Below are 57,671 nucleotides of genomic sequence, written 5' to 3' on the forward strand. Positions count from 1 at the left end.
ATATTAAAAATCAATGCATGTTTTCCTGACAGTATAGTAGGGTTTGTGGCAAATACAGATAAGACCGACGTTCGTTTCATCAAATATTATATTGACACAATAAAAAGAAAAATGCAAAATATTTCAAAAGGGACTACACAAGATAATTTAAGTTTGGATAAACTCCTTACTTTTGATTTTTTATTACCACCTCTTAAAACCCAACAAAAAATCGCCTCCGTCCTTTCCAGCTACGACGACCTCATAGAAAACAACACCCGGAGAATAGAAATTCTTGAAGAAATGGCAAAGCTGGTTTATAATGAATGGTTCGTGAAGTTCAGGTTTCCGGGCCATGAAGATGTAAAAATGGTGCCATCGGAGGAAGGGGAAATTCCTGAAGGTTGGCATGTAGAAAAATTGGGATCTGTGGTCGAACTTGCATATGGGAAATCACTTACAGCCAAAAAAAGAATCAATGGGCCTTTTAATGTTTATGGATCTGGTGGTATTGTTGGAACTCACAATGAATATTTGGTAGAGGGGCCAGGTATAATAGTTGGAAGGAAAGGAAATGTCGGTTCTGTTTTCTGGTCAAATGAAAATTTTTACCCAATTGACACAGTATTTTATGTTAAAACAAGTGTACCTCTACACTATGTTTATTATAACTTGAAAAATCAAAATTTTATAAATAATGATGCTGCTGTCCCTGGATTGAATCGAAATCAAGCATCATCATTACCTTTTTTAATTCCTGATGACAACATACTAATCAAATTCGAAAATTATGTAGACTTGATTTTCAAAGAAATCGACATTTTAAATAAAAGGAATCAAAACCTCCGCAGAACCCGTGATTTACTTCTTCCAAAACTGATTTCCGGGGAAATTGATATTTCTGAGCTGGATATCCGGGCCGGGGAATTTCAGGAAAGCTAAAATTGAAAGAGGCCGAGAGATGAAAAGTAAATCAAATCTGAAATGGTCGGACCTTAAAAATGTTCTTAAGGATGTGGAACAGAAGGAACTAATCAACATCATCCGGGATCTTTACCAGAACTCTGAGGAAAACCGCAGGTATCTTCTTTCCATGTTTATGGAGAAAGAAAAAGTTGGCGGGATTCTGGAGGATTACAGGAAAATTATTAAAAATGAGTTTTTCCCGGCAGAGATCGATAAACCGATTAACTATGCTCTGGCGGAAAAGGCGGTCAGTGATTATTCCAAAGCTTCGGGGGATCTTGAGGGAACAATGGAGCTGATGCTTACTTATGTGGAAAACGGAGTGAGATATACCAATACTTACGGGGACATAAACACAAGGTTCTATAACAATATTTGTTCAATGTTCTATAAATTCCGTAATATTTTATTGAGTTCAGAGGGAGAAGGCTTTTATCCTCTTTTCAAAGAACGGCTTTTTGAGATCGGATTAAATACAAAAGGAATTGGCTGGGGTTTCGGGGATGAAGTTTACCTTATTCTTTTAGAATTTGAGAACTTTTTTGAAGAAGAAGAGCTTGATTCCTGATTCACGAAAATACAGGGGATAAATATGGAAGAAAAAAATACCGGAAAATGGGTCAAAGTTGAGGAAATTCTTCAGCAGGCCGACAAAAAAGAACTTATTGACCTGATCCGGGACATGTACGGGCGCTCTACCGAAGAACGCATGTTAATTAACGCCAGATTCTTGGGGGATAATCTGGAGAAAAAGAGGGCACAGATACAGGAGTACCGGGAAATCATTAAGGATAATTTCCAGCCGGATAGTGGGGAGATCCGCTACTTTGTGGCGGAAAGGACCATCAATGATTATACTAACAAATCAGGAGACCTTGCTGGGACGCTGGAATTGATGCTTACATATGTAGAAAGTGGGACACGCTTTGTAACCATTTTCGGGGTTTTGAGTGACGATTTCTTTGACAGTATCGAAGGGATACTGAGCAAGCTCTGTGAACTTCTAAAGACCGAAGAGGGACAAAAATATTATCCTGATTTCAGGGAACGGCTGTTTAAGGTTTTCCAGGATTCAGAGGGTACGGGCTGGGGGTTCGGAGAGATGATTTATGACCACGTCGAAGACATTGACTGTTTTTTCGGAGGAGATCTGAGTGATTTTTACTGAAAAAAAATTCAGGTAATTATTCAGGGGATAAATATGGCAGAAAAAAATACCGGAAAATGGGTTAAAGTTGAGGAAATCCTTCAGCAGGCCGATAAAAAAGAACTGGTCGAGCTTATCCGGGTTCTTTACGGGCGCTCGACCGGAGACCGTATGTTGATTAACGCCCGATGCCTGGGGGAAATGATGGAGAAAAAGAGGGCAAAGATGCTGAAAGGGTACCGGAAAACCATCACGGAAGAGTTTGCTCCGGATAGGGAAAAAATCCGCTTCTCTGTATTGGAAAGGGCTATCAATGATTATTCTAACGAGGCCGGAGACCTTGTGGGGACAATGGAGTTGATGCTTACATACGTGGAAAGTGGGGTACAATACGCAAGCATTTTTGGAGCTATGGATGACGAGTTCTCTGATTGTGTCGAATGGATGCTGGAAAGGTTCGGTGAGCTTCTGAAGACTGAAGAGGGACAGAAGTATTATAAGGATTTCAATGAACGCCTGTTTAAGATATCTCAGGATTCGGATGGTATAAGCTGGGGGTTTGGAGAAATGATTAGTGAACTCGTTGGGGAGATTGAGGAGTTTTTCGGAGAAGATACAAGCGATTCTGAATGAAGCTGGCCGGAACAAAATAAATATATAAATTCAGTTTTAATGATGATTACTGAATTCGATTATATAACCCTTATTTGATAGAAACATACATTTTTAAATGTATAAATGGACTTCATGCTTCTGTTTTTACCATACAATTATCATTTATTTTCTGTGGTTCATATCTTTTGAAATTATTGCGGATTCCAATGAACATTATGCCTATACAATGCGTTTTTTGTGATCAAATACTCTATTAATTAAAAGGATCTGTCAAACTTGGGATATAAAGTCCCGGCGTACTCACCGGCCATCAGGCCGGGTTTTTCGTGACTGAAATGGAAAAACGGATCCAGAAAAACAGACCGGCTTTTTTTTAAGTGAAATCTGGCAGATCAAAAAATACAGTATAATATGGTGTGTTTTCCTTCTTTCTGACCCGTGGAATTTAGGAATGAGTGAAATATAATCTCAATTATTTTTGATTAACGTCCCTTAACCACGGAAAAGCCCGGAAGGACACGGAAACCGGCCTTCGGCCGGTGAGTAAGTTGGCTATATATAAAAGAATTCAAAAACGCTCTAGGATTCTTGAAAGAGGACTAAAAATGCCAGAACAACCGTAATTGCCGTCTTCCGGACTTTCTTTTTCCGTGTCTTTCCGTGTCTTCCGTGGTTTGAATGCCCACACCAAACATCAAATTACACAAAAATACAATATGTATGTGTATGAAGCAATTCCCAAACTGAAATTATGAAGTTATTTCTCAGCCATTCCTTAGCGTGCGTTCTGTCTTCATTTTCATCTTGAAAAGCCCGGCCTCCTCCGTCGGCCGTTGAGAGCGCCGGGATCGAAAATCGATTCAAAAAAACACCCTGAATTTTTTTAGTCTGCTTGAGTGAGCAACGCGGGCAGTAGTATTTAAATAAGGGAGTAGTCAAAAGAAGATCACAGATTTGAATATATTTATCAGTATTTGACAGGCAGAAAAGGTCCTCTCCTGAGAAGGCCGCCGGAAAAAGGGTTGATGGGATGGAAAAAAATACTGGCGTAAAAAATATGGAAGAGAATTCCGAGGGAGAAGAAACTGAAAACGGCCCGGATTATAACGATTACAGCGAAAACGGCCTGGTCGAAGAGCCTGCAATTGAGGAATTCAAAAAGCTGGGCTACTCCTTTATGAACTGTTTTAATGAAAAATTCGGGCCTGAAGGAGAAGGAAAAGGAACACTCGGCCGGGAAACAAAATCCGAGGTGCTCCTGCTCCCAAAACTGAAAAAAGCCCTCCGGAAACTGAACCCCAACATCAGTGCTGAAGCCGAAAAGCTGGCTCTTGAGGAACTGGCCAGAGACAGGAGCAGGTTAAGCGCGGTAAAGGCCAACCAGGAAGTTTATTCTCTCCTTAAAAACGGGGTCAAGGTCAGGGTCAGAAACGAAGAGGGGGGACTTGAAGATCTGACCGTCCGGCTTATCGACTTTGACAGGCCCGAAAACAACGACTTCTTTTTAACTTCCCAGTTCTGGATTACAGGAGAGGTCTATCTGCGAAGAACTGACCTGCTGGGTTTTGTAAATGGCATACCTCTAATCTTTATTGAACTGAAAGCCCCGGGCAAACGGGTAAAAGAGGCCTATGACGACAACCTCACGGACTACAAGAATGCCATACCCCAGCTTTTCTGGTACAACGCCTTCATCCTGCTCTCAAACGGCCGGGAATCAAAAATAGGGACCCTTACCAGTGGATTTGAGTATTTCGGAGACTGGAAAAAGATAAGGGAAGAAAAAGAAGAGGGCAGTACCCTGCTGGACACGATGATTGAGGGGACCTGTGAAAAGGGGCGTTTCCTGGACCTCCTGGAAAATTTCACTCTTTTTTCAAGCAGCGAAGGGCGGCCTGTAAAAATCCTTGCAAAAAACCACCAGTACCTCGGGGTCAACAACGCCATAAAATCTTTTGAAAAACGAAAAGAAAGCAAAGGGAAAATCGGGGTCTTCTGGCACACCCAGGGCTCGGGCAAGAGTTATTCCATGATATTTTTCTCGCAAAAAATTTTGCGAAGATTTCCAGGAAACTACACCTTTGTGGTGGTGACCGACCGGGACGAACTGGATCAGCAGATCTACCAGAACTTCCAGAATGCAGGCGTTGTAAATGAAATCGAAGTGCAGGCAAAGGACGGAAAACACCTCAAACAACTGCTCCGGGAAGACCACAGGCTGGTCTTCACCCTCATCCAGAAGTTCAGGACCGATAAAGGCGCGAAATACCCGCTCCTCTCGAAAAGAGACGACATCATAGTAATAGCGGACGAGGCCCACCGGTCCCAGTACGACAGCTTTGCCCAGAACATGCACGACGCCCTTCCAAACGCCGGCTTCATAGGTTTTACCGGCACTCCGCTGCTGGTGGGGGAAGAAAAAACAAGGGAGACCTTCGGGGACTACGTGAGCATCTACAACTTCATGGACTCAATCGAAGACGGGGCGACAGTTCCTCTCTACTACGAAAACCGGGTCCCGGAGGTCCAGCTTAAAACGGAGAGCCTCAACGACGAGATCTATTCCGAAATCGAAAAAGCCGGGCTTGATGACGGAGAGGAAGCCAAACTTGCAAGGGAATTTGCAAGGGAATACCACATAATCACCAGGGAAGACCGGCTCGAAACCATTGCCAGGGACATCGTGGAGCACTATGTGAACAGGGGCTATTCTGGAAAGGCCCTGGTCGTTTCCATTGACAAGCTCACCACGGTAAAGATGTACGATAAAGTGCAAAAGTACTGGAAAGAGCACATCGAAGGCCTCAAAGAAAAACAAAAAGAATCAAGGGGAGAAGAAGCACTGGCCCTCAAAGCCCAGGTCTCCGAACTTGAAAATACGGACATGGCAGTTGTTGTAAGCCAGGGCCAGAATGAAGGGAAAATTTTCGAAAAACACAGCCTGGACATTCTGCCTCACAGAAAACGCATGATAAAAGAGAAACTGGAAGCCGCTTTCAAAGACTCGAAAAATAAGCTGCAAATCGTATTCATCTGCGGTAAATGGAGGGAAGGTTTCGACGTTCCCTGCCTTTCAACCATCTACCTTGACCGGCCCATGCGTGATCACAGCCTGATGCAGACAATAGCCCGCTCCAACCGGGTCTTCGGGGAAAAAACCGGCGGCTTCATAGTTGACTACATAGGCATCTTCAGAAACCTTGAAAAAGCCCTGGCAATCTACGCCACCCCCAGGTCAGGCCTAATCGAAATCCCGATCAAACCAAAAGACAAACTCGTAGAGGCTCTGGAAAAACAGGTACGGGAATTAAAACGCTTCCTGGCCGGGCTTTCGATAAATCCCGGAAAAATAATAAAAACGAAATCGGGTTTCAAAAAAATCGATCTCCTACAGCAGGCCACGGACTCGGTCCTGATAAATGAGGCCACAAAAAAGAGATTTTTAACCGAAGCCGGAGCCGCCATAAAAGTCTACAGAGCCATACGCCCTCACAAAAGGGCTTCGGAGTTTGCCCCCTACATTACCCTCTACGAAGAACTGATAAGGCAAATCCGCTCCCTTGACCCTGAAATAGACATCTCGAAAATAAAGGACCGTATACAGAAAGTTCTTGACAGCTCAATCGAGGCAAAGGCCTATACCATCCGGGAATCAAAGAAAAACAGGTTCATTGACCTGAGCGCAATTGACTTTGAGGCCCTGGCAGAAAAGTTTTCCGGAAATCACAAAAACACGGAAATCGAATGGCTGAAAAACCTGCTCTCTTTCAAATTGAAAGAGATGATAAGGCTCAACAGCAGCCGCCTTGATTACCAGGTCAAATTCGAAGCCCTGATTGAAGAGTACAACACCTCCTCCGCAAACACCGACCATTACTACGCCGAACTGATAAAGTTTGCAAAAACTTTAAAACAGGAAGAAGAAAGACCCTTAACCGAAAATTTAACTGAAGAGGAACTTGCCCTCTTTGACAAACTGAAGAAACCGGCCCTTACGGAAAAAGAGATAAATCAGGTAAAAATGGTTGCTAAAGAACTGCTCTCTACCCTGAAAACCGAAAAGCTGGTCCTGGATTGGAGAAAAAAACAGCAGGCAAAAGCCGCGGTCAGAAAAGAAATCGAAGCCGAGCTGGACCGGGGACTTCCAAAATCCTATGACAACGGAATTTATCATGAAAAGTGCGAAATTGCATTCCAGCACATTTACGATTCGTATATAGGAGATAGCCACAAAAATTCAGGCAGGGAGCCCGGTTGCTTTAGCGCCGGGAGGAATGCCGCACTTCTCTGTTGAATATTCATAACCATCTGTCCTCTGTAATACTTTGAAGTATTTTTTATTAATTGAGATCCTTTTCCCCTCTTTGTTTTTGATGTCGAAACTACCCGATTTTCTACAAGCAACGGAACCAAACCATGTCCCTTTGTACTTGCCTTTGGGTACAACCGCCTTGACTGTATCGCCAGTTTGAAAACCAAAAAAGGTTTTTTGCCTGGGAAGGTATGAACGAGGAAAGCCGTACTTATCGAGATTTGTTCTTTTATACTGTCCTCTTCCTTTTGCTTTGATATGCAGGACGTTGTTTGTTGCAAAATTGATTTTTTCCGGAGTGGATTTTCCTACACAAATAGCATCGAAATGATGATCTTTTGGCAGCTCTGCCCTGATTCGGTTCATTTTTGTCCTTGCACCCGTGCCGCATTCTACCGGAAGGCCTGTTTTAGTCAATGCCTCGAAAACTTTCCATCTGGTAGCTGTTACAATCGCAGCATCTTTAAGCGACTTTTTGGCCAGGTTCTGCACTTCAGGATGTCCAAACTCTTCTGCAGTTTGACTTCCTTTTTTCTGGTTGCATTCTCTACAAGCCAATGTTAAATTGGAGACTCTGTTTGAGCCTCCTCTGATTTTAGGAATAATATGCTCAATTTGCAAAGGAACATTTTCAGCTCCGCAGTACACACATTTTCTACCAAATTTTTCAAGCAGGTATTCCCGGACCTCATAACCTTGCAGCTCTCCCTGCTGATACTCAATTCCACTTATCTCAGGGTTTTGCATGAGTTGAGTATCAAACTTGCAGTTTTCATAGGAAATATGTGTCAGTGGGCATAGTTTCCTGAGCCTATCTGCCCAATTTCCTATGTTATCTACACGGCTTTGCAGGGATGGAGGCAGCCAGCCTTCCCGCCTTTTCCGGTTCAGAAACCTCGGTTTTCTGTATCTGGTTTTGCGGTTTCTTCGGGTTCTCCTCATTGCTCTTCTGCTATCCATATTCTTTTTTATGCTTGTTTTGTGGTGCAACTGTGCAACCCAGACAACATTTGAACCTTTCAGAATAGCAAGACCCGTGTGACGGCTTCCGTAATCTATTTTCAGTCTAAAAGCCGAATTGTCCTTAGACTCTTTCAGCTCTTTGAGTCGAATTGTAAAGGGATATTTTTTGTGAATAACCGCTTTTCCCGCTTTAAGCAGTTTTCTTGCAACTGCTTCATGGCAGGGACTTAACGGCTCTTTGTTTTTGTTAAGTATAAATATCATGCTGGATTTCTCCTCTCTGCGCTGGAAACAAATTTCCATAGCAGGTAACGCAATTTTTAAATTGTCTCCCCTCGCCAATGTTGGAAACGCTTGTCATGCGTAGCACACTGTCCCTACCTCTCAGGACTTTTAATACTACACGATAGAGCTGCAAACTGAGGAAGCATTCGCAGGTATCAGTCGGCTAAGTCGGAGGGATTACTCCCTCTTTCTCGCCTAAGAACTGTACGTGAGACTTTCACCTCATACAGCTCAAGCATCTCTTAACCCGTTAGGGCAGCAGTTATTTGGTTAATAACTGCTTTCGTAAGTCATGACTTGCAGCCTATTAACATGTGTTTTGTTTGTAAGCTTCTCGCGGATTGATTTCTCGATCAGCGTATTTGAATGACTTACATTCATAGGTCATACCTTCATTCTTACGTTTTGATACCACGGAGTAAGTCTGCATCCTTTTGGATTAGGGCAAATTTTGAACCCCTATACAGTTCATTACAAATTGTCATTCGCTTTCTACTCCTTTCCTTTACCCTCTATGTCATTTTCATCCTTTGCAGGATTCCTACCCCGAGGGGAACATATAGGGCTTACCAAGTTCTATAAAATGAATAATTGTGAATACCTTAGAAGCCATCTTTAAACCGAAAATCATATGTCCATTTCCCAATAAGTATGTCAAGCCTTATTGGTCTGATTTCATTACCATTTTGGTTCAAGCGTATCAATCTAATTTCGCTTGTTGTTGGTCACGATTCTTACAATGGTTCACATTACGTTCTTCTTAGAATTCTTATCCTAACAGATGGTTTAGATTAGATTTCTAAACTTCTCCATATTGTCATATGAGCTTCACACCTTGACGTTACCATCAACGCATGTCATAGTAGGATTATCCCAAATGGAAGGGATAGCGTTACCGCAATTCATATTATAGCTTTCTTGTCGCACTGACATTTCCAACGTAGTCAATTAAGACTTAGGCTGGTCAACTAGGGCTTATACAAGCCCCACTGCTTCAGCGTGGGGTAGTTGACAGCCTCTACGAAGCTGTAGCCTGAACTCGGGAAATTAACCAGAATTCCCGTTTCCCCGCCTGTTCACGTACTCAATGAGTTTGCTGCCCGTCAGCCTCTCACTCGAAGGCCCGATCCTTATATAAAATTCCTCTTCGTTTCGGCTAGGCTTTAAGAAAACCGCTTCATCACTTTTTCGGCAGGTTATTTCCAGAATCTTTTTTCCGTTGACCGGCACCAGGCGGTACTCGATGAGGGGGGCGTAGGCAAGCCCAATGTGCTGCTTGACGAGCTGCTTGAAATGAAGAAGGAAACGGTCCTCATTCGGGAACCCATCGGTTTTGATTCCCAGGACCTCCCCGTCATTGGAGACTCCCACCAGCAGGACACCCCCATCAGTGTTCAGGTAGGCTATAAGGGTCTTGAGGACGGCGTGTTCGATGTTCCGGTCGGATTTACCGTTCATGAGGTTCATGCGGAGCGTGGACTTAAACTCCAGCTTTTTGCTCTCCCCCCGGCGGATCAATTCCAGGATATAATCGGAATTGTTGACGAGCTGTACGGATTCCCGGATGAGTTCGATTTTCTCCTCGATATAGGCAATATCTTTGGGGTAGGTGGAAAGCCTGCGCTCAAAAAGGTTGAGCTGGGCGACCAGTTCCGCAATCAGTACCTTGAGTTTCAGTATATCATCCTGGGTCTTCCGGTCTGGTAGGTAGAGCCTACTTTGGGTAAGGGCCCCCGTATTGACCACCGGGGAGACCACAGCCACGGCAAAGTCACCTTCTCCGTTCCCGTCCCCATCCCCGCCCTCTCCGTTTTCTCCCGAAGCCGGCCATTCCTGTCTCTCGATAAAGCCTCTTTCCTCCCAGGCCTTGCGGATTTTCTGGCCCAGGGAACTATTTAAGAAATCCACAAGGTAGGCCGCACTTGCCTTTTCAGGGTCAAGGACAAGCTGCATATAGCTCAGAGGATAGCCCTCAGGGTAAGCTCCCTTTCCATCCTCAACTCCATCCCTGTCTTCCGAAAGGGAAGGGGGCAAAGCAAGGACAGTGGAATCATTTAAAAGAGGCAGATAAACGGCATTTTCCATTTCCTTGAACCCTGCTGCTCCATTCATGCCGGAGTACGGGTAATTGATGGAAAGTGTGAGGTCTGACAGGCTCATTGGCTTCAGACCATACTGGTTGCATACTGAATCAATTTCTTTTTCTACCATGGATAATCGTAGCTACTCTTTTGGGTTTTTAGTTAGGAATGGTGAAAATATAACTTCATGTTTTATTTTGGGAGTTGCTTCATACTCATACATGTTGTGTTTTGTGTGAGGGGGTATTTGGTGTGTGTGCATTCAAACCACGGAACACACGGAACACACGGAAAAAGAAGGCAGGAAGACGGCAATTACGGTTTTTCCAGCATTTTTCAGTCTGCTTGAGCTCGCAAAGCGAGCGAAACGGACACCGTGCTGTTGCACTTGCAGTGCAACTCCCAGGAAATCTTCGATTTCCTGTGATCCCGAAGCGGAATTTGGGGAATCCAGGGTATTTTTTGAATCCTATTGCATAAAGATCCAACTTACTCACCGGCCGCAGGCCGGTTTCCGTGTCCTTTCGTGTTTTCCGTGGTTGAAAGTCCTCTTGCTAGTGATTTTTGATCGAGAACTTCAAACGATAAAACTGAGTAAGTATAGTTCCATTTCCCTAAATAATCATTCTTGTCAACAAAAATACTTGATATTATATTTGACTCATTCCTTAATATTGGTTAGAAATATTATATAGTTTTATAGCCTTCTCCTAAGCTAGGCTCTGTGTCAGGATATTTTTTTGAATTGTTTGCAACCCGGATCTTCCAAAAAACAAAAACCTCCTACAGATTAAAAAATTCCTGCCAGATTCAAAGCTTCGGCCCAAGGTTCTCAAAAAATATTAAATATAAATATTGGAGATGTATGAATAATATATTAAAATGGTTCAAAGACCACCTCCGTCCTCAAACCAAAAAAGCATATATATTTCCCGACAATTCTGAAAGTATGGAACTCAAAGGAATTGCGCGGGATACCCTTCGCTTCATTCTCGAAGCCAGCAGGTCCATGGCCCCTCTGGAATTCGCAGGGCTTTTGCAGGAAAAAGATGGAGTCATCACTGAGGTTATGATCCTGCCCGGGACCGAGTCCAGCAACCGCAACGCGGTCCTCAGGCTTTACATGATGCCAAACGTCAAAGCCGCAGGCTCGGTCCACAGCCACCCCGGCCCCAACCGCCGGCCCTCAAAAGCAGACCTCCGGCTCTTTTCAAAAACAGGAAACTGCCATATCATCGTGGGTTCCCCCTACGGCGAGGAAAGCTGGACCTGCTACGACCGGGCGGGAAACGTAAGGGAACTGCCGGTCCTTGACATTGAATTTGAAGTCGAAGACGAATTCCCGTTTTAACTGGGTGTGGTGTGATTTGATTTGATACTGAAATCAAGGAGGGTCTAACAATTTCCGGAGCCATTTCTCAGCCAGGAGTTATAAGGGCACCCTGTCAGAAAAGTAGTACTTTTGCAGCTCTCGGGACCAGATATTGACGTCTAGTGTATATAATTCTGGAATCTGTTTTCCCGGGAGCTGTTATGGGGTTGTAAACAGGCTTTTCAGACAAGTGCGCCTTGTGAATAATGGTAAATGTAGTAAAGAGCCCCAAACACAAGTACTGCAAGAACTGCTTTAAAATCCATAGCTCTAAGCCTCCTTTTTATAGCTTTTTAAAAAAAAATGTTTTCGCAAATCATATTAATAAGGTGCAAAGTATTTAAAAATGCCGTTTTTGAAATGTCGCCAGACTGATGTCCTTTTTCCTTCAAAAACCCTTATATCCCCTTCCAAAACTGGCAGGCTTTATCCGGAAATTTTATAGGACTTCAGTGAAGTAGCTCTGAGTCTTATCTCAGGGGTCGTTTAGCCAGAGCTTCCCGGAACCATCATTCATTACTTTGGGAACGCGGAGGGTCACGAATACCCCGGCCTTCAGGTCAGTTTCCGTGTCTTGTCGAATAAGTCAAGGGGATTTCTCTCCCTTTCTCTTCTAAGAATCGGACTTGCACCTTTCAATGCATCTGGCTTCAGCATTCTATAACCCTAAGCCAATACAGTCTGATTTCATACCTTTTGGTTCAAGCGCAAGTCCACTTTCGCTTGTTCGGAATAACGACTCTTACAATGGTTCACATTACATTCTTCTTAGTATTTTTATCCTAACAGATAATTTAGATTAGACTTCCAAATTTCTCCATATTGTCCTATGAGCTTCACACCTGACGTTGCCATCAACGCATGTCATAGTAGGATTATCCCGAATGGAGGGGGCAGCAGTTCTGCAATTCATATTATAGCTTCTTGTCGCACTCCGTGCCATTCCGTGGTTAAAAAAAGGCAAAATGATTTGAAAACAGATTCTGACCGCCAAAGCCTGGTATTCAGCTAACATAATCCCAGCAAGCAGCCCCCTCTTATTTTTCAGAAATCACTTCATTTCCGGACCCGGCCGTATCCTCCAGAATCTGGCCGTCTTTTACATAAACGACTTTTTCGGCATATTCCGCAACCTCAGGGTCGTGGGTAATCATTATAATAGTCCGGCCCTGGCGGTTCAATTCGGAAAAAAGCTCCATAATCTCAAGGCTGGTCTTTGAGTCCAGGTTCCCGGTGGGCTCGTCTGCAAGGATAAGAGCCGGGTTATTCATAAGGGCTCTCGCGATTGCCACCCGCTGAGACTGCCCACCCGAAAGCTCGTTTGGTTTGTGTCGCATTCGGTCTTCGAGACCCACGGTTTTCAGAAGGTCTTTCGCGTGCTTATCAGGGTCAATTCCCGGTTTTGAATTGGCATAGGAGGGGAGTTTCACATTATCAAGCGCGCTCAGGCGGGGGATCAGGTTAAAGGTCTGGAACACAAACCCGATTTCAAGCCCCCTGAGTTTTGCAAGTTCCCTGTCCGAGAGGCTGTTTATATCCGTGCCCCTGAAAAGGACTTTTCCTTCCGTGGGCCTGTCCAGACAGCCTATCATATTCATGAGCGTACTCTTCCCGGACCCCGACGGGCCCATGACCGCAAGAAATTCTCCTGGCCTGACGTCCAGGTCGATTCCCCGCAGGACCGGGACTTCCTGGTCCCCAAGCCTGTACCTTTTATGCACATTGAGGACGCTGATAATTGAATTTACGGCCTCCTCCCCCGGTTCAATTTCCTTATTATTACTTTCTTGCCGGTCCTTCAATCTAAAATCCCCCTTGCTTGCAGTTTTTCAGCCAGTCAAAACCCGAGAGCTTCCGCGTTTTTCAAGTTTGTCCTCTCCGCAGCTTACCTGGTAGTCCTGAAAACTCCGTTGCTGTCGTGGACTATACAGGAAAGTATGCCGGCCTTTGCATTTTTTTTTGCGATTTCCGGCCCTTTTCCTCCTTTTTCAAAGTCCTCGAACTTCTCGTAAATGGCAAGCATATCTTCAAGTTCGGCCAGGTACCTGGAAAAGACGGCCTCCGCCATTTTTCGGCTTTCCTCCTCCGAAACCGGAAGTCCCAGGCCCTCACATTCGCAGGTCCGGAGTTTTGAGTCTTCCATGTAGAAGGGATAGGTACTGCAGAGCCTGGAGCGTACAGGGTAGATCTTACACCTGTTTGTGTCCTTTTCTATAAAGGCGCAGTCCCCATTGCTTTTGCGCCTGAGCATCCAGCCGAAGGTGTGGACGTTTCCTTCGGGATCTATCTCTTCATCCATAAGCTCCGAAAATATATTTTCAACTTCCCCACCTCTTTCTCCATCATTTTCTCCGTCCTTTTCTTTACCCTTTTCAAAAGCTTCCGGCGGGCAGTCCGGCAGAAGTGGGCCTGCAATTTCAGTTCTGGAAAGCCCTGTATATTCCCGGATTTTTTCTATTTCTTCAGGGAGGATTATTACCCGGTTGTCCCCGTATGCCCTTTTGCAGCACTTCCCGCAGAGCTGGCAGGCAAAACCGATTTCCCGGATTTCGGCTGCGATTTTTTCAGGGAAAAGGGCCCTGGCTTTTTCTATTTCTTTTTTCAGGTTTGTGATTAGCAGGAGCTGGTATTTCGATTTCTGGTTTATCCGGTTTTCCGGCTTCTGTTCTTGCTCAGGCTCCTGAACGGTGGGAGCCTTACCCATGCCAGTTTCCGGGCAGAAGTTCTGTTTTTTATCCGAATTGTGAGTGTTCATAACTGATTTCAGGACCCTTCAGCAGGATCCCCCCCTATTTTTCTGTATTTTGTTTAGGAATGGTCGAACTATAACTTCAAGTTTTCAGTTTGGGTATAGCCCTATATTTTGGTGTGTGAATTCAAACCACGGAATACACGGAACACACGGAAAAAGAACGACCGGAAGACGACAAGTACGGTTGCTCTGGTGTTTTTTAGTCCACTTGAGGGAGCGTAGCTCCCGAAAAGGACCCCGTGCTCCCGAAGCGGAACTCGGGGAAAACGACAAGTACGGTTGCTCTGGTGTTTTTTAGTCCGCTTGAGGGAACGTAGCTCCCGAAAAGGACCCCGTGCTCCCGAAGCGGAACTCGGGGAAGACGACAAGTACGGTTGTTCTGGCGTTTTTTAGTCCGCTTGAGTTCGCAAAGCGAGCGAAACGGACACCGTGCTCCCGAAGCGGAACTCGGGTGCCGAAGCGGAACTCGGGTGCCAAAGCGGAACTCGGGTGCCAAAGACCGGTTTCCGTGTCCTTCCATGTGTTCCGTGGTTAATGAATGGTAAACGAAAATACTTGATATTATATTTGACTCATTCCTAAGGAATGGTCGAACTATAACTTCAAGTTTTCAGTTCAGGGATTGCTATATATTGAGGCCAACCTCTAGGTCAACGAGTTTCCTGTTAAAGAACCACGGATGGACACGGATAAACACGCATTAAAACCATTTGAGTTCATCTGTCTTTATCTTCCACCTGCCAGTTCCGGCAAAGCCGGAACTGTCGAGGAAGGAGTCTTCTGCTGTTTGAGATAAAAAAGACCTAATATCCTTTTTTTCCTTAATCCAACTCTTCAAACTACCGATATATTGATAATATGGAGATTTTAATTTAAATAAGGGATTTTTCGTTTACAAACTCAAGATGTTTTTATCAAATATAGTGGGGCCTGTTCAGGTGAGTTTAAAGTAAGTTTCGGAAGGTGTGGGCACATTTATTCGGGAATAGAGAAGTGGGATCCTCGGACTAGAAAAAGTCAAGACGTGTAAAAAAATCCGAGGTAGGATCCTCGCCTAAAGGAAAACGAAATCGAGAATTTCAGGGGATTTCAATGGAATAGGGGGCCTTTTTGAATGGAAACGGAACCGAGAAAACCGAGGAATTGCAATGAGTGAAGAAAAGCGACAGCCAAACCGTCTTATTCGGGAAAAAAGCCCTTATCTCCTTCAGCACGCTTACAATCCTGTGGACTGGTATCCCTGGGGGGAAGAAGCCTTTGAAAAGGCCAGGAGAGAAAATAAGCCTGTCTTCCTTTCAATTGGGTATTCCACCTGCCACTGGTGTCATGTGATGGCCCACGAATCCTTTGAAGACCGGGGGATAGCCGGGTTCATAAATGAGGCCTTTGTCCCCGTGAAGGTAGACCGGGAAGAAAGGCCCGATATCGATAATACCTACATGACGGTCTGCCAGGTCCTGCTCGGGAGAGGCGGCTGGCCCCTGCACATCATCATGACTCCGGATAAAAAACCCTTTTTTGCGGGCACCTATATTCCAAAAAAGTCTCGCTTCGGCCAGACCGGAATGGAGGAACTGGTTCCCAGGATCAAAGAGGTCTGGGAAAACCAGCATGAAGAAGTGTTGGATTCAGCAGAGAAGATTACCTCAACCATCCGGAACATGGTCGTGGAAAGCTCCGGGGAATCTCTGGACGAATCTGTTTTTCAGGAAGCCTATGAAGAGCTTCTGGGTGACTTTGACGGGGAATACGGGGGATTTGAGAGAGCCCCCAAGTTTCCGGCTCCCCACAAACTTTCCTTCCTGCTCCGCTACTGGAAAAGAAGCGGGAATCCGGAAGCCCTTCATATGTTTGAGCATACGCTGGAACACATGCAGAGAGGCGGGATTTACGACCACCTGGGCTCAGGTTTCCACCGCTATTCCACGGACAACATGTGGATAGTGCCCCATTTTGAAAAGATGCTCTACGACCAGGCCCTGCTTGCGGTAGCCTACACGGAAGCCTACCAGGCCACGGAAAAGGCTTCCTTCCGCGAAACCGCGGAGGGGGTTTTCTCATACGTTCTCAGGGACATGACCTCTCATGAGGGAGGGTTTTTCTGCGGGGAGGACGCAGACGTGGACGGGGAAGAGGGCAGTTACTACCTCTGGACCCTGGAAGAAATCAGGAGCCTGCTGGATTCCGAAGATGCCGAACTTGTTGCTAAAATATTCAACCTGAAGGAAGAGGGAAATTTCGAGGAAGAAATCCGGGAAGGAAAAACCGGGGCCAATATTCTCCACATGCCCTCGCCCCCGGAGCAGCTTGCGGCCGAGCTGGGGATTTCTCCAGCGGAACTTGAGGCCAGAGCCCGGAGGGCAAAAACAAAACTTTTTGAGGCCAGACAGGAGAGAAAAAGGCCCTCAAAGGACGATAAAATCCTTACCGACTGGAACGGCCTGATGATAGCTGCCTTTGCGATAGGTTTCCGGGTCTTCGGAAATGAGGAATATCTTCAGGCTGCTAAAAAAGCCGCGGATTTTATCCTTTCTTCTCTTTACAGTCCGGAAAAACGCCTGCTACACCGATACAGGGACGAAGTATCCGGAATTCCGGCAAACGCCGACGACTATGCTTTTTATATCCACGGGCTCCTTGAACTCTATGAATCCGGGTTTGAGTTACGTTACCTGAAAGCCGCTCTTGCCCTTAACCAGGAACTCATTGAACATTTCTGGGAACCGACGTATGGAGGCCTTTTTTTCACAGCGGACGACAGCGAAACCCTGATTTTCAGAAGAAAGGAGCTTATGGACGCTGCGGTCCCTTCCGCAAATTCCCTGGAGCTGCTCAATCTCCTCCACCTTGCCCGGATTACCGGGGATTCCGAACTTGAGGACCTGGCCGGACGTATGGTTACCGCCTTTTCCAATCAGGCCCGGAGGATGCCTTCAAGTTACACCCAGTTCCTGACCGGTCTGGATTTCGCAATGGGACCGGCATACGAAGTGGTTATTGCAGGCAAACGCGGTGCTCTGGATACCAGGACCATGCTCGAAGAACTCTGGGCTTACTTTATCCCGAACAAGGTGCTTGTCCTGAGGCCGGAATTGGAGGAAAGCAAAGAATTGGAGGAAAGTGGAAAAATTGAGGAAAGTGAAGTTGAAAATGAAGTTGAAAGTGAAAAGAGAGGGGTCGGGATTACGGAACTGGCCGCCTATACAAAAGCCATGGTCCCCATTGAAGGAAAGGCCACGGCTTATGTCTGCCAGGGCCACGAGTGTCGGCTCCCAACCACGGAAATAGAGGAAATGTTAAAACTTCTGGACTTATAATCTGGAATCTGGAAATCCAAACTGGAAATCCAAACTGGAAACCTGAGCTGGACCGAACGTAAATCAATGTTATCAGTTTTTGTTAACAAATGGAGAGTGTGGATGATGGAAGAATTCACTATTGAAGAGCTTGCTGCATACAATGGGCAAAACGGGCAAAAGTTGTACGTGGCCTACAAAGGAAAAGTCTACGACTTCTCAGACAGTTATCTCTGGGAAGAGGGAAACCACCAGGGCCTTCATGACGGGGGCCAGGAACTTACTGAAAGCCTGGATATGGAAGCCCCGCACGGGTCAGAAGTCTTTGAAAACTTTCCTGTTGTCGGGACTCTAAAAGAATAAAGAGAAGGGTATATGGCACATATTTAAAAAATATTATATTTACTATGAAAGACGAAATCGCAGCCCGGCCTCCTCCCCTTCGCTCCGGGAAGAGAGAGAGCTTTTCTCCCCAAAAAAGGAAAAAGAGTTGGGGGGCGAAAGAGGAAAGAGAAAGCTTTTCAAGGGAGCTTAGAAGCCTTTTAGAGTCCCAGGCCCTTGCCGTCCTGGCAACGCAGGGGGACGTTTTTCCCTATGTTAACCTTGTTGCCTTTGCCCCGGACCCGGATTTGAAATTTCTTCTATTTTCGACAACAAGGTCAACCCGGAAGTTTGCCAACGTCTCGAAAAACCCTGCCGTTTCCGTCCTGGTCGATAACCGAAAAAACACGCTTGCGGACTTCCGAGACGCTATGGCGGCCACGGCTCTCGGACGGGTTGAGGAAATCCGGGAGCCGGAACGCCTGGAAATGGAAAGGATCTATCTTGAAAAGCACCCTCATATGGTGGATTTCCTGCGCTCGCCCACAAACGCCTTCCTGAAAATCAGAGTTGAAAAATACATTGTCGTGAGCAGGTTCCAGCATGTTGTGGAATTTTTTGTGTAATGAGGCGAGAAAGGGATGCTAAGAAAGGAAAGGATGTAAAGAAGGGATGCGAAAAGAGTGGGGGGACTAGATACGGGAAAATGGGTAATTTCCCTGGAAGAACTCGGAAGTAAACGGAGCCGGGAAAGTAAAAGGGAAGGAGTCGGAAACAGGGGTTGCGGGGGAAAAGCCGTAGCTCTCGGGCTTATGCTCGGGGCCGGGCTGAAGGTGCCGTCCGGGCTCTGCGTGAGCACTGCGGTTTATGAGGAGTACGTGGAAAAAACCGGACTTCAGGGCCGGATACTGCTTGATCTTTCTCGAAAACCCCTGGAGGAGATGCGCTGGGAAGAGTTATGGGACCTCTCGGAAAAGCTCAAAAATATGTTTTCCCGCACACCTCTTCCTCTGGTTCTGGAAAGGGAGCTTGGGGAAGAACTTGAAAAAAGATTTGATGGCCGGCCGGTTGCGGTCAGGTCGTCGGCTCCGGGAGAAGACAGCGCAAAGACCTCTTTTGCGGGGGTGCACGAGTCTTACGTCAATATTCGGGGCCTATCCGAGACCCTCCGACACCTGCGCCTGGTCTGGGCTTCCCTCTGGTCGGATACGGCCCTCCTCTACCGGAAAGAAATGGGGCTTGATGTCTTTGAAAGCTCAATGGCCGTCCTGGTCCAGGAAATCATCGAGGGACGGGCCTCTGGTGTGGTTTTTGGAATGAATCCCGAAAACGAGTCCGAAGCTGTGGTCGAGGCGGTCTACGGGCTGAATAAGGGGCTTGTGGACGGTGCGGTGGAGCCGGACCGCTGGATCCTTGGAAGGGATTCGGGGGCCGTAAAGAACCACAGGCCCGCGGCCAGGGAAAAAGCGGTCTTTGGAAGCCGGACCGGGACGGAAATACGGCCTCTTCCTCTCGAAATGAAAAAAAGGCCACCCATTTCCCAAAAGGAGGTTCGGGAGGTCTATTCCCTTGTCCGGGAAGCGGAAAAACTTTTTCATGCTCCCCAGGACGTGGAATGGACTTTCCGGGACGGGGATCTCTACGCCCTCCAGTCGAGACCGATTACCACCCTGAGGGGTCAGGACAGGGACGAAAAACGGCTCTGGTACCTGAGCCTCCGACGGAGTTTCGAAAACCTGCAGGAACTCCGGAAAACCATTGAGGACAGGCATATCCCGGCCCTTCAGGCCGAGGCGAAAGAGCTGGAAAAGTCGGACCTATCGAGACTTTTGGACCCGGAACTTGCGGAAGAAATCGAACGAAGGGGGGCTGTTTACCGGAAGTGGCACGACATTTACTGGGACGAGTTTATTCCCTTTGCCCACGGGGCCAGGCTTTTTGGGCAGGTCTATAATGAAAAGGTAAACCCCGGGGACCCTTATGAATTCCTGGACCTCCTCTCCGGCACGGAAATGCTGAGCCTGGAACGCAACCGGAAACTTGAGAGTCTGGCAACCAGCCTGAGAGAATCAAGGGACCTTCGATCAATGCTGCAAAGAGAAGGACGGGAGCAGGAAGGCCGCGTAGATTATGGCGAGGGTCAGGAAGGTCGGGAAGCCAGGGAATATCAGGACGGTCGGGAAGGTCGGGAAGGTCGGGAAGGTCAGGAATCTCCAGAGAGCCAGAAATACCAGGGATTTATACGTGAGGTGGACGCCTTCCTTTCAAAGTTCGGGGGCAGCTATTCGGAAAGTCCCCGGGCGAGGGCCGGGCTTTTCAAACTGCTCCTTGAAATGGCTTCTGTCTCCCCCTCCCCGGTTCAGGCTGCCGATATGAAAAAAGCTCCTGAAAGAATCAAAAGGCTCAAAGAAAATTATATTTCCGGCTTTGATCCCGGGCAAAGCCAGTTTGCTGCCGACCTTTTGGCCCTCGGGCGGGCAAGCTACCGTCTCCGGGACGACGATAATATCCATCTGGGAAAAATCGAGGCCGAAGTCCAGCGGGCCCTTCTGGAAGGGAGAGGCAGGCTCCTGAAAAGGGGAGTTAAAGCAGTCAAAATTCCGGAAATCGAAATGGTTCCGGACTTTGAATTTATTAAGGATATGGCAAAATCCCTCAGAAACTGCCAGTCGGCATGGGCAGGGGTTTTTTCTCCGGGTCCCGATATGAAAGAAGGGACAGCTGTCAGCCAGCCAGCCGTCAGCCCCAGGCAATTGCCCGGGAACCCCTCAGGGCCCGGGAGTGCGGAGGGCTATGCCAGGGTAATTTTAAAAGAAGGCGACCTATTCGAGTTCAGGGCAGGAGAAGTCCTTGTCTGCGACGCCGTTGACCCCAACATGACCTTTGTCGTCCCCCTCTGTGCCGCGATCGTGGAGCGGAGGGGAGGGGTGCTTATCCACGGGGCGATTATAGCAAGGGAGTACGGCATTCCCTGTGTAACCGGAGTCTCGGAAGCGGCCCGGCTTATAAACAACGGGGATTACCTTGCCGTGGACGGCTACCTTGGAATCGTTACTATCCTTAAAAGGCGGGAATGATTCATGGAAAAGTACACAAATCTATTTGAAAGAATAACGCCTAGAAAAGAACGACAATGGGAACTGAAATACTTGAACTACCCAGAGAAAAACTGAGCACACTATTAAATGGGTTTTTCCGAAAAATAGACTACGTGGAGCTTGCATACCTCTTCGGCTCCCATGCGAAAAGAAAGACAGGCCCACTCAGCGACATCGATATCGGGGTATATCTCTCCGGAAATCTCAACAAAAAAGAACGTTTCGAAAAAAGGCTCGAATTAATTGCTTCCCTCTGCACTCTGCTGCAAAGCAACAAAGTTGACCTGGTGGTCATGAACGACGCCACACCAGTCCTTAATTTTGAAATCATTGAACCTAACTGCCCTGTTTTTGAGAGGGATCATGCAGTAAAAATCAAAGTGGAGCCTTATATTATGTCAAGGTATTATGACCGAAAGTACCATGAAGACTTTTTGAACAGGGAATTTGTAAAACGGTTTAAAGAAAAAGGATTTTCCTGAAGTCAATTACCCCCCGAGCTAAAGACTTGAGGGTTTCATGCAGAGGTTTTATGAAAAGTTCAGATGCAATTTTCAGAAAATTAAGTTTCATGAAAAGGTGCGTGGATTATCTAAAATCCCTGGACCCCAAAACCCTGGACCTGGAATACGACTACGAAAAACGAAGCGCAGTCGAGAGAAATTTCCAGCTCGCAATTGAGGGCGCTATTGACATCGGAGAAATCATCATCTCGGAAGAGGGATTTGAAAGGCCCGCAGACTACAGGAGCATTTTCCTTATCCTGGGAAAACATTCAATCCTCCCGAAAGCTTTTGCAGAGAAATTCGCACCTGCCGCCGGGTTCAGAAACGTTCTCGTCCACATGTACGATGAAGTAGACCTCGAAATTCTGGAAGAATTCCTGACCGAGAAATTGGGGGATTTTGAGGAATTTGCGAGGTATGTGCTGGAATATGTTGAGAAGAAAGAAAGAAAGAAAGAAAGAGATGATATTTTTCCGGACCCCCTTTGAAATAGATTGTATAAGCTGTCATGGCTCCTGGTTTTACAACCTTCTTTTCATCTTTTCAAAACTAATGGTTTTCTCACTACGTCTTTCCGCAACGATAGCAAGATCATGCAGATCTTCCACTATTTTTTTATATTTATTAAGGGGAAGAATAACCGCTACCCTCTACCCGTTTTCATCAACAACATATTGTCTATTCTAACCCTTCACATGACCACCTTTTTGAGGAACTTGCATAGCCCAGGCAGGCCTGAATATCTTCATGAGTCAAACCGGGATAGTTTCGCAGGATCTCGTCTTCAGGCCATCCATGAGCCAGCAGGCCTGTAATGAGTTCAACTTCAAGACGTGTGCCTTTGATTATTGGCTTGCCTGCAAAAACCGTAGGGTCAATGATGATACGCTCTCGCCAGGTCATAAGCTTCCACCTTATTAGAATAGTGGTTGTAAGGTATTTTAGGGTTGAGGTTATGCGGTTTGGAGAGGGACGCAGGCAATCCGAAAAAAGGAAAACAGGCAGACTTCAAAAGAGGCCCGGCAAAAATCCTTCGGCCCAGGGAAATTGAAGCAGGGGCCAGAAAAACAAAGGGGAACCACAGAAGGAATTATACTCATACAGATGGTGTTTGGTGTGGATATTCAAACCACGGAACACACGGAACACACGGAAAGACACAGAAAATTTTCCAAAATAAGGTTTATAATCCGCTTGAGTTCGCGCAGCGAGCGAAACGGATCCCGTGCTCCCGAAGCGGAACTCGGGCGACGGAAGGACACGGAAACCGGCCTTCGGCCGGTGAGTACACCGGGACTTAAAATAATCGATTAAAAATTCATTGTGAACAAAACATCAGAACAACCATAATTACCGTCTTCCTGCCGTTTTTTTCCGTGTGTTCCGTGTGTTCCGTGGTTTGAATGCACACACAAAACACCTCCACAAACAAAAACATAGCAAGAATTAAACAGAGAACTGTCATCAGCAAAATTCGGAATTTTTGCATCAAAATATAAGGAATAATCCAATACAATTCGGATTTATAATCCTGTATGAGTATATATACATATATATATCAATAATTATAGATAGTTATTTATATGTATATGAAATTTGAGGGGCCAGATACGGTAAGGAGGGTTGAATAATAGTTTCTCTAAGTTCAATAAAAATTGACCATGTAAAGGTATTCAAAAAAGTCATTCATTTTGTCACCACCTTCATCCTTTACGTCCTGGTGCTGGCCCTTCTTCTGGGAATGGTACAGACCGTGCTGGAGCTGCGTTTCATCGTCTTCGAGTCCGTTGAGAGCGGGTTCAGGCATATAGTGGCCAGCGTGCTTACGATTTTTATCGTCATAGATCTCTTCAAGACTTTCGTTGACTTCCACGAACACGACCGCATCAAACTCACGAACGTAACTGACGCCACGATTTTAATAATCATGCGGGAACTCGCCCTGGGCCTCTACGCCAAGGAGTTCGGGTATGAATTTATTCTGAGTCTCTCGGTTCTCCTGCTCGTGCTGGGTATAATCCGGGTACTTGCGGTCAAATATTCACCCGATGAGGCTCATGAACCTTATTCCTGCTGCACAGATTAGTCAACTACCCACCACTAAAGAAGCTATCCGACAATTCAATTTCAAGGCAAAAACAGGTAAAAGAAGGCATATAAAGCCTTTAAATCGGAAAAAAAGGATTTTGGATATTGCTGACAGAAATTGTCGGACAGCTTGTGAAGGACGGGGTATTCGTGACCCTCCGCACTCCCAAAGTAATAAAGAAGGAAAAAAAATTACACATGGCATTAGTCACAAATATTTCAAGGTGTTGAATCGAGTGATAGATATGAATATTCGGTGGAACATCTGAAGTGGACGACATTCCTCTCATGACTGAAGTCACGGGCATCCTGCCTGATTTATCGTGAAATTATTATTACTTCTTTATTTTTATTTTTTGAAAACATCTGTCATTATTGTTTATTTTCAAATACATTTATATCTCAGATCTATTATTCATGCTGCATCATGCCCCAAACATTTAAAGAAAATAATAGCTCATCCACAGCAATCATAACAGCCTGTATCCTCTTTGGAACGGCTGGGGTCTTCATAAAAGGAATAAAAGAGATGGAAATTGGCTCGATACTATTTTACAGGCTTTTTTTCGGGCTTTCAGGCATTTTAATCTATCTTGCCGTTATAGGGAAGCTTCAAAATCTGTCCCTTCATAAGAATAAGAAATACCTTGTATTGCTAGGAGTCCTGAATACCATAACTGTTTTTTCTTATTATAATTCAATCAAGCTTACAAGCATCCCCGTAGCTGTGCTTCTCCTCTATACGGCTCCTATATACGTAACCCTTCTCTCCCCTATTTTCTTAAAAGAGAAGGTGACTTTAAAAAGCCTTGTTGCCCTTACTCTCTGTTTCTCAGGAATAGTGCTTGTGGTAGACCCGAGCAGCCTTGCCACAATCGGAGACCTGTCTTCTTCCGGGAAAAGTGCTTATCTCTCGGGCCTTTTCTTCGGGCTACTCTCCGGGCTTACCTACGGCTTTTCAATCATAACAGTGAGCTATCTTAAAGAGGACTATTCCGGAATTTCCCAGACATTCTGGTCAACGGTGGTAAGCCTCCTGCTCCTGCTGCCCTTCGGGCTTTCGGTGCCAGCCTCGATCCTGATTGAAAACCTGAGTATACTGATCCCCTTCGGGCTCCTTGGAACGACGGTAGGCGCTCTCCTATACTTTTGCGGAATGGCCTGTATAAAAGCCCAGAAAGCTTCGGTGCTTTCCCTCCTTGAGCCTGTGAGCAGCATATTTTTCAGCTGCACCTTCCTTGGAGAAACCCTCTATACAAGCACCATAGAAGGCTGTGCCTTAATCCTCTTCGGGGCCCTGCTCGTAAACTTTAAGCTCCCTTTCAACCTGGAAAAAAGCTTCGGATCAGACTTCATTTCCTCTTTCGGGAGCTTTACGCAAATTCTCAGACCGCGCCTGCCTCCGGGGATAGGGAAATTCTGAATTATTCAGTTTTCCCGCCTTCCCCTTAATTTTCTTTTTCCACCCGCTGCCTGTGCAGGGCCATCTCAATGTTGCTCTTCAGGTCCTCTTCCTTGAAAGGTTTTGAGATATAGCCTGCAGGTTCTGTTAACTTGGCCCGTTCAAGTGTTTCACTGTCTGTGTAAGCGGTAAGATATATTACAGGAGTTCCCAAACGTTTTTTTATTTCACTTGCGGCCTGAATCCCGTCGATGTCACCTTTCAACATGATGTCCATCAAAACAAGGTCCGCACGTGTAAGTTCTGCTTTCCGTATGGCTTCTTCTCCAGTAGCTGCCGTACTTGGGACGGTATACCCCAGATTTCTCAGCTTGTTTCTGATATTCAGAGCCACGATGTTCTGGTCTTCAACCACCAGAATTTTTGCTTTTTCCATTTACTTCCCCCATTTTGATTGTTATTCTGCTTTTTCAGCTATTTGAGTTAATTTTGATAAGTTCTTTAATTATTTTAAATTTGCTATATTTGCTAAATTCGTTTCCATGCCTTCATACCTCATCCAGGAAACCGATCCTGAACTCTGTTTTCCCGCCTCCATAGACTTCGATATTACCGTCAATTTGTTCTACGAGGGCATTTACGAGCTGCAGTCCAAGGGAATCAGTATTCCTGAAATCAACGTTTTCCGGAAAACCTAACCCGTTATCCGAAATGACCAGTATATATTGATTTTTTCTATCACTATTTCTATTTTCACTAATATTACTTCTCATATTATTTATTATTTTATTCTCATAATTTTCCACTTGATGGAGTTTGATATGGATTTCCCCACCCTGTCCTTCCGAGAAGGCGTGTTTCAGGGAATTTGAGACCAGTTCATTAACAACTATTCCAAGAGGGATTGCCGTGTCCATCTTCAGGAAAACGTCTTCTAAACTCAGCTTTAAGAGGACTTCCTTCTCTCCCACTTTATAGCACCTCAGGAGGTCCGCTGTCAATTTCCTGAGATATGCTGCAAAATCAATGTTTTCCATATCCCTTGACTTATAAAGCTCTTCATGGATTATTGACATGGAAATCACCCGGTTCTGGCTTTCCCTGAAAGCCTCGACAACCACCGGATCTTTAAACTTATCGGATTCCAGTTCCAGCAGGCTTGATATAACCTGAAGGTTGTTTTTGATCCTGTGGTGGATTTCTTTTTTGCGGATTTCCTGAATTTTTGCAAGGTTCTCCTCGATTTCCTTTTTCTCGGTGATGTCGTAAATCGCACCCTGCAACATTCTTTTTTCTCCATGCCCCGCCGAAACGTTCTGAATTGCCTCGTGGACCCACCTGAGTTCCCCGTCTTTTTTTCTTATCCTGTAATCGTGCTCAATAAAGGTATCCTGTATCAATCTTAATTTTTCTGCATTTTTTAGAATAACGGGCATGTCTTCCGGCTCTATAAGCTGAACCCAACGCATATTTCCGGAAAGGAATTCTTCTTCCCGATAACCCGTAATTTCTTCCAGAGCCCCGTGAATGAAAATTGGCGTAAAATCCATTTCCCCCTGGTAAGCGATTCCTTTGAAATTTTCAATAAAAGACCGGTAGCGCCTCTCACTTACTCGTAATTTTTCTGCGGCAAGTTTAATCGCGCTGATATCTTTTATTACCCCCAGAGCTTTGAGTATCTTTCCTTTTTCATCCCTCGTATAAATCCCGCTATCTTCTACATAGAAATAGCTCCCGTCTTTCCTTCTGAACCTGTATTCCACCCGGAACCTATCAGCGTCCTTCCAGAGTTTTTTGAATTCCTCTCTTGCCCTTTCCCGGTCTTCGGGATGGATCTGGGTTATCCATTCATGCCCTATTGAGTTCTCAAATTCTTCCACGCTGTAGCCGGTAAGTTCCGTGATGGCCCCTGACCACTTAACCACAGCATTCTCAAGGTCATGTTCAAACACTATCTGGCCTGTCTGTTCTGCGGCAACTCTGAACCTTTCTTCACTTTCTTCCAGTTTTGCCTGGGTCAGTTTTCGTCCCGTGATATTTGTTATTACCCCGAGCAACCGAGAAATCTCCCCATTTTCACCTTTAAGGAAAACCCCGCTGTCTTCCCCATAGAAATAGCTCCCGTCTTTCCTTTGAATTCTGTATTCCCCATGATAATGGGAACCCGTTTTCCTGGCTTCAACATGTATTTCCCGGGCCTTGTCCCGGTCTTCCGGGTGGACGTGCTCTATCCAGGTGGACGCATTGAGGTCCTGTAAGGCTTCGGGCCCGTATCCCGTAAGGGCTTTGATGGCTCCTACCAGCTCAACCTTTCTTGTTTCAACATTGCAGTCATACACAACCTGGCCTGTCTGCTCTGCGGTGATTCTGAACCTTTCCTCACTTTCTTCCAGTTGCTTCTGGACCAGTTTTCTTTCCGTGATGTCCTTTATTACCCCTAAGATTTTATACACACAATCCTTTTCATCTTTCAGAAAAGTTGCACTGTCCTCTATATAGTAATAGCTCCCGTCTTTTCTCCGGAACCTGTACTCTTCATGTAAGTTATCTCCTGTCTTCATGGACCTTTTAAGTGCAACCCTTACACGTCTTCGGTCTTCCGGGTGAACGTGCTCCAGCCTTGTGGGTACATCGAATTCCTGTAATTCCTCTACTCTATATCCTGTAATTTCTTTTACCGCACCTTCCCAGTAAATATACCCTGTACTGCTGTCTCTATCATATACGATCTGGCCTGTATGACCGACGGCAATCCTGAACCTTTCCTCACTTTCTTTCAGTTTCTCCTGGGCCAGTTTTCTTTCCGTGATGTCCTTTATCACGCCCTGCAGCCGGAAAACCCGGCCCTTTTCATCTTTGAGATAAATCCCGCGGTCTTCCGCGTAAAAATAGCTTCCGTCTTTTCTCCGGAACCTGTATTCTTCATGATACTGGGAACCCGTTTCCAGGGCTTCATAATGGGTCCCCAGAGCCCGATTCCTGTCTTCCGGATGGATGTGCTCTGCCCATCCGGTAAAATCGACAGCCTGTAATTCCTCGAAACCGTAGCCAGTAACGGCTTCGATTGCCCCTGCCCACTCAATCTTCCCAGTTACAATATCGTAGTCATATAAGACCTGGCCTGTCTGTTCCACTACCAGCCTGTACTTTTCTTCACTTCTCTTTATTATTTCCTGGCTCAATTTTCTTTCCGTGATGTCCTTTATCACTCCGAGGGCCCTGGACACGGAGCCCTTTTCGTCTTTTAGATAAACCGAGCTGTATTCCACGTAAATATAAGTCCCGTCCTTTCTTTTGAACCTGAACTCTTCATTGAGTTTTTCCCCGGTCTCAAGGGACCTGTTAATCGCTTTTGCTAGCTCTTCTTTATCTTCGGGATGGATCTGCTCTACCCAGGAATCTCCGTCGAGTTTTTGGAACTCCTCAAGCCCGTAGCCGGTAATTTTCTCAATAGCCCCTGCCCATTCAATCTTTTTGGCCACAAGGTCCGAATCAAAAACCAGCCGCTCTGTCTGCTCTAAAATGATGCGGCAACTCTCTTTACTCCTTCGAAGAAGTTCCTCAGCCAGCTTGCGTTCACTGATGTCCAGCATCACCCCTACGACCCCGGCCACTTCTCCGGAATCCCCACTGTACGCAGCTTTGCTGAAAAGGAAATTCCGTTTTATACCGTCGGTGCACATAACTTCAGTTTCGGGATACTGGCTTCCTCCTTCCAGAATAAGTTCCCGGTCATGGTCCATGTATATGCTAGCAAGTTCTTCAGGTATTGTTTTCTGGAAATCCAGAATCGAACTCCCGGTTACTTCTTCTTTCGAAAGCCCCATGATCTGGCTGGCAAACTTCTCGTTGCAGTTTATGTAGTTCCCGTATCTGTCCCTGTGAAAGATCGGACTCGGGATGTTGTCAAGCAGAGTTTCAAGAAACATCAAATTATTTTTAAGGTCTTTTTCGACCTGCCGGAGTTCGGTCACGTCCAGCATCACAGCTACCATGGAGGAAGCTTCTTCTTTTTCGGCTCTGAACGCGGCCCTGCTGACCAGAAAATCCCTCCTGGTCCCATCAGCACATAAAAATTCGGTTTCAAAGGAATCTTTGCTTCCTTTGTTCAGGAGGGCCTGCTCCTGCCTATGGTAAATTTCTGCTTTTTCTGCCAGTATTTCTCTTATTCGCTGTAATTCAGGCAGGGTTTTTCCCAGGATCTCGGCTGTAGGCAGACCAATTACCTGTTTTGCAAAGGGCTCATTGCAACCCAGGTACCTCAGGTTTTTATCCTTGTAAAGGACAGGGGCCGGTATGGTATCAAGGAGTGTTTCAAGAAAAAGTATGGTGTTTTGAAGCTTGTTTACCTCATGCCCCGGCAATGCCTCATGTGCTTGCTCCCTGTTAGCCCCCGCAGAACTTCTTTTTTCAAGCAGATTCTCCAGGTCCTCACAGCGTTTTCTCAGTTTATCTACCTCAAGGACTCTCTCCGTGATGTCAAAACCGTAAAGGTTCACACAGGCCTCTTCCGGGAAAGGTTGAAAACAGAATGAATATGTCTTTTCCCCTGCGTTCAATTCAAGCTCTTCAGGGCTTTTTTCCAGAAGAGCTTTTCGTACAACATCCCCTATATTCAGAGGTAGTTTATCTCCTTTACGGACTTCCCACATTTCCAGAAGAGGAGAAGCTGCGCTGTTTGCGCAGATAATTGTCCCGTTTTTTCCTGCCCTGAGTACGGGGTTTGGGTTTTTTGAGAAAGTTCCCATCAGGTTTATTTCCTCTTTCCTGTTCCGGGGTTTTTCCTTTCCTCAGTCCACTCACTGCACCATTTTTGAGAATCTACTGGAAAAGAAACCGGCTTGAAGCCTGACAGACTATATTACTGTACGATCTTAATTTCGGTGTATTATTATTTCAGGCCGCAAATCTTTAGGTGTTTTTTTAACATAATGGTTTTAATATTTAATAAGTGTGTACGTCCAAAGAATATTAATAGTTATTTAAAAAACATCTGATTTAAGAGAAATGTGGAAAATGGGAGTGAATCCCTCCACCCTCAAAAACCGGGCCCTCAGGTGAAGGTTTTAGGAAGGGATAATTGAATGCACATTTTCTTCAAAATTAAGCCTGAATTTTGTCCCTAAACCCCTTTCAAGCTCAATTGTCCCCTCTATTTGATCTACAAGGGTGTTTACAAGCTGCAAGCCGAGGGAATCCATATCCCTGAAATCAAATTCTTCCGGAAAACCGACCCCGTTATCTGAAACGACAAGGGTAAAAAGAGAATTTACGTTTTCGCAAATCTCAGACCCGTAAAGTTTTATATAGATATTTCCTTTCCCTTCGGGGAAGGCGTGTTTCAGAGAATTGGAAAACAGTTCGTTGATAATGATACCAAGGGGAATTGCAGTATCCATCCCGAAATACACCTCTTCTATATCCAGTTGCAGGCTGATCTCTTCACTGCCGGATGTGTACGAGGCAAGAAGTTCGGCAGTCAATTTTCGGAGGTAGGCCGCAAAATCAAGGGTTTCCACATCCCTGCTCCCGTGCAGGGACTCATGGATGAGGGACATTGAGATAACGCGGTTCTGGCTTTCCCTGAAAGCTTCCAGAACCTCCTCGTCCCTGAACTTCTCGGCCTGCAATTCCAGCAGGCTGGATATGACCTGGAGGTTGTTTTTGATCCGGTGATGGATTTCTCTTTTCCGAACCCCCTGGACCTTTTCAAGAATCTCTTCGGCTTCTTTTCTTTCCGTTATGTCGTAAATCGAACCCTGCAAAAGGACAGGCTTTCCGGAAGCATCACAGACGTTCTGGATAAGCTCATGGGCCCAGCGCACTTTCCCGTCTTTGTGCTTGATCCTGTACTCCCGCTCAATGAGAACCTTCGGGTCCGACCTGAGAGCCTCGGAGGACTCCATGATCAGGGGCATGTCTTCGGGAAATATCATTCTGTCCCAGAGAAGTCTGCCGGACGTAAATTCTTCGGCCTCGTAGCCCGTGATTTCCTTTACGGCCCCATGCATAAAGACGGCCCTGAAATCCATATTCCCCTGATAGGCAATGCCCTTGAAGTTCTCCATGAAGGAACGGAAACGCTCCTCGCTTTTTTCCAATTTTTCCCGGGACAGTTTCTGTTCCGTGATGTCTTTTATGACACCAAGCAACCTGTAGATATCGCCTTTTTCATTCCTGAGGTATTTCCCGGAATCTTCCGCGTAAAAATAGCTGCCGTCTTTTCTTCGGAGTCTGTATTCCTCGTGGTATACGTCATCGTTATGGTAGTGGGCGCATACAGCCGTTTTCCGGTCCTCCGGGTGGATATGATCGCTCCATTGATCGATGTTGAATATCTGGTATTCTTCAACACGGTATCCCGTAAGTTTTTCAATGGCTCCCGCCCAGTCGTTTGTCCCGGTCAGCATGTCGTGGTCATAGATGAGCTGCCCGGTCTGTTCTGCGGCCAGACGGTACCTTTCTTCACTTTCCCGGAGAATTTTTTCAGCTATTTTCCTGTTGGAAATGTCCTGCATCACACTTACAATTCCCAGAGAGTTTCCGTCGATATCCGAATACAGGGCTTTGGTGTAAAGAAAGTCCCTGATTTCCCCTCTTTTCGAACATTTTGCTTTTGCTTCAAAGCACAGAGGCTCTCCCTCTCTCATCACTTTACGGTCAGATTTTTCATAAACAACCGTAAGTTCTTCAGGAATCTCTTCCTTCAGATCATACATGGTCTTCCCGATTACTTTTTCTTTCGAGAGCCCCAGCAGTTCCCCGGCAAACATCTCATTGCAGCTCAGGTAAGTTCCTTTCATGTCCTTGTAAAATATGGGAATAGGGATGGCATCAAGAAATATTTCCTGGAAGTGAAGGTTTTCCAGGAGGGCTTTTTCCACATGTTTAAGTTCGCTTATGTCAAGCAGTACCCCCGCAAGGAGGGCTACATTTCCGATTTTGTCCCTGAAAACGACCCTGCTTGCCAGAAAGTTTCTGTTCAGGCCGTCTGAGCATAAAAGTTCGGTTTCATAAACATGCTTTCCCCCTTTTCTCAGGAGTTCCATGTCCAGCATCTGGTACCCCCTGGCGACAGCGGGAGGCATTTTTGTTTCCACTTCGTTCAGGAGTTTGCCTATAAGCTCTTTTTCTTCTAACCCCATTATCAGGCTTTCAAAAAGTTTGTTGCAGCCCAGATACTTTCCCTCTCCGTCCTTGTAATATACGGGGGCAGGGATGGCATCCATCATTGTTTTCAGGAATCGGAGGTGGTTTCTAAGGGTCTTTTCAACCTTCTTGCGTTCATTGATTTCCCTCTGAAGGTTCTCATTTTTAAAAGAGATCTCCCTGGTCAGGCTTTTGAGCAGATTTTCCAGGCTGGTATGTTTTTCATTTTCTTCTTTTTCCGCCTGTTTCCGGTCGTTTATATCAAAGCCGTACAGGTCCACAACCTCATCTTCCAAAACGGGCTGGAATGTGACTGAATATACCTTTTCCCCTGCCTGCACTTCGAGCTGCTTTCCCCTTTCTTTCTCAAAAACATCTCTAATCAGGTTTCTGAGTTCAGGAGGGAGGGTTTCTCCTGCTGCGGTGCCCCAGCTCTCCAGCAGGGGCAGAGCTGCTTCGTTTGCAAAAATAATTATCCCGTCTTTTCCGGCCCTTATTATGGGATTCGGGTTTTTTGAAAAAAAGTGTTCCTGCTGTTTTCCTTCCATATCTGTTTCGTTCTGGGTTTTGCTGCCTGTTATGCCGGACACACTCCCGGGATTTTTCCCATTTATTATTTTTTCCGGGTTTTTGAAGGTTCCTGTAAATTTAATATTATAATAAGTAGTATTATAAAAAGAATAATAAGAATTCTTTATTTTGAAGTATTTAGTGACAACTATATTAAATTTTGCATGTTGCAGAAAATGTCCACAATCGAAATCCAGAACCTTCTTTGAATAATACTTCTTCTGCATTCATTTTATACAGAGGATTATATAAATTATACACCATCTATAATTATGGAATTGTGTCCTTTACTACTCATTATAATACAAAGGGGAGGAAATCGTGGGGTTACTGAAGCGAATGGAGACGGTTTTTAAGTCGAAGATGAACAAAATGCTCACAGGGATGGAAGACCCACGAGAGACTCTGGATTATTCTTACGAAAAGCAGCTCGAACTGCTCCAGAACGTGAAAATAGGTGTTTTCGAGGTTACAAGTTCCAAAAGGCGCCTCCAGCTCCAGCGGACAAAGCTTATGATGAGTATTGAGAAGCTTGAAAAACAGGCAAAGGAAGCGATAGGGGCTAACCGGGAAGACCTTGCGAGGCTTGCCCTTGAGCGAAAGGCTGCCTACCAGCAGCAGGTTGAGGGAATTGACGCGGAAATCCTTGAACTTGAAAAGCAGGAAGAAAAACTCATTATTTCCGAAAAGCGCCTTTCGACCAAGGTAGAGGTATTCAGGACCCGGGAAAGAGTCCATCAAGGCCCAGTACTCAGCAGCCGAAGCCCAGGTCCGGATCAATGAGTCCTTTTCCGGGATCAGTGAAGAAATGGCCGACGTGGGCCTGGCCCTTGAGAGAGCGGAGAATAATACGGATGATATGAAAGCCCGCTCGCAGGCTCTCGACGAATTAATGGAGGCAGGCACCCTCGAGGACATCACAAGCCGGGGCCAGGACAAAGTCGAGAGGGAGTTATCCAAAATCAGCATGGAGAGCAATATCGAATCCGAACTCGCAAAACTCAGAGCTAAAGCAGGAAAGGGGGAAGGCGAATGATCATCAGGATAATGGGAGAAGGGCAGTTCCGTATACCCGGAAAACTTTACGACGAACTGAACGAGATGGACAACCGGATCGTGAACTTTGTGGCGGAGGCCAGGGATGATGAATTCAGGCAGGAACTTTTAAAATTGACTGCAACGATCAGGACAAAAGGAAAGCCCCTCATGCCGGAAGAACTCCTGGAGTCCGACATCATTGTCTCCCCCGAGGACCTGAGCTTTGAGGAAGCAAAGGACGTATTTACAGGGTCCGGAATTTTTGAAGATTGATGTAATAGACTGTGCATGTACTCTGTTATGGATTTTACATAATATTCTTTTTTAATTTATTTATTAAAAGCCCTGCCTCCTCCGTTGGCCTTTAAGAGCCCGTTTTTTCCGAAAGCTTAAACTCAAAAACCTGCATCTGATGTAGTTTTCATTGATTTTTAAGCCAGGGCCGGAACTCAAATCAAATCATAAAAGTTTAAAAAAAAGATTAAATCAGATACAATAATTCGTAATGCATATATACTAAGGAATGGTAAAAATATAACTTCAAATTTTCAGTTTGAAAATTGCTCTATATAGTACAGGTTGTGTTTTTGTTAGTGGAGACATTTGGTGTGTGCATTCAAACCACGGAAATTCACGGAAAAGCACGGAAAAAGAATGCCGGGGGACGACTATAAAGGTTGCTCTGGCGTCTTGTCTACAATGGGTTTTGAATCGATTATTTAAAGGACCGGCGTACTCACCGGCCGAAGGCCGGTTGTCGGCTAAGTCAGAGGGATTACTCCCTCTTTCTCGCCTAAGAACCGTACGTGAAAGTCTCCCTTCATACGGCTCAAGCGTTTTCAAACCCTTTCTGTATCGGGCAGTAGTTAACCGTTAATGGCGTGGTATTGTCTATGGCAATATTTATGCACATAAGCCTGATTATATTTGCTGTTGTTTCCTCTCTTGGATTTTGGAATTAAGTGATGTAGATCTCTTTCTTCCAGTATGTCCAGATTCTGGTTACAGAAATAACATTTGCCTTTCTGTTTTGTCCAGATCTCCTTAAACTTTCCAGTTAGCTTACGGATCCCTTGTATGTACTTTCTTTTTTCGAAGTACTCAGGGTTAAGGAAGGGATTTTGATCCAGTTTTAAATAAGGTTGTCTAACTATCCCTGTGGACGAGAATAATTTCAGTTTGGTTGTTTCTGTTGAGAAAATCCATTTTCTATTTCCATCAGAATGCCAGTATTTTCTGGCTATCCAACCTTTAGATTTCTTTGGATGTCTTCTTTTGGCCCACTTCCAGAGTATGTTCCATACTCTGTTATCCAGTTTGCTAAACACCTTTTTTGCTACAACAGCCTGATGATAGTTAGACCATCCTGTTATAATCGGGTTTAGTTTGCTTATTAGAGCTTCCTGTGTCCAGGAATTTCCTTTCTTGACAATATCACTTATTTTGTTGGTGATATTATCGATGGATTTGTCGGAGGGTTTAATCAGAAGTTTCCCTTTGTATTTCCTGAAATTCCATCCAAGGAAGTCAAAACCATTATCTATATGCGTAACAAGAGTTTTTTCTTCGGATAATTCAAGACCTCTGCCTTTAATGAAATCTCGGATTATCTCCTTGATTTCTAAAGCCGTTTCCTTAGAGTTGGCCGTTACCACGAGATCATCGGCATAACGTACAAAGTTTACTTTGTGTTGACACCGGACTTTGTTGCTAAGTTTGCCTTTTTTGTTGGTATGATATCTATCGGCCAGTAAGTTTTGGATTCCATCAAGAACCAGGTTTGCCAATATGGGAGAAATAATTCCTCCTTGAGGTGTTCCTGCTTCGGTTGGATTCAGGTGTCGTTTAAATACAAAACCTGCTTTAAGGAACTGTTTAAGTACAAATTTATCCATGGGAATATTGTCAATTAGCCATTGGTGGCTGATGTGATCGAAACAGCCTTTGATATCTCCTTCCAAAATCCACTTTGCAGAATATCTATTACAAAGAGATATGAACAATTGTGAGCAAGCGTCTTGGGCACTTCGGAATATTCTGAAGCCAAAGGATGCTCTGTCTGCACATGTTTCTGCAATAGGGATTAAGGATAAAGCATAAAGAGCTTGCATAGCTCTATCATACATTGTGGGGATTCCTAAAGGTCGTTTCTTCTTTTTTCCCGGTTTTTCAATGAAAACTCTTTTTAATGGTTTTGCCTTGTATCTTTTATCTGTTAGACTTAGGGCAGCTTTCATCTTGGTTACTGGTGTTGTCCATTTTTCGCCGTCGATTCCTGCTGTTCTTTTACCTCTGTTCTGGGTAATTTTCCTTACAGCTAATAGTTTAGCATAGAAGGAGTGGTTTAACAGATACTGTAATCGTTTTACCAGATTCCATTTTCTTTTGATAACTGCTTTTGTAATCCTGGATTGTATTCTATTAACATGCTTCTCAATTTCCCGCCATTTGATGCGGTTCCATTGATTTCTAAGTATTCTGTCTGTGAGCTTCTCATCCTCAGATGTCGTTGAAATACTCACACTCATAGTTATACATCCGTTTTTACAAGAAAACACCTTCAGTAAGTCTGCATCCTTTAGGATTGAGGCAAAGTTTGAACCTCTATTCAATCCATTACAGATTGATATTCGCTTTTTACTGATTCCTATACCCTCTATGCCTTCGTACATCCTTGCGGATTTCCTACCCTTTAAGGGAACATATAGGGCTTACCAAGTTCTGTAGCATGAATAATTATGGATTCCTTAGGAGCCATCTATAAGCCGAGAACCGTTTGTCCATTCCCAGTAACGTCACGGAAGCCGTTGCTGTCTAGTTCTGTACCTTTTGGTTCAAGCGCAGTCCAGTTTCGCTTGTTGGAATTCACGACTCTTACAATGGTTCACTTTACGTTCTCCCTAGAACCCTTATCCTAGCAAATATTCTGAATTGGACTTTCAGAGGTCTTCACATTGTCCCAAGAGCTTTGCACCCCATCGTTGCCAATGGCGCACATCCTGGTAGGATTACCCCGAGTGGAAGGGGTAGCTTTTTCTGCAATTCATGTTACAGCTTCTTGTCACACTCCGTGTCATTCCGTGCTTTTCCGTGGTTAAGGAATGGCAGACAAAAATACTTGATATTATATTTGACTCATTCCTAAGGAGTGAACTGACCCCACCTGTCAGCCTTCGGCTGTCATGTTAAACCATAGGTTTAACAGGAGTTTCTAATTTTCAATTAGAAAAACCAAGGAAGGGGCTTCCTGCTTCGTTCTCCAGAGTAACCTCCACGAGTCCACAGGCTCTTCCCGATGTCCCATCGGTGTATCTTTAATTTAGATCGCAAGTGCAAACTTTTTAATATTTATAGCTGCGTTTATGTCCCTATCGTGTTCTGTTCCACATTCTGGACATTTCCAGTTTCGTATCCTCTCCAAATATCATGGACACATTAAACAAGTAGTTAAATTCGATATCAGAAGAACAAGAAACGGGAGTAAAAAACTCTATTCCCTTCTAAACTTTGTAGCTTATCAACTATTGGTGCTTACTGAACTACAAAATAAGGTTGAAAACAAAAACTCATTTGGAAGGTACTTCTAAACACCATTCCAGGTGTAAAGAATAGGTAAAAAAATAGCGGAAGCTATCTAAAAATAATGAATTTTTTGGTTTATGCAGAGGGATTCATAACTCTGAGACGATAATTAATCTCGTGTCGCAGAAGACTCCTTCCTCGATGTTTCTAATCGAAGATTAGAAACTCCTGTTAAACCTGCGGTTTAACACGACCGCCGTAGGCGGGCAGGTGGGAGATGAATGCGACAAATTGGTTTAAATTTTAATTATTTGAATAAATGTTGTCGATCTTGCAGTTAGTCGGACACAGTTCTTTTTAATGGTGACACTTGTAATCGTCGTGTTCCATTTGATGTCACACAATACTCCGTATCCTTTGGACATTCGACCCCTTACGAATCCTTCTCCTTTTTTAGTTCGTATCTTGTCGAATTTTCTAATTCCGAATATTTTACCAGTTGGTATTGATTTTTCGGATCGCTTGCCTTTGGTTTGCTGATAATCTCCCGCACTAACATGTCTCTTGAAATATACTGTATCATCCAGTCGAACATGTTGATTGTCGGTGCAGCATATCTCGCAACTGCATCATTATAGTGAGTTTTCGGTAGTTTTAGTATTTGTTCTCGCTTGAATTTCGACTCGTAACCAAACGTTTCGTCGAATTCCCAGGATGACTTTTTAAGTTGAGATTTAATAATCCCAATTTCAGTTGCATGTTTTGTTTTGGAGGGAGATCCTGTAATTTCAAATTTGCCTGCATGTAATTCATCATGACAGGTACGACACAATGTGATAAGATTATCGGGAGTATCTGTACCATGATTTGATTTGAATAGAATATGATGACAATCCAGTTTACGGTCTTTTGATTTGCCTTTACAATGCTGACACGTATATCCGTCTCTACTCAGGACGTATGCTTTTGCGTTATACAGGTTTTTCATAGGACCGTTTTGAGATCCAGTTCCCGAGACATTAGGATTTGTTATTTTGTGGTATCTATTCAGCTACCTCTGTTTCTAACTTATATTTCGTATAAACTCAACAATTACTTTTTTCATATAGATTAATATAAAAATCATCGGATTTTGGAATGAGGTTTATGAAATGTGAAGAGATTCTTACTCAATGCCGTTCAGACCCTGAATCCATTGTTTCATATATTGAGGATCTTGAGTCTCGGTATGAAGATCTTGGATCTCGGTATGAAGATCTTGGATCTCGACACGAAGAGCTTGAATCTCGGTATGAAGATCTTGGATCTCGACACGAAGAGCTTGAATCTCGATATGAAAATCTTGAATCCGAAAACACCGAACTTCGAGAAAGACTTAATGAGTTAGAATCTCGCCTAAAAAAGAATAACCAAAACCAAAAAAGAAATCGACTTCCCTCTACTAACAATTCTACTGATAAAATACCTCAATCAAAAGGTTCACAAAAAGGAAGTTTTAGACGTCCTGGCGGCCAAAAAGGGCATCCTGGTTCTACATTAAGGATGATTAAAAATCCTGATAAAACAATCATTTATAAGCTACATAAATGTGAACATTGTGGTTGTAACATTGAGAAGATTGAAGTTATAAATTACGAGAAGAGACAAGAATTTGAAATAATTGTAAGGCGTAAAGTGACCGAACATCGTGCTGAGATCAAAAAATGTCCTTATTGTAACCGCAAAAACAAAGCTGCTTTTCCGAAATCAATTACAAAACCTGTCCAATATGGCAATATGGTTTTAACAATTGCAATTTACCTCCGAAACTACCAATTGATTCCCTATGACCGAATCAAGAAATTATTTAAAGATGCCTTTGGATTTGATATAAGCGTTGGTACAATAATTAGGGCAGAAAATAAGTTATTTCACAAGTTGAAAGGTGCTACAAACCACATCAAGAAGCAACTGATAAAAGAAAATGTCATCCATGGTGATGAAACTGGAATCGACGTTGGTGGTCAAGGGGAATACTGCCATTTAATCTCTACAAAAAAATATACATACTATTTCCATAATAGGAGTCGAGGATCAAAAGCAATGAATAAAATGGGATTGTTGCCTAAATATAGAGGAATTATAGTCCACGATTTCTGGAAACCCTATTTTAAATACAAATGTGAACATGCGGCATGTAATGTCCACATTCAAAGAGAACTTAAAGACATTTATAACATATTCAAGCAAGTGTGGGCTGAGGAGATGTCTGATCTCCTATATGAAATTAAAAAATGCGCAGACTTTGCCAGAAAACAGGGCATACAAATAGATGAAGATACGCTCAAGACCTTTAAAGAAAAGTATCAGTCAATACTAATGAAAGGATTTGAGGACAATCCTCCACCTGAAATCTCGAAAGACAATGGGGTTAAAAGAGGAAGAAAAGCGCAGAGCGATGCAAAAAATCTCCTTGATAGACTTTCAAAGTATGAAAAAGAAATCTTGAGGTTTGCTACGGATCTAAGAGTTCCTTTCAGTAACAACCAAGCAGAAAGAGATCTCAGAATGATAACAGTTCAGCAAAAAATATCGGGAGATTTTAGGAAACCCCATGGAGCAGATGTTTTCTTGTATCTATTCAGCTACCTCTGTTTCTAACTTATATTTCGTATAAACTCAACAATTACTTTTTTCATATAGATTAATATAAAAATCATCGGATTTTGGAATGAGGTTTATGAAATGTGAAGAGATTCTTACTCAATGCCGTTCAGACCCTGAATCCATTGTTTCATATATTGAGGATCTTGAGTCTCGGTATGAAGATCTTGGATCTCGGTATGAAGATCTTGGATCTCGACACGAAGAGCTTGAATCTCGGTATGAAGATCTTGGATCTCGACACGAAGAGCTTGAATCTCGATATGAAAATCTTGAATCCGAAAACACCGAACTTCGAGAAAGACTTAATGAGTTAGAATCTCGCCTAAAAAAGAATAACCAAAACCAAAAAAGAAATCGACTTCCCTCTACTAACAATTCTACTGATAAAATACCTCAATCAAAAGGTTCACAAAAAGGAAGTTTTAGACGTCCTGGCGGCCAAAAAGGGCATCCTGGTTCTACATTAAGGATGATTAAAAATCCTGATAAAACAATCATTTATAAGCTACATAAATGTGAACATTGTGGTTGTAACATTGAGAAGATTGAAGTTATAAATTACGAGAAGAGACAAGAATTTGAAATAATTGTAAGGCGTAAAGTGACCGAACATCGTGCTGAGATCAAAAAATGTCCTTATTGTAACCGCAAAAACAAAGCTGCTTTTCCGAAATCAATTACAAAACCTGTCCAATATGGCAATATGGTTTTAACAATTGCAATTTACCTCCGAAACTACCAATTGATTCCCTATGACCGAATCAAGAAATTATTTAAAGATGCCTTTGGATTTGATATAAGCGTTGGTACAATAATTAGGGCAGAAAATAAGTTATTTCACAAGTTGAAAGGTGCTACAAACCACATCAAGAAGCAACTGATAAAAGAAAATGTCATCCATGGTGATGAAACTGGAATCGACGTTGGTGGTCAAGGGGAATACTGCCATTTAATCTCTACAAAAAAATATACATACTATTTCCATAATAGGAGTCGAGGATCAAAAGCAATGAATAAAATGGGAGTGTTGCCTAAATATAGAGGAATTATAGTCCACGATTTCTGGAAACCCTATTTTAAATACAAATGTGAACATGCGGCATGTAATGTCCACATTCAAAGAGAACTTAAAGACATTTATAACATATTCAAGCAAGTGTGGGCTGAGGAGATGTCTGATCTCCTATATGAAATTAAAAAATGCGCAGACTTTGCCAGAAAACAGGGCATACAAATAGATGAAGATACGCTCAAGACCTTTAAAGAAAAGTATCAGTCAATACTAATGAAAGGATTTGAGGACAATCCTCCACCTGAAATCTCGAAAGACAATGGGGTTAAAAGAGGAAGAAAAGCGCAGAGCGATGCAAAAAATCTCCTTGATAGACTTTCAAAGTATGAAAAAGAAATCTTGAGGTTTGCTACGGATCTAAGAGTTCCTTTCAGTAACAACCAAGCAGAAAGAGATCTCAGAATGATAACAGTTCAGCAAAAAATATCGGGAGATTTTAGGAAACCCCATGGAGCAGATGTTTTCTTTAGAATTAGGGGATACATATCTACACTAATAAAGAATAATATACCTACTATAAGTTCACTTCATGCGGCGATTGAAAATGTGCCACCCTTACCCTGAATAGATACGTTTTCTTTAGAATTAGGGGATACATATCTACACTAATAAAGAATAATATACCTACTATAAGTTCACTTCATGCGGCGATTGAAAATGTGCCACCCTTACCCTGAATAGATACATTTTGTGAATATCAAATGACGCAAGCTCGACTATCCATTTTGTTATCGGTAGGATGGACTCAACAAAATCTTTCTCTCTCAGATGAGATTCAATCTTGCTGCGGATTGACGGAGCTATTCTACCAGATTTTTTGGAGTTATGACGGTTGTTGAATCTTGCTGGTCGATATCTTGTTTTTCTACTTCTTCGTGTACGTCTATAACTGGATCGAGTTTTCATCTTTTTAGAGATGTCATCTCTGATTTCGATTTCAGACTGGTACACTACCTGATTATTGGAAACTGCAGCACAATCGACATGTTTTGATCCCGTGTTCATTCCTGCAATAATTGGTTGAGTATATTCTTTACTATCGTAAAGCAATTTGATTGTGAACGGAGTGGTTTTCATCACTTTTGCCCTGTTAGTTTTTAACAAAATCCTGGCTTTTGCGGGATTTGTTGGCATGAGCGGCTTTCCGTTCTTGTTCAGTACATATACAAACATTTGTAATTACTCCCAATTAAATCGGGTTATGCGTATCTGAACTTGTAGAGTCAGGTTCGGAATTCGTCTTCCTCTCGATCTGATATTGAAAGGTTTTGTATGATGCAAGCACTGTTCCTACCTCTCAGAACTGTTTAACTTACACCCTTAGAGCCTGGAACTGAGACGGCATTCCAGGGTAACTATAATATTCTTTCCTATCGGCTACTAACTATATTAAACTCCTAGTCAGTTATTCTGGTCAATTAGGGACTCGCTTTTACAAGCAAGCCCCTTCCTCGATGTTTCTAATCGAAGATTAGAAACTCCTGTTAAACCTACGGTTTAACATGACTCCGTGAGGAGGCAGGGAGGGGTTATTGACTGAAGAGTAATGCTTTTTTTTGGCAAGAACTAATATTTTGAACGGATTGATCTTTATTTGAAAATGCTCATCAAATTAGAATACCGATTTTCGGAGCTAATTTGAGAAGCTCAATATGCACAAGTTTAGAGCGGAAAAATATATGATAAGTTTAATTGAAATCGGCATCTAGCGGAGATATAATTAATTATAAGAGATATATATTATATATTTTATATAAAAATATTGTTATATATAATTAAGGAAGAAATGGGGTAATATTTACGGAGTTTAGATAATTAATTATAACGTCAATTAAACCCATATTGTGAGGGCCTTCTCCTTCCTATTATAGATAGCTTTATATGATTTGAATGTCAATTAGAAGCATTAAAAATAAAGAGACGTATAACAATCTGTTGTTAAAAACTAATTTTTGTTTTTATCAAAGAGCCCTATACAATCTTGTTTTTAAATTAATGACTATCCGCTGAAGCGGAGGTGAAACAAAAATGGCTTTTAACGACGGAAATTTTAGAAGAAACGATAATTTCGGAGCTCCTAGAGAAATGCACACTGCAACCTGTTCTGATTGTGGTGCTCAAACTGAAGTGCCTTTCAAACCCGATCCTGAAAGACCTGTCTACTGTAGAGACTGCCTTCCAAACCACAGGAAACCCAGAGAAAACAACAGATATTAACTGTTATTTTTATAACTGAGTTTTCAATTAAATATAAATAATTTTTCACTTTTTTTTATTTTTTTTATTTTTTCACTCCGTTTCTGTTGCTGTGTGCAGATCTTAAATACATTAATTATATATAATGGTGGATATAATTAGTATTATAGATCATCACTCCTCCGACAGTCCCCGGAGATAAAATAAGAATATTGATCCTGTAAAAATCAAATACTAATAAACGAGGTATTATAATATGGCAAACTATCGAAGTAATATGAGAAAGAGACGATTAGGCTCCAGTAAAACAGCCTACACAGGGGGTCCCCAGGAAGTAACAAGGGTGCGCACCCCCCGCAGGGAAAAAAATGAAGTCCTGGCAATGGTCACAGGTTTACTTGGTTCGAAAAGAGTCAGTCTGCAATGCATGGATGGGGTTGTCCGCATGGGCCGTATTCCTGGCTCCAAAAAAAGAAGAATATGGATCCGCGAAGGAGATGTTGTAATAGCCAGCCCCTGGGAAGTTCAGGACTCCAAAGCCGAAGTATCCTGGAAATACACAAGGCCCCAGGTCGAATGGCTTGAAAGAAAAGGCTATCTGAAATTCTAAACCAGTCTGATTTCACTACCCGATTGCACTTGACACGAGCTTCGGGATAGAAATCCTTGATTATTCATCTTTTTCCTGAAGGGTCCGATGGGCCAAAAACATATCATCGAAAAACACAGCTCACAAACTCCGAAAACATATCCAGCAATTCCCTGTACTCGGAGTTTATGTACATCAGATCATCCGTAAAAGTTTCGTCCGAAACGCCTCTTTTTTTAGCCTCTTCAATCCACTCCCCCAGTTCCCGAACTGTCACCAGCCTGTGGTCTTCTGCGGCCCCGGTCTTTTCGGAAGGGTCAGGCTTTTCTTTCATCTGTCCGGCCGTGTCAAGACAGCCCGCCGGCGAGATGACAAAGAAAAAGTCAATAAGATAGCAGCTCTGTTTTGTTACGACCTCTACTGTTGTGAGGCTCTGGATTCTGGAGGACATTTGTTCTCCAGACCCGGCCTTTCGGCCAGCCGGAGTTGTGAAAGGAGAAGAAGTCTCCGGCTGTTATGGTAAAAAAAGTTTTTAGAGAGAGGGCCTGCCCGAAGTTTTCAGAGTCGTTTTCATAGAAAATTGTGAGGCTGAGGCCCGGGTTTTCGGAGAGGAGGGTGGCGAAAAAGTCGGCGCTTTTTTCAAGGAAAAGGGCCAGAGAGTTTGTGATTCCTCAATGATGGTCTTAAACGGTATAGTACGTAAAAGCACCCAATAGATATAATAAGTATCCAGATCATATTATATAATATCCACCATAAATGCAAAAAAAGTGCTCAATCTGCTAAAGGTATCAAGAAATACATTAAGCATCAGAAATATTTGAAGAAATAATTTCAATGCTTCATTATTATTCTGTGAAACATTATAGCAAAAGAAAAGAAAAAAGGTTAGAAATCGAGGTCGAGCCAAATTGATAATTAAACGTGTTGAGCAAATCCAGTTTCATTCCAGGGAAATAGGGGATTTGTGCCATAAGTCCAAAAACCTGTACAATTTCTCTGATTATATTATCAGACAGGAGTTCTTCAATAAAGGAAAATGGATCAGGTACAATAAACTTTATGGGCTTGTGAAGTCCTCTGAGCCTTACAAAGAACTTCCTGCTAAATCTGCTCAACAGACTCTAAAAGTACTTGACCGTAACTGGAAATCTTTTTTCGAAGCTTTAAAATCTTACAAAAAGAATCCTGAACATTTCACAGGCAAACCGAACCCTCCAAAGTATCTGGAAAAAAACGGGGAATACCTGTTAATTTTTACAAATCAGCAGGTCAGTATCAAAGACGGGGTGCTCAAGTTTCCCAAAGTAGTTCCGTTATCCATTCAGACAAGACTTCCTGATGATACTAATTTGAAAGAAGTCAGGATCATTCCAAAACACGCAGGATACACCTGTGAAATTGTTTTTGAAAAGGAAATCGAAGACCCCATACCTCTCAATTCCGGTCGAGTCCTGGGAATTGATCTTGGAGTTGTCAACCTCGTAACCATTGGAAACAATTTTGGAGAAAATCCAATTATTGTTAAGGGCGGGGTTGCCAAGTCAGTAAACCAGTTTTACAACAAGCAGAAAGCAAAGCTCCAGAGCACTTATGAGAAGCATGGAATCAAAACAGGAAAGAGTGTAGAAGTACTGACCCATAAAAGAAACTCAAGGATTAAAGACGTACTCCACAAACTGAGCAGGGCAATAATCAACTATTCTCTGGAAATGAACGTGGAGAAAATTATTATCGGAAGCAACCCTTTCTGGAAACAGAAAGTCAACATGGGTAAGAAAAATAACCAGAATTTTGCTCAAATCCCTCACAGTACCCTTATTTCAATGGTCGAATACAAGGCTGGAGAGGTTGGAATTTCGGTTGAACGGATCGAAGAGTCCTATACAAGCAAATGCTCTTTCCTTGATAATGAGCTAATGGAACACCATGAAGAATATCTCGGAAAACGGGTCAAAAGAGGGCTTTTCCGAAGTGCCACGGGAGTTCTTCTTAACGCTGATGTCAATGCAGCATATAATATGATTAGAAAAGCAATCCCTAATGCCTTTGCAGAGGGGATAGAGGGTGTTGTGCTTCACCCTGTTAGTGTTAATCCACTATACAAAGAACAGTTTATATCACAAATTCATAATAGTTTGTGATACTAATTAGGACTTTTCATAGCATGGCTACCCAGTCTAAATGTTTTGTGATATTTGAGGGATGGTTCATGGGTAATGTGCCAATTATACTGTTGCTTGTGCCATTTTGTCTCAGGTATTTAACTCCCTATTTCCAGCAGACAAAGTCCTATATCCAGGGCTAATGGGCTTGATTTTTCAACTCCTTCTTTTGTTTGGTGACTGGTTAGTTAATTTTTTAAGATCATTTTTTGAAAAAAGATGGCCTGTCATCATCCTTAATGAAGCTGACCAGAACCTCCAAAAAATAAAAAAAAATTAATAATTGGGTTTTCAGTCCGCTTGAGTGAGCGAAGCGAGCGAAACGGACCCCGTGCTCCCGAAGCGGAACTCGGGAAGCGGAACTCGGGTAGTACAACGCAGCCGGGACAAACTTATATCCTCGCATACCATAGCACCCCCCATGACAAGCTATAAGCTCCTTGTAAAAAACGTTATAAAACAAGCAGACATCCTCCTTGAAGTGGTAGACGCCCGTTTTCCGGACGAGACCCGGAACAGTGAGGTCGAAAGGCACATTATTCGTTCTGGTAAGCCTTTCATAATAGTGCTCAACAAATGCGACCTTGTCCCAAAGGAAATCCTTGAAAAGACAAAAAACCGCTTTTCAAAAATCGCCCCCACGGTTTTCGTGTCCGGCAAGAGCAGGTTCGGGACAACGATGCTCAGGCACAAAATCCTGGAAGTTGCCAAAATAAAAGGCCGGGATATCCTGATAGGCTCCCTCGGCTACCCGAACACCGGCAAGTCCACTGTGATAAACGGCGTGGCTGGAAAAAACAAAGCAGGGACCTCGGCAATTTCCGGCCACACGAGAGGAGTGCAGATCGTAGACGCAGGCTCTCACATCAGATTCCTGGACACACCCGGAGTCATTCCCTTTAAGGAACACGATGAGTACCTCCAGGGCCTCCTTGGGGTAAAGGACGCGACGCACCTGAAGGACCATATCGGGGTGGCTCTGAAAATTATTGAAAAAATTTGCGTGGAAAATAAATCGGCCCTCGAAGCCTTTTATAAAGTAAAAATTGAGGACGGAACTCCCTTCTATGACATGCTCGAAATCATTGGTTTGCAGTGCAACTTCATACAACAGAAGGAAGAAGTGGACGAAAACCGAACGGCTGTTCGGATAATCAACGATTGGCAGCAGGGAAAACTCCTGGTCTACGGGCCCGGACCTTATGATCTTCATGGATTAGATTAACCGGGCCGTCAACGCCCGACAGAAAGGCCTTTTTCGAGAAGGTTGAGAAATGGATACATACTTTTTCGCCACCATTTTTTGAGATGAAATGGAGATTTTTGTAGTGGTGGCAGAGTTTCTGCTTATTCGTTATTTTTTAAAACCGGCCTGCGGTGTTGAAGGGCCGGAAACCTCGAAAAACAGAAACAATATATTTGGCCGGTTTTGATGAAAGGCTTTTGGCGCCGCATGGCCCGGTTTTGGGAGCCGGATCTTTTAGTTTTAGTGGGACAAAGCTGGTTGTTGTGGTTCTGAAAAAAACGGTCCCTCAACGGCCAACGAAGGCGACCGGACTTTTCGAGTATGATGCGAAATATATGCATACTTTTACGCCGCTGTTTTTTGAGAGGAAAATAGATTTCTGCATACAACGCAGGGTTTCTGTGAATTCTATCTTTTTCTTTGTGTCATCACGAAAAGGCCGCTCGCTGATGCGACCGGTGAGAGCGCCGTCTACTCTCTTTTGAAATTATGAACGATTGCCTGTAATTGGCTTTGATTCGTAAAAGTGAAGTCCTGGCCGAAATGGAGAAGTGAACATATCAAAACCGGCGGTGGGGACGAAGGGCCGGCAATTTTAAAAAACAAAAAAAATATATTTGGCCGGTCTTGGCAAAAAGCTTTTTGAATCGCCTGGCCCGGTTTTCTGGAATAGTTCGAGATATGGTCATTCAATCCATGTATAATTGATTGCTGAGGATAGGAAAACTCTCAGACCTGCCCCTCTTTTTCCAGGCAGATCAGCTCCTCGCAATACGGGAGTTCGTCCCGCATCCACTGGCAGAATTTTCGCCACTCTTCAAGCTTGTGGTGCCGGCGCTGGAAGTAGATGTTCCGGAGTTCGGCATAGTTTGTGATGACCGTACGCTTCTGGTTAAAAGCACTCGGCAGGTCCTGGATCAATTCCCGGAAAAGGGCCATCCGGGAAGTGTGGTCTGCTTCACTGTCCCCTTCCCGGGCGTTGTAGGCCTCGATAAGGGTGTTGATGTGTTTGAGCTGGCCCTTCCGGTATTCGGTCATGTTGTCGAAGGAGAAGTCTTCGGGAGTAAGAGGACGGCTGGTCAGCTTGTGCATGGTCGAGCAGGAGTTCTTTTCCGCGAACTTATAGGTGTCAAACTCCTTCCACCAGTAAAATGGAGCATTGATGTCAAAGCAGACCGGGATGAAACGCAGGAACTTGGAATGTTCCGTGCCTGCCAGGGTTAACATCTGAGCGAGTCTTAAGTCCTTTTCCCCGAGGATGCAGTTCCCGGCTTCTTCGGGTTCACTGCTGTCCATAAGGGGCCAGGAATTTTTCGGGTTTCTCATGCCCTGGATTGAATAATAGATGTTGTATGCGCCATGTAATGTGATTTCAATCATGATATAAACCTCAAAGGTGAATGGCCAAGTGCCGTAGAATAAACATAAAAGGTTACTGTTGCCGTACAGGTCAAATATTATTATTCAAAAGAATTGACCCCAAATATACCGGAGTCAAAAGATATTATATTCTATATATAATTGTTCTGCATGTCGGGAAAACAAAAATATAAAAAGGTTTTAATGGATAAATTATTTAACAGGGACTGCCACTAATTATTCACATGGCAAGCCCCTTCAAATACGACTATTCCAGCGAAAACGGTTTTTTCCACTTCAGTGGAAGTTCCGGAGTCATCTATTTCAAATACAACGTTGTAAACAAAGGCCTTCCTGCCCAGTATTCCAGAATTTACAGGCAGACATCCGCAAAGGTGCCTGCAGAAGAGAAAACTGAGGCAGTAGATTAAATTCCTGTTTTGAATAACCTGTTTTCCGGAGCCCTGATCGTCCTTTTTCAGATTTCAGGAAACGCCCCTTCCGGACTTTCCAGCTTATTTTCAAAATTTTTAATTCCCGGCCCCGGACTTTCCGGACCTTCTTCCTGCCAGAAAACGCTGCATCAGCCTGACAAATACAAAGGAGCTTACGAACCAGGCTCCAAGTGCGAGGGCAAGAGACAAACCCCAGCTGTCCAGCTGCTGCATACAAAAAATGGCCGTAAATACACAAACTGTGCAGCCCATCATCCCGGCAGTGGCCCCAAAAGCAACTTCCGCCGCCATTTCAGAGTTTCCAAAGTGTCCGGCCATGACCACGGCCGCGATCATTACGGCCGGAAAGGCCGCGAAAATTCCCGCAAAGGTCTTCCAGGGAAGAATTTGTAGAAAAATAAAACAGGAAGCAACCGCCACTCCTCCCAGGACAAAGCGGAGAGACAAATCCCGCAGATCAATTTCCATTAATACCACCTTTTTCTCCAACAAAATTCAGAAATTTCAAAATTTCAGAAACCAAACCAGGCGAAATAGATTGTCGGAGCCAGGACTGCCCAGACCAGGAGAGCCCTAAAAAGGCCTGCCTTCCAGCCGTATTTCAGGATCAAAGACGAAGCTACAAGGGCACAACCGATGTCGGCCACCATTCCCACAAGGGCCCCCTGTGAGACCTGTTCCGAGAGGAACAGCAGTTCTCTACCCTCATAGTCGAGACCGAGGCTCAGGATGGCTGCGAGGTAAACGGCCGGAAAGGCTGCAAAAACTCCCCCAATTCGGCCTCCGAAGGCTTTTGCGGCCAGGGTAGAAGCTGCAACCGCAGTTCCCCCGAGCAAAAAACGAAAGGCCAGGGGAAAAAGGCCAATAGATACCATGGTTATTCGGTCACACCCACTGAATATTTTTCCCGGATTTCGGACTCTTTCAGTATTGGAAGGCTCAGCTTTTCTATAATTTCAGCAATCCTTTTCCGATCAGCGCTTTTCATGGATTTGCGATCGAAATAGATAAAATCAGCGTCCGATTTCTCGACGGCCTGCCTGACCAAGGCCTCGTCCACGAATTCGAGCTGGTACTTCGGGAAGTTGTGCCCAAATGAGATTTCGGTTTCGAGCACCATGCCGGTCTGGCGCATTGCGTAGTGCCCACCTCCGAAACCTACTGCAGTGGGGACTTTTTCCAGAGTAACGGCCAGGATGGCTTTTGCAACAACCTCTCCGGGAACCGGTTCTTCCCACTGGCCCTCGGTGCTCCCAATTTCGGCATAGAGGGAAGGAACGGTTAGTTCGGTTGGTCCGTGGTGGGTAACCTCAAGGGTTATTTCGTAGTCTAGATCCTTTTCCGTGGCCAGTTTTTTCATGGCCATGAGAATTGATTTCACGGCTGCGGGAGCAGCTACCGCAAGCTCTCTTGGGCGACCCCCGAGCCTGGCTTCGTCCGAGGAGTTTCCTGTGCAGTGCACGGTCAGGGACTTTACTTCCTCCTTGCTTTTGTGCTTGGAGGCAAAGATAATCAGTTCGGCGGGAAGCCCTGCAGCTTCCAGTTTTTTATCAAGCCCGTCCTGGAAAACATGGATTTCCTCAATTTCTACAAGCCTGAATTTCCCGTCCGCGGATTCACAGGCTGCTGAAAAGCCTGAGTTTTCTGAGAGTGTAAGGGGCTTCCATTCCCTGAGGATGAGAAGGTGTTTTTTTATGTTCTGGCTGGCGAGGTCAGGGGCAGAACAGATGATGGTGATTTTGGGGGTGTTTTCTGAACTTTCTATCTGGTTTCCAGATTTTCCAGAGCTTTCTTTTTTATCTTCTTCTGGATTGCTCTTTCCTGTCATTTTTAAATCAATCCGGGTCTTTTTAATCCTGATTTTTATGAACCAATCTTTTATACATTTCTTTACACTAGATAAAGCCAACCCCGAAATTCTGGCTTGAATCAAAAAATTAACTTTGATTTTTGCCTCCCAGGACAGACTTCCGTTTACCGCTATACAGAATGCCTTATTTTGACCTAAAAAACCGTTTTGTATTATAAGGGATAGGAAGCCTCTGCCAGTTTGCCTGACGGCCCTTTCCAAAAAGAAATTTAGAAGAATATAAAATTGTGTGCGGCCATCCCGCCCTAAAGAAGCTGTCCGACAATTCAATTTCAAGGCAAAAATATGTAAAAAATAAGGCATATAAAGCCTTTAAATCGAAAAAAAAGGAATTTAGATATTACTGACAATAATTGTCGGACAAACTGTAAAGGACGTGGTATGCTGATGGGCCGCCCACGCGGTTTCCCGGATACTCCAAAATCATCGAATTTCAATTGCTAAGGACCCGTCACTGAATAACCTATGCATAATTTCTATTGGATGTATTGATTTTCAAGATCAAGGTAGCCAATCGAAATCACAATGAATGCTAAATTGCATAAGTTATTTCATTGCGGGCACTAAGATTACTTCAATCTATGCGATTGAAACTCTGCTTTCGGTTTTCTCTGGAGGAGCACAACAAAACCTGCGAGGGTTCACTTCATCTCCGACCTGAAGGACGGAGTATTCGTGGCCCTCCGCGCTCCCAAAGTAATATACTCACCCAGCTTTAAAATTTGGAATTTTGAAGTTCTTGATGCAAAATCACTATCAAGAGGACTTATAACCACGGAAAAGCACGGAATGACACGGAAACCGGCCTGATGGCCGGTGAGTACTTCGGGCCTTTATATAATCGATTCAGAAACGATTCTGGACAAAACACCAGAGCAACCGTAAATGGCGTCTTCCGGCCTTTTTTTTCTGTGTGTTCCATGCCCGAATTCCGCTTCGGGATCGCAGTAAATCAAAGATTTACTGGGAGTTGCACTGCAAGTGCAACAGCACGGGTCTGTTTCACTCGTTTCACTCGCTCAAGCAGACTAAAATATTTTCGGTGTGTTCCGTGTGTTCCGTGGTTTGAATTCATACACAAAACACCTCCCACCAACAAAAACAAAGCAAGCATTAAACAGAGAACTGCCATCAGCAAAATTCGGAATTTTCGCATCAAAATGTAAAGAATAATCCAATATAATTCGGATTTATAATCCTGTATGAGTATAAATGAATAAGCTGATCTAATGTTATTCAGATATTTTGATTTTTTTAAAAATTAAAGGTAAATAGAGGATTTAACTTTACTTTCAAAGATGCATGTTTTTCCGTTATCAAGCGGCTTTGTTTGTGTGGGCCTAAGGAATGAATAATCCTACTGATGACGTTTTTATTGGGGTGGCAGGTAATTACCCAAGTTCAAGAAAGAAAATAATGATGCTTGCTTTGTACTCATCTCTTCCAGAATAATATTACACTTATTTGATTCTTTATCCTGGATAACTGCCAGCCTAATTTCGGACAAATTTTCAATTAGTCTTCTCATAGAAAGACCATATCTCTTTGTCTCCCAGGCTAAATATCTGTAGAAAAGTAAGCCAATTATAGACAGAAATACGTGAACTTTGATATTTTCATCTTTGTGGTGGTACACCGGTCCCACAGGGACAAGCAGGTGATCATTCAATAGCTTAAAATCATCCTCTATAGCGCCTTTATTGTTGTATGTTTGCACAATTTTTTTAGTGTGCCAACGGTGCTTATCTGTAAATAGTATATTTTTTCCTAATGAATTTTCGCGCTTATTTTTATTCTCTTCGTCAATCCAGAACTTTAACTGAGGTTTTTTCTTACCTTCAGGAGCATCAGTAATTTCATATTTCACCATACTTCTGTATTTTTTGATAATAATGTCTGCAACCTCTTTTTCTACACTGCTCCTGTTTCTTGCTTTTCCTCTGTTGCTTTCCAGTCTCCTCTGTAGGTCTTCCAGATTCTCAGTTATTTTTGACATATTTGACTCACAAGTTCTTTTTTGAAGTTTGTGAGTTCCTTCATTGAAAGTAATTACTGTTGTAAATTCTGTCCCGTAAAACTGATGCTTTGTCCGATAGCCATAAATTTTGTGGCCTTCTGAGCTTTCATATAAAAATTGATATTTAGATAATGGCACTTCAAGAAGATCATCTGCCTGATTTGCTTTTACAGCCCCTACAAAATTCATCTTTGAAGTTGCTTTTTCAATGTTGTCCTTTGAATTGTTTCCCTTATCAAAAACAAGAACAAGGTCTTCCGAACAAATATTCAATTCGGTTAGACGGTTTACTATTTTGTCAACCAGACCTGAAAATTCCTCTGAATCATGCACATTTCCTGGATATGTCTCGTGAATAAAAGGTAAGTTGTAATCATTAGCAGCCAGCGCTACAGATACCTGATTTTTGTCTTTACGATGCTTTTTGTTATACCCTTTATGAAGCAATTCACTTTTTTCATCATAATTGGTAGCATAAGTGAACCAGTTTGATTCATCCACAAACAGTACTGAAGGGGTTAGTCCTTTTTCGATGAGAACTCGGCACAAATCGTCTTCAATATTTTTCATTGTGTCGGAATCAATGTAATTCATATGATTCAAAAAATTCTGACAATTTAATTTATGAGGGAATTTCCACTTAAAAGATAAGGCCGATTTTTTGAACCATTCCCCAATACCGTTTTCACTTAAAACTCCATGAGATTTCCCCACTATATCAAGTAAAAGATACTCTCCGACACTTAAACCATCGATTGATTTTTTCATAGTGTGCTTGTTCACTATGTCAACGAATCCAAGCTCTTCATTCACATGAAGAAGTGCGGCAAGTTTGCCGTACTCAAAAGATTTCAGTTTCATGTAGGGCAATGATTCACTCTGTTTTTTCATTTCAAATATTTTTTCGGCATTGCCTAAATATATCTGAAATATAGTTTTCACTTTTCCATCAATTCTGCCAGTTTTAATAATATACCAGTATTTTTTACCGTTGATTATTTTCTGTTTTAAAAAAACCATGATATAAATTTAGGTTCTACGTATATAAAGATATTTCTTCAAAAAACAGATACAATAGGCTTTTTAAATGTAATTTAGAACTTAGGCCTTACAAATATTTTTTTTAACGGATCTTCCTTGCCACTGATTTTTGTGGCAAATCAAGGCAAAAATAGCTCTTCTTTGAAAGCTGAGTTTAATGTTAACCTACCGAATAGGTTTTTAGTACATGTTTTTACAATTTTTTCACTCGGTTTTTGAATAATCTGTATCAATCCCCCAAACCCAGCCGGGAAAATCCAGTTTTCCAAAATAATAAACACATCCGAGTTATTTGCAGGATTTGAAAGGGAAAAGACCGCCCTTCTTTGTAGCCCGATGAAAGGCCGGAAACTAAATAATTATTTAAAAACAGTTCCGCTTAAAAATCCGGACAAAACGCCCAGCAAAAAAAACAAAGTAGAAAACCGACCTGCCAATATTAAAAGAAAAAAAGGGAGACAGGGAAACACTTTTTCCGTGTCTTTCTGTGTATTTTAGTGGTGTATAGTACTCAAAAGTATCCACTAATTATAAATAAAATCAATATTATATTACACATTATATACTATGAAAGCGAAAGAGGTACTCCAGCTATTGAAAGTATCGAGAAATACTTTAAGCATCTACGTTAAGCAAGGAAAAATAAGAGTTATCAAACTGCACAACGGTTACTATGATTACAATGAGGACGATGTTTACAAATTATTCAACAAAAACGTAATGAGGAAAACCGTTATATATGGACGAGTTTCAACTTCTAAACAAAAAAAAGACCTGGAAAACCAGATAGAAATGCTGAAGAGTTGGGCTTTCAATTCAGGCCATCGAATTGACGAAGTGTACTCTGATGTTGCATCTGGAATCTCTTTCGAGAAAAGGAAAGATTTTTTCAAGATGCTTGATAAGATCCTGAATCACGAAGTTAAATTTTTGATAATTGCCTATAAAGACAGGTTAAGCAGAGTCGGGTTTGAACTGTTCTCTCACCTGTTTGCACGTTTTGGCACTCAAATAATAGTGGTGTCTGAAATAGGCAATAAGAAGCTTGATTCTGAAGAAATATTTGATGAAATTATTTCAATGCTCCATTGCTATTCCATGAAACATAACAGTAAAAGAAGAGATAAACGCCTAGAGATAGAGGTCGAATCAAAGTGATGGTTAAACGTGTTGAGCAAATACAATTTCGTTCCAATGAAATTGGTGATTTGTGCCATAAATCCAAAAACCTGTATAACTTTGCAAGCTACATAGTTAGACAGGAGTTTTTCAAAAACAAGAAATGGATAAGGTACAGAGAACTCTATAAACTCGTAAAGGATTCGGAGCCTTACAAAGAGCTTCCGGCCCAAACTGCTCAACAGACTCTAAAAATGCTTGACAGTAACTGGAAATCTTTTTTTGAAGCTATGAAAGCTTTCAAAAAGAATCCCGAACTTTTCACAGGAAAACCGAAACCCCCTTACTACAAAGAAAAAGATGGAGAGTTCCTGTTAGTTTTTACCAACCTAAGTTTGACAGATTTTAATAACTAATACAGTGCAAAATTGCAAAAAACACCTTGCTGAGGTTCAATATAATTCGAAAAAATGTGAAGTCACAACTGATGTAAATACCTTTTTAAAATCTTAAGTTGCGTTCGTAATTTTGATAGTATCCACTAATTCTCAGAGAATCGCCCCTTCATTTTGGGCCAAAATGAGTTTGACAAGTCGTATCAATATATAGAAAATTATTATAAATTCTATGAAATTTCACTCATTCTTGTTACAATTAAGCTATTGATCTTGTCAAAATTAGCAAAAATATACCGTTTAACCCCATTTTTCAAGAAATTGACTGTAAGTGTCAAATTCGACAGGCTTTTTTTGATGAATTTTGTGGACCTATGTTTGATTTCCTCAAACTCATATCTCATCAACGATATGAATAATTGAGCAATAAAGCCGAGAATGAGAGCTCCATAAGTGCTATTGTCTGACCACACTCTCAATGGTTTAATCTGAATTGTGTTTTTCAACGAGTCGAATATTTTCTCAATAGAATCCTTTTTTCGGTATGTTTTCAATGCTTTCTCAAGTGTCAAATTCTCGTTTGATTTTAGGCAAAAAAATCCTTCTCTCCCAGTAATCAGTTTACTTTTCAGGAATTCTATTGCTTCTTCCTCGCTCATCTCATCAAGCTTGGTCGTAAATGAGTAATTGATCTCAATCAACTCATTGTTAACTCTGAATCTCTTGGGAAGCTCTTTCTTGCTTTCAATTGCTTTCTGAATCTCTTTTGCTTCCTGTAGTTTCTTCACAACAGCTCTTGCTTTAGACTCCAGCTGTCTCTTCTGTAATAATTCAGAGAAATAAAAATACTTAATGCTGCTTGGCTTGACGATTTTAATTCCATATATACCTTTTTTAGGATCAACCAGTTCTACATTATCCCTATCGTTCTTATCAAATGCCTCAATAATTTTGTCATGGCTTTTGTTCAGCTTCATTGCAGTTAGATACTTCAACTCATCTCCTTCTATAAGCTCAATATTTTCTTTGGTATTAGCTCCTTTATCAAAAACAATCAGAGAACCTTTTTTAAGCTTACTTTTCACCTGGTTATACGTATCAGGAAAGTGCTGCAAGTCAAGAACATTTCCTTTACGGATTGTAATCCCAATAGGTATGTTTATAGGGTCTGCAAGTTCGCTGACTCCAACTGTTATCTGGAGCTTATCGGGTCTATAGTCTCTGCTATACCCATATTTACCAAGTTTACATTTTTTGCCATGAAGAACGATACTCGTCCAGTCAAGATTTATATCTGTGTGTTCAAAATCATTTGTCGAAAATATCCGATTTAGGATATCACAGAGGATTTCCTCTTTGTTTTTTCCAATGGTTTCAAGGGTTCTGTAAAGGACTCGTTCATTGAAAGGCTCAAGGTCTAAGATGTTAAGAACTTCACGTTGATTCATCCATTTACCTGCTTCCTTGATACTGAAATTCTCATTGAACTTATAGCTCAGCAATCCGATCGATAAATTACTGATGTCACGACCTTTACTTTTATACCTGCCAAAAATGTCGTAAAGATTGAGCTTTTTAAAGTAGTATTTGACAGCCAGTGTTGCTCCAATAGGAAGACATATATTCTTGTTAGGAATTATTGAAAATGCTCTTAGTTTTGTGTTTTTATTCATTTGACCAAATAATACAAAACAAAGAGCACCTATTTTTATTTAACTATCAAAATTAGTAAGAAAATAGTGAGAACTGTCAAACTAAGGTACCAATCAGCAGGTCAGGATTAAAGACGGAAAACTCAAGTTTCCCAGAGTAGTTCCATTGTCCATCCAGACAAGACTTTCTGATGATATAAATTTAAGAGAAGTCAGGATCATTCCAAAACACGTAGGGTACACCTGTGAAATCGTTTTTGAAACCGAAATAGAAGAACCTGAACCCATTAATTCTGGAAGAGTCCTGGGAATTGACCTGGGAGTTGTCAACCTCGTAACCATTGGAAACAATTTTGGTGAAGTTCCAATTATTGTTAAGGGCGGAGT

Annotated in this window: 45 protein-coding genes and 2 pseudogenes (2 of these 47 running past the window's edge); 28 read left to right on the top strand and 19 right to left on the bottom strand. The window is 43.1% G+C overall.

The window, feature by feature from the left end:
* The 5 genes from ACZ5QV_RS00810 to ACZ5QV_RS00830 all read left to right on the top strand — a co-directional run.
* Nucleotides 1-921, top strand: partial view of a restriction endonuclease subunit S gene (locus ACZ5QV_RS00810; protein ID WP_464600791.1) — the 3' portion only. The gene continues 267 nt to the left of window position 1, outside the view; the window shows 921 of its 1,188 coding nt (coding positions 268-1,188); its start codon lies off the left edge, out of view; the stop codon is at nt 919-921.
* A 19-nt stretch (nt 922-940) separates the two neighbouring features.
* Nucleotides 941-1,513, top strand: coding sequence for a DUF6155 family protein (locus ACZ5QV_RS00815; protein WP_464600792.1), 573 nt, complete (start codon nt 941-943; stop codon nt 1,511-1,513).
* Between the two features lie 24 nt (nt 1,514-1,537).
* Complete coding sequence (locus ACZ5QV_RS00820) at nt 1,538-2,113, top strand: hypothetical protein (protein ID WP_464600793.1); 576 nt, start codon at nt 1,538-1,540, stop codon at nt 2,111-2,113.
* 33 nt (nt 2,114-2,146) lie between these two features.
* Entirely contained in the window at nt 2,147-2,725 is a 579-nt protein-coding gene (locus ACZ5QV_RS00825) for a hypothetical protein (protein WP_464600794.1), read from the top strand.
* 1,012 nt (nt 2,726-3,737) lie between these two features.
* On the top strand, nt 3,738-7,001 hold the full coding sequence (locus ACZ5QV_RS00830; protein ID WP_464600795.1) for a type I restriction endonuclease subunit R: 3,264 nt from the start codon (nt 3,738-3,740) through the stop codon (nt 6,999-7,001).
* On the opposite strand, the gene iscB (ACZ5QV_RS00835) is transcribed toward ACZ5QV_RS00830, so the two are convergent.
* Together iscB (ACZ5QV_RS00835) and ACZ5QV_RS00840 are read right to left on the bottom strand one after the other, a co-directional pair.
* Nucleotides 6,945-8,246: an RNA-guided endonuclease IscB gene (gene iscB / locus ACZ5QV_RS00835; protein WP_464600796.1), complete on the bottom strand. Its 1,302-nt coding sequence runs from the start codon at nt 8,244-8,246 to the stop codon at nt 6,945-6,947. The two genes, ACZ5QV_RS00830 and iscB (ACZ5QV_RS00835), sit on opposite strands and share 57 nt — an antisense overlap.
* Before the next feature lie 1,068 nt (nt 8,247-9,314).
* Nucleotides 9,315-10,478 carry an AlbA family DNA-binding domain-containing protein gene (locus ACZ5QV_RS00840; RefSeq protein ID WP_464600797.1) on the bottom strand — a complete coding sequence of 388 codons (1,164 nt, stop codon included), beginning with the start codon at nt 10,476-10,478 and terminating at the stop codon, nt 9,315-9,317.
* Between the two features lie 819 nt (nt 10,479-11,297).
* Here ACZ5QV_RS00840 and ACZ5QV_RS00845 point away from each other — a divergent pair.
* Entirely contained in the window at nt 11,298-11,699 is a 402-nt protein-coding gene (locus tag ACZ5QV_RS00845) for a Mov34/MPN/PAD-1 family protein (protein ID WP_464602133.1), read from the top strand.
* Nucleotides 11,700-12,757: 1,058 nt separating this feature from the next.
* Here the strand turns inward: ACZ5QV_RS00845 and ACZ5QV_RS00850 are convergent.
* Complete coding sequence (locus ACZ5QV_RS00850; RefSeq protein WP_464602134.1) at nt 12,758-13,489, bottom strand: ABC transporter ATP-binding protein; 732 nt, start codon at nt 13,487-13,489, stop codon at nt 12,758-12,760.
* 116 nt (nt 13,490-13,605) lie between these two features.
* Nucleotides 13,606-14,475 carry a YkgJ family cysteine cluster protein gene (locus tag ACZ5QV_RS00855; RefSeq protein ID WP_464600798.1) on the bottom strand — a complete coding sequence of 290 codons (870 nt, stop codon included), beginning with the start codon at nt 14,473-14,475 and terminating at the stop codon, nt 13,606-13,608.
* A 1,145-nt stretch (nt 14,476-15,620) separates the two neighbouring features.
* On the opposite strand from ACZ5QV_RS00855, the gene ACZ5QV_RS00860 reads away from it, so the two are divergent.
* The 6 genes from ACZ5QV_RS00860 (at nt 15,621) to hepT (ending at nt 22,181) form a co-directional block, all read left to right on the top strand.
* A complete protein-coding gene (locus ACZ5QV_RS00860) occupies nt 15,621-17,789 on the top strand; it encodes a thioredoxin domain-containing protein (RefSeq protein WP_464600799.1) in 2,169 nt (722 codons plus the stop codon).
* Between the two features lie 102 nt (nt 17,790-17,891).
* Nucleotides 17,892-18,131, top strand: a complete 240-nt coding sequence (locus ACZ5QV_RS00865) for a cytochrome b5 domain-containing protein (RefSeq protein WP_464600800.1) — start codon at nt 17,892-17,894, stop codon at nt 18,129-18,131.
* Nucleotides 18,132-18,175: 44 nt separating this feature from the next.
* The gene (locus tag ACZ5QV_RS00870) at nt 18,176-18,715 is read left to right on the top strand and encodes a pyridoxamine 5'-phosphate oxidase family protein (RefSeq protein ID WP_464600801.1); all 540 of its coding nucleotides are present in this window, start codon (nt 18,176-18,178) and stop codon (nt 18,713-18,715) included.
* A 57-nt stretch (nt 18,716-18,772) separates the two neighbouring features.
* Nucleotides 18,773-21,166 carry a PEP/pyruvate-binding domain-containing protein gene (locus tag ACZ5QV_RS00875; protein ID WP_464600802.1) on the top strand — a complete coding sequence of 798 codons (2,394 nt, stop codon included), beginning with the start codon at nt 18,773-18,775 and terminating at the stop codon, nt 21,164-21,166.
* Nucleotides 21,167-21,222: 56 nt separating this feature from the next.
* Nucleotides 21,223-21,669 carry a type VII toxin-antitoxin system MntA family adenylyltransferase antitoxin gene (gene mntA / locus ACZ5QV_RS00880; RefSeq protein ID WP_464600803.1) on the top strand — a complete coding sequence of 149 codons (447 nt, stop codon included), beginning with the start codon at nt 21,223-21,225 and terminating at the stop codon, nt 21,667-21,669.
* A 50-nt stretch (nt 21,670-21,719) separates the two neighbouring features.
* Nucleotides 21,720-22,181, top strand: coding sequence for a type VII toxin-antitoxin system HepT family RNase toxin (gene hepT, locus ACZ5QV_RS00885; protein ID WP_464600804.1), 462 nt, complete (start codon nt 21,720-21,722; stop codon nt 22,179-22,181).
* Between the two features lie 190 nt (nt 22,182-22,371).
* On the opposite strand, the gene ACZ5QV_RS00890 is transcribed toward hepT, so the two are convergent.
* Complete coding sequence (locus tag ACZ5QV_RS00890; protein ID WP_464600805.1) at nt 22,372-22,596, bottom strand: DUF433 domain-containing protein; 225 nt, start codon at nt 22,594-22,596, stop codon at nt 22,372-22,374.
* 802 nt (nt 22,597-23,398) lie between these two features.
* On the opposite strand from ACZ5QV_RS00890, the gene ACZ5QV_RS00895 reads away from it, so the two are divergent.
* Together ACZ5QV_RS00895 and ACZ5QV_RS00900 are read left to right on the top strand one after the other, a co-directional pair.
* Nucleotides 23,399-23,779: a phosphate-starvation-inducible PsiE family protein gene (locus ACZ5QV_RS00895; protein ID WP_464602135.1), complete on the top strand. Its 381-nt coding sequence runs from the start codon at nt 23,399-23,401 to the stop codon at nt 23,777-23,779.
* Nucleotides 23,780-24,208: 429 nt separating this feature from the next.
* On the top strand, nt 24,209-25,204 hold the full coding sequence (locus tag ACZ5QV_RS00900) for a DMT family transporter (protein ID WP_464600806.1): 996 nt from the start codon (nt 24,209-24,211) through the stop codon (nt 25,202-25,204).
* Nucleotides 25,205-25,229: 25 nt separating this feature from the next.
* Here ACZ5QV_RS00900 and ACZ5QV_RS00905 read toward each other — a convergent pair whose 3' ends face one another.
* The 3 genes from ACZ5QV_RS00905 to ACZ5QV_RS00915 form a co-directional block, all read right to left on the bottom strand.
* The gene (locus ACZ5QV_RS00905; protein WP_464600807.1) at nt 25,230-25,619 is read right to left on the bottom strand and encodes a response regulator; all 390 of its coding nucleotides are present in this window, start codon (nt 25,617-25,619) and stop codon (nt 25,230-25,232) included.
* A gap of 112 nt (nt 25,620-25,731) precedes the next feature.
* Nucleotides 25,732-29,931 carry a PAS domain-containing protein gene (locus ACZ5QV_RS00910; protein WP_464600808.1) on the bottom strand — a complete coding sequence of 1,400 codons (4,200 nt, stop codon included), beginning with the start codon at nt 29,929-29,931 and terminating at the stop codon, nt 25,732-25,734.
* Nucleotides 29,932-30,249: 318 nt separating this feature from the next.
* A complete protein-coding gene (locus tag ACZ5QV_RS00915) occupies nt 30,250-32,922 on the bottom strand; it encodes a PAS domain S-box protein (RefSeq protein ID WP_464600809.1) in 2,673 nt (890 codons plus the stop codon).
* Nucleotides 32,923-33,274: 352 nt separating this feature from the next.
* On the opposite strand from ACZ5QV_RS00915, the gene ACZ5QV_RS00920 reads away from it, so the two are divergent.
* The 3 genes from ACZ5QV_RS00920 to pspAA are packed head-to-tail and all read left to right on the top strand — an operon-like array spanning nt 33,275 to nt 34,213.
* On the top strand, nt 33,275-33,685 hold the full coding sequence (locus ACZ5QV_RS00920) for a PspA/IM30 family protein (protein WP_464600810.1): 411 nt from the start codon (nt 33,275-33,277) through the stop codon (nt 33,683-33,685).
* A 25-nt stretch (nt 33,686-33,710) separates the two neighbouring features.
* Entirely contained in the window at nt 33,711-33,938 is a 228-nt protein-coding gene (locus ACZ5QV_RS00925; protein ID WP_464600811.1) for a PspA/IM30 family protein, read from the top strand.
* The gene (gene pspAA, locus ACZ5QV_RS00930; RefSeq protein ID WP_464600812.1) at nt 33,935-34,213 is read left to right on the top strand and encodes a PspA-associated protein PspAA; all 279 of its coding nucleotides are present in this window, start codon (nt 33,935-33,937) and stop codon (nt 34,211-34,213) included. The genes ACZ5QV_RS00925 and pspAA overlap by 4 nt, the downstream gene beginning before the upstream one ends.
* 593 nt (nt 34,214-34,806) lie before the next feature.
* Here pspAA and ltrA read toward each other — a convergent pair.
* Together ltrA and ACZ5QV_RS00940 are read right to left on the bottom strand one after the other, a co-directional pair.
* Nucleotides 34,807-36,612, bottom strand: a complete 1,806-nt coding sequence (gene ltrA / locus ACZ5QV_RS00935; RefSeq protein ID WP_464600813.1) for a group II intron reverse transcriptase/maturase — start codon at nt 36,610-36,612, stop codon at nt 34,807-34,809.
* A 647-nt stretch (nt 36,613-37,259) separates the two neighbouring features.
* Nucleotides 37,260-37,349, bottom strand: a pseudogene (locus tag ACZ5QV_RS00940) (zinc ribbon domain-containing protein); the annotation flags it as partial.
* 10 nt (nt 37,350-37,359) lie between these two features.
* Here ACZ5QV_RS00940 and ACZ5QV_RS00945 point away from each other — a divergent pair.
* Nucleotides 37,360-37,527 (top strand): annotated as a pseudogene (locus ACZ5QV_RS00945) (ISNCY family transposase); the annotation flags it as partial.
* A 368-nt stretch (nt 37,528-37,895) separates the two neighbouring features.
* On the opposite strand, the gene ACZ5QV_RS00950 reads toward ACZ5QV_RS00945, so the two are convergent.
* The gene (locus ACZ5QV_RS00950) at nt 37,896-38,450 is read right to left on the bottom strand and encodes an HNH endonuclease (RefSeq protein ID WP_464600814.1); all 555 of its coding nucleotides are present in this window, start codon (nt 38,448-38,450) and stop codon (nt 37,896-37,898) included.
* A 158-nt stretch (nt 38,451-38,608) separates the two neighbouring features.
* On the opposite strand from ACZ5QV_RS00950, the gene tnpC (ACZ5QV_RS00955) reads away from it, so the two are divergent.
* Together tnpC (ACZ5QV_RS00955) and tnpC (ACZ5QV_RS00960) are read left to right on the top strand one after the other, a co-directional pair.
* Complete coding sequence (gene tnpC / locus ACZ5QV_RS00955; protein ID WP_464599912.1) at nt 38,609-40,102, top strand: IS66 family transposase; 1,494 nt, start codon at nt 38,609-38,611, stop codon at nt 40,100-40,102.
* Between the two features lie 79 nt (nt 40,103-40,181).
* Complete coding sequence (gene tnpC, locus ACZ5QV_RS00960) at nt 40,182-41,744, top strand: IS66 family transposase (protein ID WP_464599444.1); 1,563 nt, start codon at nt 40,182-40,184, stop codon at nt 41,742-41,744.
* A 63-nt stretch (nt 41,745-41,807) separates the two neighbouring features.
* Here the strand turns inward: tnpC (ACZ5QV_RS00960) and iscB (ACZ5QV_RS00965) are convergent, their stop codons facing one another.
* Nucleotides 41,808-42,353 carry an RNA-guided endonuclease IscB gene (gene iscB / locus ACZ5QV_RS00965; RefSeq protein ID WP_464600815.1) on the bottom strand — a complete coding sequence of 182 codons (546 nt, stop codon included), beginning with the start codon at nt 42,351-42,353 and terminating at the stop codon, nt 41,808-41,810.
* An 855-nt stretch (nt 42,354-43,208) separates the two neighbouring features.
* Here iscB (ACZ5QV_RS00965) and ACZ5QV_RS00970 point away from each other — a divergent pair.
* Both ACZ5QV_RS00970 and eif1A read left to right on the top strand, forming a co-directional pair.
* Nucleotides 43,209-43,397, top strand: a complete 189-nt coding sequence (locus ACZ5QV_RS00970; protein WP_464600816.1) for a CxxC-x17-CxxC domain-containing protein — start codon at nt 43,209-43,211, stop codon at nt 43,395-43,397.
* A gap of 256 nt (nt 43,398-43,653) precedes the next feature.
* Nucleotides 43,654-43,986, top strand: a complete 333-nt coding sequence (gene eif1A / locus ACZ5QV_RS00975) for a translation initiation factor eIF-1A (RefSeq protein ID WP_464600817.1) — start codon at nt 43,654-43,656, stop codon at nt 43,984-43,986.
* Between the two features lie 103 nt (nt 43,987-44,089).
* On the opposite strand, the gene ACZ5QV_RS00980 is transcribed toward eif1A, so the two are convergent.
* Nucleotides 44,090-44,416 (bottom strand): hypothetical protein, encoded by a 327-nt coding sequence (locus ACZ5QV_RS00980; protein ID WP_464600818.1) that lies wholly within the window; start codon nt 44,414-44,416, stop codon nt 44,090-44,092.
* A gap of 460 nt (nt 44,417-44,876) precedes the next feature.
* On the opposite strand from ACZ5QV_RS00980, the gene ACZ5QV_RS00985 reads away from it, so the two are divergent.
* Both ACZ5QV_RS00985 and ACZ5QV_RS00990 read left to right on the top strand, forming a co-directional pair.
* Nucleotides 44,877-46,109, top strand: coding sequence for an RNA-guided endonuclease InsQ/TnpB family protein (locus ACZ5QV_RS00985; RefSeq protein ID WP_464600819.1), 1,233 nt, complete (start codon nt 44,877-44,879; stop codon nt 46,107-46,109).
* A gap of 325 nt (nt 46,110-46,434) precedes the next feature.
* Entirely contained in the window at nt 46,435-47,355 is a 921-nt protein-coding gene (locus ACZ5QV_RS00990; RefSeq protein WP_464600820.1) for a GTPase, read from the top strand.
* Nucleotides 47,356-48,105: 750 nt separating this feature from the next.
* Here the strand turns inward: ACZ5QV_RS00990 and ACZ5QV_RS00995 are convergent.
* Nucleotides 48,106-48,756: a hypothetical protein gene (locus tag ACZ5QV_RS00995; RefSeq protein WP_464600821.1), complete on the bottom strand. Its 651-nt coding sequence runs from the start codon at nt 48,754-48,756 to the stop codon at nt 48,106-48,108.
* Between the two features lie 224 nt (nt 48,757-48,980).
* On the opposite strand from ACZ5QV_RS00995, the gene ACZ5QV_RS01000 reads away from it, so the two are divergent.
* Nucleotides 48,981-49,166 carry a hypothetical protein gene (locus ACZ5QV_RS01000; protein WP_464600822.1) on the top strand — a complete coding sequence of 62 codons (186 nt, stop codon included), beginning with the start codon at nt 48,981-48,983 and terminating at the stop codon, nt 49,164-49,166.
* 99 nt (nt 49,167-49,265) lie between these two features.
* On the opposite strand, the gene ACZ5QV_RS01005 is transcribed toward ACZ5QV_RS01000, so the two are convergent.
* From ACZ5QV_RS01005 to ACZ5QV_RS01020, 4 genes are all read right to left on the bottom strand, one after another.
* Nucleotides 49,266-49,658, bottom strand: coding sequence for a DUF3147 family protein (locus ACZ5QV_RS01005; RefSeq protein WP_464600823.1), 393 nt, complete (start codon nt 49,656-49,658; stop codon nt 49,266-49,268).
* A gap of 44 nt (nt 49,659-49,702) precedes the next feature.
* Nucleotides 49,703-50,065, bottom strand: coding sequence for a DUF3147 family protein (locus ACZ5QV_RS01010; RefSeq protein ID WP_464600824.1), 363 nt, complete (start codon nt 50,063-50,065; stop codon nt 49,703-49,705).
* A gap of 2 nt (nt 50,066-50,067) precedes the next feature.
* A complete protein-coding gene (locus tag ACZ5QV_RS01015; protein ID WP_464600825.1) occupies nt 50,068-51,018 on the bottom strand; it encodes a D-aminoacyl-tRNA deacylase in 951 nt (316 codons plus the stop codon).
* A gap of 1,414 nt (nt 51,019-52,432) precedes the next feature.
* Nucleotides 52,433-54,097 carry an IS1634 family transposase gene (locus tag ACZ5QV_RS01020; protein WP_464599431.1) on the bottom strand — a complete coding sequence of 555 codons (1,665 nt, stop codon included), beginning with the start codon at nt 54,095-54,097 and terminating at the stop codon, nt 52,433-52,435.
* Nucleotides 54,098-54,685: 588 nt separating this feature from the next.
* Here ACZ5QV_RS01020 and ACZ5QV_RS01025 point away from each other — a divergent pair.
* On the top strand, nt 54,686-55,276 hold the full coding sequence (locus ACZ5QV_RS01025; RefSeq protein WP_464600826.1) for an IS607 family transposase: 591 nt from the start codon (nt 54,686-54,688) through the stop codon (nt 55,274-55,276).
* On the top strand, nt 55,276-55,653 hold the full coding sequence (locus ACZ5QV_RS01030) for a hypothetical protein (RefSeq protein WP_464600827.1): 378 nt from the start codon (nt 55,276-55,278) through the stop codon (nt 55,651-55,653). The genes ACZ5QV_RS01025 and ACZ5QV_RS01030 overlap by 1 nt, the downstream gene beginning before the upstream one ends.
* A 209-nt stretch (nt 55,654-55,862) precedes the next feature.
* Here the strand turns inward: ACZ5QV_RS01030 and ACZ5QV_RS01035 are convergent, their stop codons facing one another.
* A complete protein-coding gene (locus ACZ5QV_RS01035; RefSeq protein ID WP_464600828.1) occupies nt 55,863-57,305 on the bottom strand; it encodes an IS1634 family transposase in 1,443 nt (480 codons plus the stop codon).
* A gap of 106 nt (nt 57,306-57,411) precedes the next feature.
* Here ACZ5QV_RS01035 and ACZ5QV_RS01040 point away from each other — a divergent pair, with 106 nt between their 5' ends.
* Nucleotides 57,412-57,671: the 5' end (the start) of an RNA-guided endonuclease InsQ/TnpB family protein gene (locus ACZ5QV_RS01040; RefSeq protein ID WP_464602136.1), read on the top strand. The gene runs 607 nt beyond the window's last position; 260 of the gene's 867 nt are visible here — the first part of the coding sequence; the start codon lies at nt 57,412-57,414; its stop codon lies off the right edge, out of view.

This window comes from Methanosarcina baltica (assembly GCF_055394095.1).

What these genes read in the sequence shown, in the direction of transcription:
- ACZ5QV_RS01020 (WP_464599431.1), bottom strand. Translation starts at nt 54,097, where the DNA reads ATGGTTTTTTTAAAACAGAAAATAATCAACGGTAAAAAATACTGGTAT.
- ACZ5QV_RS00980 (WP_464600818.1), bottom strand. Translation starts at nt 44,416, where the DNA reads ATGTCCTCCAGAATCCAGAGCCTCACAACAGTAGAGGTCGTAACAAAA.
- ACZ5QV_RS00900 (WP_464600806.1), top strand. Translation starts at nt 24,209, where the DNA reads ATGCCCCAAACATTTAAAGAAAATAATAGCTCATCCACAGCAATCATA.
- eif1A (WP_464600817.1), top strand. Translation starts at nt 43,654, where the DNA reads ATGAGAAAGAGACGATTAGGCTCCAGTAAAACAGCCTACACAGGGGGT.
- ACZ5QV_RS00855 (WP_464600798.1), bottom strand. Translation starts at nt 14,475, where the DNA reads ATGAACACTCACAATTCGGATAAAAAACAGAACTTCTGCCCGGAAACT.
- ACZ5QV_RS00920 (WP_464600810.1), top strand. Translation starts at nt 33,275, where the DNA reads ATGCTCACAGGGATGGAAGACCCACGAGAGACTCTGGATTATTCTTAC.
- ACZ5QV_RS00950 (WP_464600814.1), bottom strand. Translation starts at nt 38,450, where the DNA reads ATGAAAAACCTGTATAACGCAAAAGCATACGTCCTGAGTAGAGACGGA.
- ACZ5QV_RS01000 (WP_464600822.1), top strand. Translation starts at nt 48,981, where the DNA reads ATGGCAAGCCCCTTCAAATACGACTATTCCAGCGAAAACGGTTTTTTC.
- ACZ5QV_RS01005 (WP_464600823.1), bottom strand. Translation starts at nt 49,658, where the DNA reads ATGGAAATTGATCTGCGGGATTTGTCTCTCCGCTTTGTCCTGGGAGGA.
- ACZ5QV_RS00970 (WP_464600816.1), top strand. Translation starts at nt 43,209, where the DNA reads ATGGCTTTTAACGACGGAAATTTTAGAAGAAACGATAATTTCGGAGCT.
- tnpC (WP_464599444.1), top strand. Translation starts at nt 40,182, where the DNA reads ATGAAATGTGAAGAGATTCTTACTCAATGCCGTTCAGACCCTGAATCC.
- hepT (WP_464600804.1), top strand. Translation starts at nt 21,720, where the DNA reads ATGAAAAGTTCAGATGCAATTTTCAGAAAATTAAGTTTCATGAAAAGG.
- ACZ5QV_RS00995 (WP_464600821.1), bottom strand. Translation starts at nt 48,756, where the DNA reads ATGATTGAAATCACATTACATGGCGCATACAACATCTATTATTCAATC.
- ACZ5QV_RS01030 (WP_464600827.1), top strand. Translation starts at nt 55,276, where the DNA reads ATGGTTAAACGTGTTGAGCAAATACAATTTCGTTCCAATGAAATTGGT.
- ACZ5QV_RS01025 (WP_464600826.1), top strand. Translation starts at nt 54,686, where the DNA reads ATGAAAGCGAAAGAGGTACTCCAGCTATTGAAAGTATCGAGAAATACT.
- ACZ5QV_RS00825 (WP_464600794.1), top strand. Translation starts at nt 2,147, where the DNA reads ATGGCAGAAAAAAATACCGGAAAATGGGTTAAAGTTGAGGAAATCCTT.
- ACZ5QV_RS00905 (WP_464600807.1), bottom strand. Translation starts at nt 25,619, where the DNA reads ATGGAAAAAGCAAAAATTCTGGTGGTTGAAGACCAGAACATCGTGGCT.
- ACZ5QV_RS00815 (WP_464600792.1), top strand. Translation starts at nt 941, where the DNA reads ATGAAAAGTAAATCAAATCTGAAATGGTCGGACCTTAAAAATGTTCTT.
- ACZ5QV_RS00890 (WP_464600805.1), bottom strand. Translation starts at nt 22,596, where the DNA reads ATGACCTGGCGAGAGCGTATCATCATTGACCCTACGGTTTTTGCAGGC.
- ACZ5QV_RS00820 (WP_464600793.1), top strand. Translation starts at nt 1,538, where the DNA reads ATGGAAGAAAAAAATACCGGAAAATGGGTCAAAGTTGAGGAAATTCTT.
- ACZ5QV_RS01035 (WP_464600828.1), bottom strand. Translation starts at nt 57,305, where the DNA reads ATGAATAAAAACACAAAACTAAGAGCATTTTCAATAATTCCTAACAAG.
- ACZ5QV_RS00910 (WP_464600808.1), bottom strand. Translation starts at nt 29,931, where the DNA reads ATGGGAACTTTCTCAAAAAACCCAAACCCCGTACTCAGGGCAGGAAAA.
- mntA (WP_464600803.1), top strand. Translation starts at nt 21,223, where the DNA reads ATGGGAACTGAAATACTTGAACTACCCAGAGAAAAACTGAGCACACTA.
- pspAA (WP_464600812.1), top strand. Translation starts at nt 33,935, where the DNA reads ATGATCATCAGGATAATGGGAGAAGGGCAGTTCCGTATACCCGGAAAA.
- tnpC (WP_464599912.1), top strand. Translation starts at nt 38,609, where the DNA reads ATGAAATGTGAAGAGATTCTTACTCAATGCCGTTCAGACCCTGAATCC.
- iscB (WP_464600796.1), bottom strand. Translation starts at nt 8,246, where the DNA reads ATGATATTTATACTTAACAAAAACAAAGAGCCGTTAAGTCCCTGCCAT.
- ACZ5QV_RS00925 (WP_464600811.1), top strand. Translation starts at nt 33,711, where the DNA reads ATGGCCGACGTGGGCCTGGCCCTTGAGAGAGCGGAGAATAATACGGAT.
- ACZ5QV_RS00840 (WP_464600797.1), bottom strand. Translation starts at nt 10,478, where the DNA reads ATGGTAGAAAAAGAAATTGATTCAGTATGCAACCAGTATGGTCTGAAG.
- ACZ5QV_RS00860 (WP_464600799.1), top strand. Translation starts at nt 15,621, where the DNA reads ATGAGTGAAGAAAAGCGACAGCCAAACCGTCTTATTCGGGAAAAAAGC.
- ACZ5QV_RS00845 (WP_464602133.1), top strand. Translation starts at nt 11,298, where the DNA reads ATGGAACTCAAAGGAATTGCGCGGGATACCCTTCGCTTCATTCTCGAA.
- ACZ5QV_RS01010 (WP_464600824.1), bottom strand. Translation starts at nt 50,065, where the DNA reads ATGGTATCTATTGGCCTTTTTCCCCTGGCCTTTCGTTTTTTGCTCGGG.
- ltrA (WP_464600813.1), bottom strand. Translation starts at nt 36,612, where the DNA reads ATGTACGAAGGCATAGAGGGTATAGGAATCAGTAAAAAGCGAATATCA.
- ACZ5QV_RS00830 (WP_464600795.1), top strand. Translation starts at nt 3,738, where the DNA reads ATGGAAAAAAATACTGGCGTAAAAAATATGGAAGAGAATTCCGAGGGA.
- ACZ5QV_RS00865 (WP_464600800.1), top strand. Translation starts at nt 17,892, where the DNA reads ATGATGGAAGAATTCACTATTGAAGAGCTTGCTGCATACAATGGGCAA.
- iscB (WP_464600815.1), bottom strand. Translation starts at nt 42,353, where the DNA reads ATGTTTGTATATGTACTGAACAAGAACGGAAAGCCGCTCATGCCAACA.
- ACZ5QV_RS00870 (WP_464600801.1), top strand. Translation starts at nt 18,176, where the DNA reads ATGAAAGACGAAATCGCAGCCCGGCCTCCTCCCCTTCGCTCCGGGAAG.
- ACZ5QV_RS01015 (WP_464600825.1), bottom strand. Translation starts at nt 51,018, where the DNA reads ATGACAGGAAAGAGCAATCCAGAAGAAGATAAAAAAGAAAGCTCTGGA.